This window comes from Xanthomonas nasturtii (assembly GCF_001660815.1).
Classification (GTDB): Bacteria; Pseudomonadota; Gammaproteobacteria; order Xanthomonadales; family Xanthomonadaceae; genus Xanthomonas; species Xanthomonas nasturtii.
In genome coordinates, this window is the sequence record NZ_LYMI01000010.1 from 1 (window position 1) to 57,365 (window position 57,365).

Below are 57,365 nucleotides of genomic sequence, written 5' to 3' on the forward strand. Positions count from 1 at the left end.
CGCGCCAACTAGCGCTTGATCTTGGCTACGTCCCGGTGGTCCCGCCAAAAGCCAATCGGGTCGAGCCCTGGGAGTACGACCGAGAAATGTACAAGCGGCGCAACGAAGTGGAGAGGCTGTTTCGTCGCTTGAAGGGCTACCGCCGGATTTTCTCGCGCTTCGAAAAACTGGATGTCATGTTCCTCGGATTCTTAAGCTTCATCCTTGTCGTTGATGAACTTCGGATGTGTTAACAGGCCCTAGTTCACTGCCGCATAGGCAGCTCAGAAAAGTCCGGAGGTGCAGTGATGCGAACGCGCGCAGTTCACTGCCGCATAGGCAGCTCAGAAAATCAGGCTGTCGTCGGACCTTCGGCAGCCCAGGTTCACTGCCGCATAGGCAGCTCAGAAACTGGGCGTAGAGCGGGTTAGGCGCAATGCCATGTTCACTGCCGCATAGGCAGCTCAGAAAGATGGAAACTGCACCGCGCGACGGCACCATGTGTTCACTGCCGCATAGGCAGCTCAGAAATGGCCGACCAGCTGCACGGTGCGTAGCACCCCGTTCACTGCCGCGTAGGCAGCTGAGAAAAACTAGCGAACCGAACTGTTGTTGAGGCGATCAATCTCTCCTGCGCATTACGCGCGCGCTCACTCGCGCCCGTAAAGCCCCAGAAACATCTCCACCGCCGATTCGACGACCTGCGCCTGCTGGGCGTCCGACAGTGGCGGCTGCCCCAACGCAAGCTGCGGCCAGAACGCAAATCCCTTGACCAGCGCCTGAAACTGCTGCGAGGCGAGGTCCGGGTCCACCGGCGCCAGGCGGCCATCGGCCGGCGCGGCACGCAGCCAGGTGGTGGTGCCCTCTTCCTTGCTGCCCAGTTGGGCCAGCAACGCGCGTGCGCGTTCGGGGGAATGGATGACTTCGGCAATCGCCACGCGCGACAGGTCGATGAAGGCCGCATCGTCGAGCAAGCGTAATTTTGCTGCAGCAATTGCGTCAACTGCGTGCGCAATCCTTGGTCGGTGCGATAGGCCAGGCTCACCACCTCGGCGCTGCGTTGCCACAAGCCGCGCAGGATCTCTCCAAACAACGCATCCTTGCTGGGGAAGTGGTTATAGACGGTGCGCCTGGACACGCCTGCGGCGGCTGCCACGCGGTCCATGCTGGTGGCCTCGTAACCGTGCTGGCGAAACTGCGCGATGGCCGCTTCGACAATGGCGTGGCGCTTGCGGTCGGCGAACGGCTGGGTTGTTCGATGTGGCGCTGATCGAAAATGGCGCTTACGACCAACTGTGGCCGGATGTGCATAGGCGCATGTCCACCACCACGCGATCGCCCGGTTCCAGGGTGGGCTGCATCGAACCGCTGGGCACCTGGTAATGGTTGCCGAACGCGGAACGCGCTGCGGTCATCAGTACCAGCAGCACCAATAGCGGCAACATTCCTTGCGCGACTCGTGTGCGACCGGCGGTGGGCGTGAGTTGGTTCATGGGGCACCTACTGGTGTGAATGGCCCGATACACCCACAAACAAAAGCGGGACGGCACGCGGCCATCCCGTTTCGATTGCTGCCTGCAGCGACTCCACACGCATGCGCCAGCAGTGCACACGCATCACCCGGTCACTCACTCGGTCAGCCCACGATCTTCCAGCAGCGCCTTGACGCTGGGATCCCTACCGCGAAACTCGCGGTACAGCGTGGCCGGATCGACGGAGTTACCGCGCGAGAGGATCCTGGCGCGGAAGATATCGCCGTTCTTGCGGTTCAAACCGCCGTGTTGCTCGAACCATTCGAAGGCATCGTCGTCGAGCACTTCCGCCCAAAGGTAAGCGTAATAGCTGGCGGCATAGCCCATCTCCCAGATATGGTTGAAATAGCTGCTGCGATAACGCGGCGGCACTTCAGCCATGTCTAGCTTGAAGCGCTTGAGCGCATCGGTTTCGAATTTGCCCACATCCTGCAAGGGTGCATCGGCCGGCAGGGTGTGCCAAGCCAGATCGAGCAGCGATGCCGACAGGGTTTCGGTAGTGGTATAGCCGCTGTTGAAGGTCTTGGCTTTCCTGATCTTTTTTACCAGATCCCCCGGCATTGCAGCACCGGTCTGATAATGCAGTGCGTAATGCGCGAACACGGTGGGATCGGAGGCCCAATGCTCGTTGAACTGCGATGGAAATTCCATGAAGTCGCGCGACGTCTTGGTTCCGGCAATTGCCGAATAGGTCACCTTGGAGAACATGCCATGCAACGCGTGGCCAAACTCATGAAACATGCTGGTGACGTCATCGAAGCTCAGCAGCGCCGGTTCACCTGCGGCCGGCTTGGTGAAGTTGCACACGTTATAGACCACCGGCTTGGCCCCGGTCAGGCCGCTCTGCCCGACGAAGGAGCCCATCCACGCGCCACCGGACTTGCTGTCGCGTTTGAAATAGTCTGCATAGAACAGCGCCATCGAGGTACCGTCCACATCGAACACCTCGTACACCTTCACGTCCGGATGGTAGGTGGGGATGTCGGTGCGCTGTTTGAAGGTGATGCCATAGAGTTGCGTGGCGGCGTAAAACACACCGTTCTGCAGCACATTATCCAGTTCGAAGTAGGGCCGGATCTGTGACTCTTCCAGGTCATACTTGGCCTTGCGCACCTGCTCGGCATAGAAGTCCCAGTCGGAGGCGGCCAACTTGAAACCGCCCTTCTGGGCATCGATGACTTTCTGAATCTCGGCCGCTTCACGGCGAGCCTTGGCCGCGGCCGCCGGCACGGTGTCGGTCAGCAGCTTGAGAGCAGCGTCCGGCGTTTTGGCCATCATGTCGTGCAGTTCGTAAGCGGCATAGCTGTCGTAGCCGAACAGCTTGGCGCGTTGCGCGCGCAACTGCGCCAGTCGCTGGACCGCCTGTCGGGTGTCGTTGTCATCGCCCTGTTCGGTGCGCATCTGCGAGGCCTGCATGATCTGCGCACGCAACGCGCGATCCTTCAGCGAGGCCAGGATGGGCTGCTGGGTGGTGTTCTGCAAGGTCAACAGATACTTGCCGTCGAGCTTGCGCTGCCTGGCAGCTTCGGCAGCAGCGGCGATATCGCCCTCGCTCAAGCCATCCAGCCGGGCTTTGTCGTCCACCACCACCGCAGCGGCGGCCGTCGCAGCCACCAGCTTTGCGTGGAACTGCGTGGAAAGCGTGGCTTCTTCTACGTTGAGCTTGCGCAAGGTGATCTTGTCGGCATCGGACAACAGCGCGCCGGATGTAATGAAACCTCTGTATGTGATCTCGACCAGACGCTTTTGCTCCGGATTGAGCTTCATCGCATCGGATTGGTCATGGACCGCTTTGATGCGCGCAAACAGCTTGGGATCCAGAAGAATCTCATCACCATGCGCAGACAGCTTGGGGCCGAGCTCCTCCTGAATTTTCTGCCGCGCCGGGTTGGTATCGGCAGAGATCACCCCGGAAAAGATATCCGACACGCGCGATAGCACCTCGCCGCCGCGATCGAATGCTTCGATGGTGTTTTCAAAGGTCGCCGGCTCGGGGTTCGCAGCGATCTTGCGTGCATCCGCAAGTTCCAGCCGCATGCCTTCCTCGAAGGCGGGCAAATAATCGCTATCCTGGATTTTGTCGAATGGTGGCGCCTTGAATGGCAGCGTGCTGGTGATCAACAACGGGTTGGGCCTGGCGGCAGGAGACTGGCCGACGGCAGTGTTGTCGGTTGCGGTCGCGGACTGCGTACCTGTAGGATCCTTTCCGGAACAGGCAGCCAGCGCCAGGGAAATGGCAGCTACCAGAATAAGGGGACGCGACATGGAGTAAGTTCCTGCGTGATGGTAGCGGCCGGCAACGTTAATCGGTTTTCCGGCATCGTGTATGTGCTGCCGGACCGATCGGAATGATTGTGTTAAGCATCGCGCCCGTTGCTCGGAAGATGCGATCGCCGCACGTGGTCACCATAACCGGACAGGCCCGATGCTCACAGTCGGACGACCCTAGTGGAAGCGATTATTTGACCGCGCATACGAAACGGGATGGCACCGCCATCCCGTTCCCGTTCACCCATGCACCACGCCGATTTAGTCGGTCAACCCACGGTTCTCCAGCAGTGCCTTGACGCCGGGATCCTTGCCGCGGAAATCGCGGTACAACGTCGCCAGATCGACCGTGTTGCCGCGCGAAAGAATCTTGGCGCGGAAGGTGTCGCCGTTCTTGCGGGTCAAACCGCCGTTTTCCTTGAACCATTCGAACGCATCGTCGTCGCGTACTTCCGACCAGAAGTACGCGTAATACCCGGCCGAATAACCGCCGCCCCAGATGTGGTCGAAATAGCTGCTGCGGTGGCGCGGCGGCACTTCGGCCAGGTCCACCTTGAAGCGCTTGAGCGCATCGGCTTCGAACGTGCTCACATCCTGCAACTGCGCACCACGCACGCAGCTGCGCGCGGCGCCCGTTGCGCATGACGGCTTCTCCAACCCCTGCGGCGCACCGGCATCGGCCAGCACCGACGGGGGAATTCGGATGCAGCGACGTCAGTTCTGTTGTCCGGCAAAGATGGCCCCGGCAGTTTGATTCAATCCGCGCACAATGCGGTCCACCGCTTGGCCTTCATCGCTGCAACGGTTGCGCCGGGTGATTGAACGCGGTGCTCTCGTCGCTCCATGGCGACCACGCCGCCCCTGGACAATGCGTCTAGCGCAGGCTGGTTGACGATCGCATTCCTCGGCACCGGCCACTGGTCGATGTCGCCATTGCATCAAGCGCCAGGAGAAATCTGATGAAACCTGCTGCATCCGCCACTGCGCTCAATCCCACTGTGCCAGCATCGCTTGCGGGCATCCATGAGATTGAAGAGGTACCATCCCCGCACGCATCTCCCAGCCATTCGCCTACCCAGCCCGATGGCGCGTTGACCATGCTCTCGCGCCGCCCGAGCAAGCGCGGCAAGGAGACCGCAGAGGTCACTGCACCTGCCTCGCAGTCGGCCAGCCACTTGCAATCGGTTGGTCTGCAGGTTTCGCAGCCTGCAATGTCGCCAGATCCCGGCAGAGCATCGCTGATGCGACTCAAAGAGCAACTGGCTGCCGACAAACTGCGCCCGGTCGAGCCGCAACTGGCGGCCGCACTCATCAACAAGATGCGGCCGATGAAATTGCCAGACGCCAGCGGCCCGCAGGCACGCGCAGCAACACATGCAGATCTGTTGGGCCGCATCCGCGAGACGGATGCGATGGCTTGGTACAGGGCGCAGGGATTGAGCGAAAGCGAGGTTTCCAACTTGCGACGCACCGCGTTGCTGTCCGGCATGCCCAACCCCACCGGCAGCTTCCTCAACAATGCAATGCAGTACATCGTCTCGCCCTGGATCAGCTACGCAACTCGTCAGCCCTGGGCAGGCGCAGGATTCGGCTTTGCGACAGCGGCCATCGCCGCACCGATGAATGCCGCCCAGCAGTCGGCGGTGGTCAGCCTGTGCGAGTCCATCCGCGAGCATGGCGGTCACGTCATCGTGCCGGACAAGAATCAGATCAACGATAAGCACTGGCTACCGGACCTTGCGAAGGCGCTGGAAAGCCATATCCAGGAATTCAGCGGGTGTTGCGACAGGTTCCGTGCACTCAAGGCCGCCGCAGGCCAGAGCCCCGCGGCGACGGCAACTGCCGACCTCACCGACGCTGCCCACCAATTGCTGCAAGCCGAAGCGCGCCTGCATCAGGCCCAGCACGACTTTGTCATGACCCAGGGTGCGCACGACCGGCAATGGAAGGGCAATCGCTGGCAAGCCATCCCGCGCATCCTGCGTTCGCCAGTGGCGGGCACGCTGGGCCTGCTCAGCAAGACCGGGGCAATGCGGGCGCTGTCGCCGACCGCGCAGACCGTCGGCGCCCTGCTGATGACAGCTGCGCAGCATGTGGCCGCTGGCTTCGACGAACAGGCAAAACAGGACTACAACAACAAGCTCAATCTGCTCTACGCCGATGTACTGACCGAAACAGGCAAGTCGAAACTTGCACGTGGCGAACCGGTTGCGGCAGAGGAGATCGATCAGAGCAAACTCCGCGGACTGATCCAGTCTCCAACGCAGGCTCTAGTGAAACGCGTCATCACAGGTCTGGTCTCCCTGGAAAAAGCGCTCAAGGCTGAGCTCGCCGCATCGCCCTCACCACAGGGGACGCCAGACACCGACGACCTGGATCTGGAATCTGGTCACGGTGCCGGCCCGGCGAAGGCTCTGAAACTGCTGAGCCAGGATCTACAATCCTTGCGCGATGGCAGGTTGGACGAACTCGACCCCGACGGCGTCGCTGCAACGTTGCTCCTCGGCGCCGAGAAGTCGGTGGTGTCGGACCAACTGATCGGCGATATCGTCAAGAAATATACCTCGCGCGAGTTCTCGGCGCAGACCGCCCAACGCATTGGCCAGATGTTCCATCTCGGCGTGCTGGGCAGCGCGGCGTCCTCGGTGATCGGCAAGGCCAGCTCCGCAGCGCAGGGCGGCACACGCAACGTACCGACCGCGCAGACTCTGGCGATCTCAGCACTGTCGGGAGCCATGGCTGCGGTCGGCGCGCTGAATCAGCACACCGCCATCACTGTCAAGAACAATCGCCGCGAGGGCGGCACCGACATCGGATTGAAGCAGCAAGTCATTCGCGGCGTGATGGGGGGCGCCAACGAAGCGCTCTCCCAGCGTCGGGCAACCAAGGCGAGTCGAGCGATCAACGCGCTTCTGCAGCACAACGATGTGGAGGATTTGTTGGGTCAGGCCAGGGCGCTCGTCCAGCAGTCCGGTGCCACGTCATCCGCAGCGCAGGCCGCTGCAACGCTGACCCTGCCGCAGGCGGTGGAACAGCTGCGTCCGGGAATGCCGCCCACGTCGCAGTCGCACGAAGTGAGCGTGCAGATCGGGGACGAGTAGGCACCACCGCAAGCGAGATGATGCGGCGCCTGTCGCGGCGATACATCAAAAGCGACGCAACAAAAGCGGGATGGCCGCAAGCCATCCCGTTTCGATCATCGTCGGTATCCGCGCGCGTGATGCACGCGGGTTGGCTCACTCGGTCAGGCCACGGTTTTCCAGCAGTGCCTTGACGCCGGGATCCTTGCCGCGGAAATCGCGGTACAACGTCGCCAGATCGACCGTGTTGCCGCGCGAAAGAATCTTGGCGCGGAAGGTGTCGCCGTTCTTGCGGGTCAAACCGCCGTTTTCCTTGAACCATTCGAACGCATCGTCGTCGAGTACTTCCGACCAGAAATACGCGTAGTACCCGGCCGAATAACCGCCGCCCCAGATGTGGTCGAAATAGCTGCTGCGGTAGCGCGGCGGCACTTCGGCCAGGTCCACCTTGAAGCGCTTCAGCGCGTCGGCTTCGAACTTGCTCACATCCTGCAATGGCGCGTCGGCCGGCTGGGTGTGCCAGGCCAGATCCAGCAGCGCCGCCGACAGGTATTCGGTGGTGGCGTAGCCGCTGTTGAAGGTCTTGGCCTTCTTGATCTTCTCCACCAGCTCGGCCGGCATTGCCGCGCCGGTCTGGTAGTGCTTGGCGTAGTTGGCGAAGACCTTCGGATCGGACGCCCAGTGCTCGTTGAACTGCGAGGGGAATTCCACAAAATCGCGCGAGGTGCTGGTGCCGGCGATCGAGGGGTACTTCACCTTGGAGAACATGCCGTGCAGCGCGTGGCCGAACTCATGGAACAGCGTGGTGACGTCGTCGAAGCTGAGCAAGGCGGGCTGGCCGGCGGCCGGCTTGGTGAAGTTGCACACGTTGTAGACCACCGGCTTGGCACCTGTGAGGCCGTCCTGCTCGACGAACACGTCCATCCACGCACCACCGGACTTGCTGTCGCGCTTGAAGTAGTCGGTATAGAACAGCGCCATCGAGGTGCCGTCGGCATCGAAGACTTCATACACCTTCATGTCGGCGTGATAGGTGGGGATGTCGGTGCGCTGCTTGAAGGTGATGCCGTACAACTGCGTGGCAGCATAGAAAACGCCGTTCTGCAGCACGTTGTCCAGTTCGAAATACGGCTTGATCTGCGACTCGTCCAGGTCGTACTTGGCCTTGCGCACCTGCTCGGCGTAAAAGTCCCAATCGGAGGCGGCGAGTTTGAAGTCGCCCTTCTGAGCATCGATGACCTTCTGCATCTCGCCCACTTCGCGGCGCGCCTTGGCGGTGGCGGCCGGCACGGTGTCGGTCAGCAGTTTGAGCGCGGCGGCCGGGGTCTTGGCCATCTGGTCGCCCAGGCTGTAGGCGGCGTAATTGTCGAAGCCAAGCAACTTGGCTTTTTGCGCACGCAGCTGGGCCAGGCGTTGGATGGTCTGGCGGGTGTCGTTGGCATCGCCCTTTTCTGCACGGGTTTCGGAAGCCTTCAATACCTCGGCGCGCAGCGCGCGATCCTTCAGCGACGCCAGCACCGGCTGCTGGGTGGTGTTCTGCAAGGTGAGCAGATACTTGCCATCGAGCTTGCGTGCCTTGGCGGCATCGGCGGCGGCGGCAATGTCGCCCTCGCTCAGGCCATCGAGTTTGGTCTTGTCGTCCACCACCACCGCACCGGCGGCCGATGCGGCCACCAGACGCGTATGGAACTGGGTGGAGAGCGTGGTTTCTTCGACATTGAGCTTGCGCAGGCTGTCCTTGTCGGCATCTGAGAGCTGCGCACCGGCGCGTACCAGTTCTTCGTAATGGCGCTCGACCAGACGCTGCTGCTCCGGCTCCAGGTTCAGCGTGTCGCGCTGGTCATAGATGGTTTTGACGCGCGCAAAGAGCTTGGGGTCGAGATTGATTTCGTCCTGATGCGCTGCCAGCTTGGGCGCGATCTCTTCCTGGATCTTCTGGCGTGCGTTGCTGGTGTCGGCCTGCACCAGCCCGAAGAAGATGCGCGACACGCGCGTGAGCGTTTCGCCACCGCGTTCCATCGCTTCGATGGTGTTGTCGAAGGTGGGCGCTTCGGGGTTGTCGGCGATCTTGCGGATGTCGGCCAGATGCAGGCGCATGCCTTCTTCGAACGCGGGCAGATAATCGCTGTCCTTGATCTTGTCGAACGGCGGCGCCTGGAACGGCAGCGTGCTTGCGGTCAGCAGCGGGTTCGAAGCAGCGTCTGCGGCCGGGGCAGTGGCGGTGTTTGCGGGCACGGTGGTGGGCTCCTGGCCGGACGACTCTTTTCCAGAACAAGCAGCCAGTGCCAGGGTGATGGCAGCGGCCAGAACGACGGTACGCGACATGGCGTGTGATTCCTGAGTGGGTAGTGCAGCCGGCCACGCTAGCGGGTTTATGCGGCGCCGGCATGTGCCGTTGGCTGGGGGATCGATGCCTGAATGCGCGGCGTTCACTCCCGATTGCGCGGTGCGCCGGTGGCGGGCCGGCACTACGCCGGCCCAGCCTTCAAAGCGTCTCGTCCTTGAAAATCGCCACGTGCGGGGTGCCGTCGGCACCGATCCAGCCGCGGTACATGCCCTGCGTATCGAACGGGAAGGCGATGTTGCCCTGCGCGTCCAGCGCAATGGCGCCGCCGTCGCCGCCGGCGCTGGGAATCTCCTGGTCGATCACCGTCTCGGCCGCCTGTTGCAACGACTGGCCGGCGTATTTCATGCGTGCGCAGATATCGTAGGCGGCCACGGCGCGGATGTAGAACTCGCCCCAGCCGGTGCCCGACACTGCGCATTGGCGGTTGGCATAGGTGCCGGCGCCGATGATGGGCGCATCGCCGACGCGGCCATAGCGCTTGTTGGTCATGCCGCCGGTTGAGGTACCGGCGGCCAGATGCCCGTCGCGATCCAGCGCCAGCGCGCCGACGGTGCCGAAGTGCTTGGCGGTTTCCAGATCCAGCGCGGCCTGCGCCGTGCGGTCGCCGGCTTCGGCCTTGCGCGCTTTTTGCAATTGCTGCCAGCGCTTGTCGGTGCGGAAATAGCTCGGGTCGACCAGGGTGATGCCTTGCTCGCGTGCGAACGCTTCAGCGCCATCGCCGACCAGCATCACGTGTTTGGAATGGTCCATGACGCTGCGCGCCAGCTGGATCGGATTCTTGACCGTGTGCACGCCGGCAATCGCCCCGGCCTTGCCGCTGGCGCCATCCATGATGGCCGCATCCAGTTCGTTCTTGCCGTCATGGGTGAACACCGCACCGCGCCCGGCGTTGAACTGCGGCGCATCTTCCAGCACGGTGATGGTGGCGGCCACTGCATCCACCGCGCTGCCGCCACGCGTCAACACCGCATGCCCGGCGCGCAGCGCACGTTGCATCGCTTCGCGTGCCTGGGTTTGTTCGTCGGGCGAGAGGCTGGATTTCTCCACGCCCGCACCGCCATGGATCACCAGCATGGGTGTGGCTGCGAGCACCGGGCCGGTAGCAAGCAATAGAGAGAGCGACAGACACAACGCGCGTGCGGAAGAGGCAATCATGGAGTTTCTCGATGGAGTGAACGTTCGACGAAAGACGCACCGCGCTCAGCAACCCACAGCCAGCGATCCGTCAGCCGTGCACCGGATCCCTCACAACGTGTCGCGATGCTTGCCGCGCCACGGCCGGTACCAGGTGCGAATGGCGGAGATATCGGCGGCCATGTCGTTACCGGTCCAGAACGGCTCGCCGATGCCCACGGTCTTGCTGGGGTAGTCGAAATACACCGGCAGGATCGGCACCTGGGAATCGGAGGCGATCTTCCAGAAACCGGCTTTCCAGTTTTCCACGCGCTTGCGCGTGCCTTCTGGTGTGATCACGTACCACATCTGCTCGGAGTTGCGGATCAGCCGCACCGCCTGGCCGATGGTTCCCTGCGGCGAGCTGCGGTCCAGCGGGATGGCGCCAAGCTTGCGCAGCAGCGGGCCGAGCGGCCACCAGAACAACTGCGATTTACCGAGCACACGCACATCGAAGCCCAGCGCAAACTTGGCCGCAAAGCCCACAAAGCCGTCCCAGTTGGACGAATGCGGGGCCACGATCATCACCAGCTTGGGTTCGTCGGGCAGCCGCCCAAGCAGGCGCCAACCGGTCAGGCGCAACGCGGTGCGGCCCAGCCAGCGGCCGAAACGGCCGTGCGCACGCGGCATTCTGGGCGGGGATGGCTGCAGCAGGATATTGGCCTGTGTTACCGGTGGCAACGACGGGTCGGGTTGACTCACGCTTACTCCCAGTGGGACGCAGAGCGTCCACGCTTGATATGGCTGCGCTCACGCTTGGCATCCAGCCGCCGCAGCTTGGCACCGTGACTCGGCTTGGTGGCGACCCGGCGCTTGGGCACCGACAGGCACGCACTGATGATTTCGGCCAGCCGCTCGCGCGCATCGTCGCGGTTGCGGTCCTGGGTACGGAAGCGCTGCGCGTCGATCACCAGCACGCCCTCGGCGGTCATGCGGCGGTCGCGCCGCGACAGCAGGCGTTCGCGCAAGGGTTCGGGCAGCGACGGCGACCCGGCCACGTCGAAACGCAGCTCCACCGCGGTGGACACCTTGTTGACGTTCTGCCCACCTGCGCCGCTGGCACGCACGAAGCGTTCGACGAGTTCGCTGGGCGGAATCGTCAGGCTGGGGGTGATCTGGATCGGGTCGCTGGCCATTGCGCCGATTGTATCGGCAGCGGCGTGGACGCGCGCGCGAACGCCGGCTTCCCGTATGCTGCGGCCGGTTCCCCCGCTTGCAGGATGCTCCGATGACACCTTCTTTTTCGCTCGCTGCCGCGCGCGGCCTTGCCCGCCGGCTGCTGCTGTCGACCCTGCTGGCGGTGGCCGCCCCGGCTGCCCTGGCGCAAGCGCCCAGCGATGCCGACATCAACCGCCTGCTAGCCGCCTCGCGCGCGCAGACCATGCTGGACACGATGCTGCCGCAGATCGAAGCCATGCAGCAGCAGCAATTTGCCCAGCTCACCGCGCAACGCCAGCTCGACGCCGACCAACAGGCGCAGCTGCAACGCATCCAGGAGCGCACCCGCCAGACGGTGCGCAAGGCGCTGTCGTGGTCGGAGCTGCGGCCGATGTATGTGGACATCTACAAGCGCTCGTTCTCGCGCGAGGACGTGCTGGCCATGGCCGAGTTCTACGAGAGCTCGGCCGGCCAGAGCCTGCTCGACAAGACCCCGGCCCTGACCCAGAACCTGATGGGCGCGATCCAGCAGAAGATGCTGCCGCTGTTTGCCGACCTGCAGAAGGATCTGGAGAAGATCGTCAACGAGCCGGCGCCGGCGAAGAAGCCCTGAGGGGCGGGGATTGGGGTTTCGAGATTGGGGAGTGGTCAACTGCACGAGGTTTCGCCCGTACCCTCATCCGCCCCTGCGGGGCACCTTCTCCCGGCGGGAGAAGGAAGCATTCCACACGCGTGAGCTTCTTCTGCAGGCGCAATACGGTACGCATGCAAAGCCCCTTATCTCTTGGCGATCTGCCAGATTAGGTGTCGAGAGCCGGCGTGGTCGACCGATAACCCACAGGTCTAAACAACCGCGGGAGAGCGAGGTCGCCACGCCGGGATCTCCTGGCAAACGCCCGAACAGTTGCTGGAGTTGGCACTCGTAACGATCAGGCTGGGCAGCCCAGGAGAGCTCTCGACCCTTCGAGCATAGCGGAGTTTTTCCATGGCATACGGCGTAGGTATCGATGTCAGCAAGCAGTGGTTGGATGTGCATGTGCATGGCTGCAAAGGCGAACGGCGCTTCCCCAACACGGCGGCAGGTCTGCGCCAGCTGCGCAGCTGGCTGGGACACATGGAGCTGCACCAGGTGGTACTGGAAGCCACGGGCGGCTACGAACTGGCAGCGTTGGATGCGCTCTCCCTGCGGGAGAGGGGTTGGGGTGAGGGTACGGGGCGAAGCCCTCGCGTTGTTCAACTGCACGAGGCTTCGCCCGTACCCTCATCCGCCCCTGCGGGGCACCTTCTCCCGGCGGGAGAAGGGAAGCGTCGGCTTGCGCGGCCGAGCTTGTGGTGGACGACAGCGGCTCGTGCATGTACGTCCCTGCTGGACGAGAAGGCACTGCTTGCACGCCATTGACGGAAGTGTCTTGGAGCGCGTGCGCTGCTGGCGCGGGCCGGGGCGCGCAGCGGGGGTTGGGGTGAGGGTACGCTTGCCCGGACGCGTTGCCGCCGGCCACTGCGGCATCGACACACCGCTGGGCACCCCTGCATCACTGCGCGAGTGACATCGCCTGCAACCCCGCCACATCCCACCCAAACAACGCACACGCCTTGGTGAATTCCGCATCCAGCGGCGCGGTGACGCTGATGCGCCTGCCATCGGCCGGATGCGGAAATTCAAGCCGTTCGGCATGCAGCAACATGCGGTGGATGCCGAGCATGCGGAAGCTGCGGTTGTGGCGACCGTCGCCGTGGCTGGTGTCGCCGATCATGTGATGCGACAGATGCTTCATGTGCCGGCGAATCTGCCGGAAGCGGCCGGTCTGCGGCTGGCAGCGCAGCAGTGCATAGCGTGAGGTGGTGAAACCGGTGGAGGGAATCTCCAGCTCGCCGGTGGCCAGACGCTGGAAATGCGTCACCGCCGGCTTCTTGACCGGCTTGCCGGGGCCACCATCCAGATCGTGATCGACGATGAAGCGCTCCTCGGCCGGCCAGCCGCGGCAGACGGTGAGATAATTTTTATCCACCTCGCCCGCCATCAGGGCCTTGCCCAGCGCACTGGCGCTGTCGCGGTCGAACGCCAACAGCAGGCAACCGCTGGTGGCGCGGTCGAGCCGGTGCACCAGAAAGATCGGCTTGCCCAACTGCTCGCGCAGGCGGTCGGCCAGGAAGTCGTCCTCCCCGCGCGCCAGCTTGCTGTCGTGGACCATCAGGCCCGCGGGTTTGTCGACGACGGCCAGGACAGCGTCCTGGTAGAGAATCTGCAACTGCTTGGGGGATATGCTCACCGGCGGATTATCGCCGACACCGCGTCCCACTGCGCCGCCACACGCGCAGCCGCTGACCGCATCAAACCGTCCAAGCAGGCGCGCGAGCGGGAGTCGAAACTGCGGACTAACGACGCAGCCAGGCCACCAGCAGGGCAACCGAACCCGCGCCGCCGCTGATCCAGCTCCAGACCGGCACCGTGCCCAGATACCAGCCATCCGGATGCAGGCCGTAGAGCACGGCGGCCACCACCAGCAGCCCGCTGCCGGTGATGGCGGTGACCACGCGCGTCTGCAACTTGCGCAGGCTCACATCCAGCGCGCGCAACTCCGCCGAGCGGATATCGAGCTGATGGCGGCCTTCCACCTGCTGCTTCAACCAGCTGTGCACCAACCGCGGCATGTCCGGCGCATGGGTCATGATTTCCGGCAACCGCTTGCCCAGTTCGCGCAACGCACGGCGCGGGCTGTAACGCTCGCGCAGGATGCGTTCGAGTACCGGCCGCGCTACCGCCCAGATGTCCAGTTTGGGATCGAGTTGCCGGCCCACGCCTTCGATATTGAGCAGCGTTTTCTGCAGCAGGATCAGCTGCGGCTGCAGCGTCAGCTCATAGCGCTGCGCCACACGGAACAATTTGATCAGCACCTGCGCCAGCGAAATCTCCGACAACGGCCGGGTGAAATACGGCTCGCACACCGAGCGTGCGGCTGCTTCCAGTTCGTCGATGCGCACGTTGTTCGGCATCCAGCCCGCCTCGACGTGCAACTCGGCCATGCGGCGGTAATCCTTGTGGAAGATCGCCATGAAGTTCTCGGCCAGGTAGTACTGATCTTCCTGCGAGAGCTGGCCCATGATGCCGAAATCCAGCGCGATGAAACGCGGATTGAGCCGGCGCTCCGGGTCCGAATCGACCCAGATGTTGCCGGCGTGCGCATCGGCGTGGAAAAAGTTGTCGCGGAACACCTGCGTGTAGAACACGCGCACGCCCTTGGCCGCAAGCGCCTTGCGGTCGATGCCGGCGGCATCGAGCTTGGCGATGTCGTCGGAGGGAATGCCGTACACACGCTCCAGCGTGAGCGCGCGCTCGGCGGTGTGCGACCAGATCACTTCCGGCACGTACAGATCGTCCGAGCCTTCCCAGAACCGGCGCAATACGCTGGCATTGGCGCCTTCGCGCTGCAGATCCAGTTCGGCCGTCAAGGTGCCTTCGATCTCGGCCACCACTTCGCGCGGACGGATCTTGTCGGCGCGCGGATGGGTGCGTTCGACCAGGGTGGCCAGCGAGTGCAGCAGCGCGATGTCGGCATCGATCTGGCGCTCGATATCCGGGCGCAGCACCTTGACCACCACCTCGCGGCGCACGCCGTTGGCATCCGGCGGCAACGTGGCGGCGTGTACCTGCGCGATCGAGGCCGACGCCAGCGGCACGGTGTCGAAGCTGGCAAACGCCACGCTCACCGGCAGGCCGAGCGCGCCTTCCACGATCAGCCGCGCGGCCTCGCCGTCGAACGGCTTGACCCGGTCCTGCAGCAGGGTGAGTTCTTCGGCCACATCGGCGGGGATCAGATCGCGCCGGGTGGAAAGAATCTGCCCGAACTTGACGAAGATCGGGCCCAGCTCCTGCAGCGCCAGGCGCAGCCGCGCACCACGCGATTGCGCCGCGATTTCGGCACTGGCCCGCGGCACGAACGGCTTGGCCAGCCGCAGCCAGCGCTCGGCCGGGGTGCCTTCCAGCAAGGCATCCAGGCGGTAGCGCAGGATCACCCGGCCGATGCGGCTTGCCCGCAGGATCGCCTTCATGCCGCGCCTCCGCTCGCACGCAGCCGGCTCACGCGCGCGGCCAGCCGTTCGACATCGTCGCGTAGCTCGTCCACGTCGTCATGGAATGCTTCGAGCTCGGCGCGCGGCACCACATCGCGCGATTCTTCGGTGACGAATTCGGCCGCGCTGTGCGCCAGATCCACCGCGCTACGACGTGCCTGCTGCAACGCGGCGCGCACCGCGCCGGCGATCTGCACGCCCAGGATCTCGCCAAACACCGCCACGAACGGCAGTTGCCAATCCGGGTCGAAACGGCCGGCCAGCTGCTGCAACTGACGCGCCAGCTCCGCATCGCCGGAGACCTTGAGCCGCCCCGCCGGCGCACCGCTGCGGCGCGCGTTGGCCAGGAACGGCAGCTGCCCGAGCAGGCCGGCCAGGCTGCTGCGCACCGCCAGATCCGGTTCCTGCGCCTGGTCGACCGGGCCGACCAGCAACCGGCGCTCATGCACGCGGATCTGCAGGGCCAGCGCGGGCGCGTCCAGGGTCAGTGCGATGCGCTGGCCTTCCAGCGGCAGCAGGGCCTCGCGGGTGTCCGGGTCCAGCGCCAGCGCGCGGTTGAGCGCTGCCTGCAGGGCCTGGCCGGCGAGCGGCTTGAGGGAATTGAAGAGTGATCCGGGCATGCCCGCATTCTACCGTCCCTGCATGTCGCAGCTGGCTGACGATGCGAACGGCGCATGCCCCTTGGTTCGGCGCGTGGTCATGACAACGGCAACGGGGTTAGCGCTGGCACCAGGCGGCCGCGCGTCTTGCCAGCCCCGCGTGAGGCGGCGCGTGTCACGGCGGTATTCGAGCGTGCTCGGCAGTGCGTCTGCCTCGCACGACCCGCACGAGTGCCAGGCGCACTTTCGCTGGCGCCTACCGCACAGGCATCCTGGCGCCCTCATTCGGCGGTAGCAGGAGCAGGCAATGCGCAAGATTCGGGTCGGTCTCATCTTCGGCGGCAAGTCTGCCGAGCACGAGGTCTCGCTACAGTCGGCGCGCAACATCCTGGATGCGCTGGACCCGCAGCGCTTCGAGCCGGTGCTGATCGGCATCGACAAGCAAGGCCACTGGCACGTCAACGACCCCGACAGCTTCCTGCTCCATGCCGACGACCCGGCATGCATTGCACTGCATCGCAGCGGTCGCGGGGTGGCGCTGCTACCGGGCGCGCAACAGCAGCAATTGCAGCCCATCCAGCCGGGGCAGGCACTGGCGCAGATCGATGTGGTGTTTCCCATCGTGCACGGCACCCTGGGTGAAGACGGCTCGCTGCAGGGGTTGCTGCGCATGGCCAACCTGCCCTTTGTCGGCTCCGGCGTGCTCGGCTCGGCAGTGGCGATGGACAAGGACATGGCCAAGCGCGTGCTGCGCGATGCCGGCCTGGCGGTGGCGCCGTTCGTCTGCTTCAACCGCCAAACCGCTGCGCAGGCCGATGTGGCGGCATTGATCGCGCAGCTGGGCCTGCCGCTGTTCGTCAAACCGGCCAACCAGGGCTCGTCGGTGGGCGTCAGCCAGGTGCGCACGGCCGACGAGTTCGCCGCCGCACTCGCATTGGCCCTGGCGTACGACCACAAGGTGTTGGTGGAGTCGGCGATTGCCGGCCGCGAAATCGAATGCGCCGTCCTGGGCAATGCCACGCCCCAGGCCAGCGTCTGCGGCGAAGTGGTGGTGCACGACGCGTTTTATTCTTACGACACCAAATACATCAGCGAACACGGTGCCGAGATCGTGATTCCGGCCGACATCGATGCGCAGACCCAGCAGCGCATCCAGCAGATTGCGGTGCAGGCCTACCAGGCGCTGGACTGCGCCGGCATGGCGCGTGTGGATGTCTTCCTGTGCGCCGATGGGCGCATCGTGATCAACGAGGTCAACACGTTGCCGGGCTTCACCCGTATCAGCATGTATCCGAAATTGTGGCAGGCAAGCGGGCTGGACTACACAAGCCTGATCACGCAGTTGATCGAGCTGGCATTGCAACGGCACGCCGACGACCAGTTGTTGCGTAGCGCGGTCGAACCGCACTGATGGCGATGCCGCCGCGACACCGCGCATTAACCGCTGCATCGCTCGCATTCGGCACTGCGCATCGCACTGCGTTGTCTGTGCTGTATGCGGGTGCAGCTATGCAAAGCGGCTGTCTTCAGCTGAAACCTGCATACATGCGGCCATAAACGCACATGGCCCGCCTCCTTGCGGAAGCGGGCCATGTGAGCGCCGATCGGCAGCGCCGCTGCCGTGACGTATCGCGTTTAGGCGTTATACCTTGCCGCGACGGAACATCGAGATCACTGCCAGGATCAGGAACACCACGAACAGGATCCAGGCGATATTGGTCGCCGCACCGGCGATACCACTGAAGCCCAGCACGGCAGCAATGATGGCGATGACGAAAAAGATGATGGCGTAATGCAGCATGGCAATGGTTCCAAAAAGTTGTCGTGCCGAATCGGCGCAGACGTATCTTGTGGATGTGCCGGTCTTTATCGAGTGATGGCGATGTCGTTGGAAGATGAGGATCGCAGCCGATTGAGCCCTTCATCGATGCTGATGCGCGGCACATAGCCGAAGTCGCGACGCGCCGGCTCCATGCTGTACCAATGTGGCGTGCACAGCTGCTCCACCAGAAACCGCGTCAACGGCATCTCGCCTGGCAGACGCAACAGTGGCCACAGCGTTTCGCATACGGCACCGATGCGGTACGCGGTCTTGAACGACAGCGAGCGCGTCACCGCCGGTGCATCCACGGCAGCCAGCAAACGATTGAGCAACTCGCGCATCGGCAACGGTTCGCCGTTGGAAATGAAGTACGCCTTGCCTGCGCAGGCAGCGCCTGCGGCAAGGTGGTCGAGCGCATCGAAATGCGCCTGCGCAGCATTGTCGATGTACGTGCTGTCGACCAGATTGCTGCCATCGCCGACCATGCGCAGACGGCCGGCACGGGCACGCGCTGCCAGGCGCGGCAGCAAGTGATTGTCGCCCGGCCCCCAGATCAGCCGCGGACGCAAGGCGATGGTTGCCAGTTGCGCATCGTTGGCTGCCAGCACCGCACGCTCGGCAATCGCCTTGGTTGCCGCGTAAGCCGCGCGCAGATCTTCGCCATACGGCACTTCGTCGGCGCCGAGCCCTTCCACCGGGTTGGTGGCGCGATGGGTCACGCTGGGCGTGGAGGTGTAGATCAACCGTGGCACGCCGTTGGCGCGGCAGGCATCGATCACGTTCTGCGTGCCCACCACGTTGGCCTGGTGATAGCTGTCGTAACTGCCCCACGCACCGGCCTTGGCGGCGTTATGAAACACCGCATCGATGCCGGCGAAGGCATGCTGCACCGCTTGCGGGTCGGCCAGGTCGCCACGGATCTGGCCCACGCCCAGCGTCTGCAGCACCGGATAATCGCCGCGCTGGAAGCTCACCACCTCGTGCCCACGCGCGCGCAAACCGCGGCACAACGCCTGGCCAAGAAAGCCACCACCACCGGTCACCAGAATCCGCACGCACCACCTCCCTTGCAAGAACCTAAAAAAGAACGGCCACCCGCGCGCGTGGCGCTACACGCCGACGCAGCGCCGTTACGCAGCAGCCGATGACGCACGCTGCTGCGCCGCCCAGACCGCCAGCGTTTCCCGGCCGATCTTGGCGTTATGGCGAATATCCACAGGGAAGCCGGGATGACGCAGGAAACGCGCGATGCCTGCGGTATGCGGATGTGCCGCCCCCAGCGCGCGCAAGTCGGTTTGCACCTGCGCAAATGCCGACGCCGCCACGCCCGGCTGCAACTCCACGCACAGCACCGGCTGCTGGTGACCGAGTGCGCCCACGCCCACCAGCGCGGTGCGGCGCACCTGCGGATGTACGTTGAACACCGGCTCCACCTGTTCGGTGTACAGCGCAGCGCTGGCGGTTTCCACGCGGTGGGTCTTGCGCCCGCAGAACCACAGCCGCCCTTCGGCATCGAAGTAACCCACATCGCCCATGCGGTGCACGATGCGCTCGCTGCCATCACTGCGGCGCTCGCGGATCTTGGCAATGCGCGTGGCCGCATCGCGATTGAAATAGGTATCGGTGGTAGTGGGACCGGCGACGGTGATCTCGCCGACCTCGCCCGGCGCCAGCACGCGCACGCCGCGCCAGTCGGGAATGGCCGCATCGTCGATGGCGATGATGCGCACCTCATTGGGCGCAACCACCTGCCCCACGCAGGTGCCGGCACCGGCTTCGGTGGCCGCGCGCGTGGCGTCCAGGGTGCGGCCTTCGATCGCCGCCACCGGCAGGCATTCGGTGGCGCCGTACGGCGTCCAGAATTGCGCATCGGCCGGCAACAGCGCGCGGATCTTCGCCACCACGTCCGGTGGCACCGGCGCACCGGCCGAGGTGGCCAGGCGCACGTTGGGAAGCGGCTGCCCATAGTCGGCCAACACGCGCATCAGCGCAGGCGAGCCGAACAACTGGGTGACACCGAAGCGCGCGATGGCATCGTGCAACTTGCGCGGGTCGGCGGTGGCCGGGCGCGTCGGGTCCATGTCCGGAATCACCGAGGTCAGCCCCAGCGCCGGGTCGAACAAGGCGAATGGCGGAAACGTCGGCAGATCCACGCCGCCGGGCTGCATGTCGAACGCGTTGCGCAGCAATTCGATCTGGCCGACAAAGTGCCGGTGGCGGTACACCACCCCCTTGGGCACACCGGTCGAGCCGCTGGTGAACAGGATCGCGGCCACATCGTCGGGCGCGGTGTCGGCCAGCTGGCTACCGGCGCCGGCGCCATCGCGCTCCACGTGCGCCAGCGTCACCCCGCCCCAGCCGTAACGTCCGCCGACGGTGACAATCTGTTTGGCCGAGCGCGCCCAGCGCAGCAAGCGGCGCGCCAGCTGCGCCAGCGGAATGCCGATAAATGCCTGCGGCTGCGCTTCGTCCAGGCATTGCTTGAGCGCACGCTTGTCGATGCCTGGATCCACCAGCACCGGCACCGCGCCAGCCTTGAACAGGGCGAACATCAGCAGGAAGAATTCCGGCGACGGCCGCACCATCACCACCGCGCGCGCGCCGCGCCCGATGCCGTGCAGCGCCAGGCCTGCGGCAATCGCATCGCTGCGCGCGTCCAGTTCGGCATAGCTCAAGGTCACATCGTAGGCCGCGAATCCATTGGCGCCACGGGCACCCGGGCAGCGAATGGCGATTTGATCGGGGCGCTCGCGCGCCAGTTGCGGCAAGGTGGCCGCGATATTGCAGAGAGTCGTCATCTGCGCATTATCACCCATGCGCCAATGGCACCGGTCGCTTGCGGGGCTGCTTGCGGGAATTGCGAGAACGCAAGGCGCGCGCGCGGGCCGCCACATCGCACAGGTCCGTGGCGCGTTGATGCGCAGCCGCCGCCGCACACGCTATCGCAGTGCGCACGCATCGCATGGCGCACCCAACACATCACGCGCTGGCCGTGGGACGTCCATGCGGCGCAGACCACATCTGAATCGCTAACCGGCCGTCGTCGCGCGCCCCTTGTTTCGCGCCGTGGTTCGGTCAGAATGCCGCGCTCCCCACGCGATTTCGCCGCGCCAGGCCCGGCATTCCATGGCACACCCCTGCCTTACCTGCGGCGCCTGCTGCGCCTATTTCCGCGTCAGTTTCCACTGGAGCGAAGCCGACCCCGCATTGGGTGGCAGGGTGCCGATCGAGTTGACCGAATCGTTGCGCACGCATGAGCGCGTGATGCGCGGCACCTCGCAATCGCAGCCACGCTGCATCGCCCTGGATGCCGACATCGGCCGGTATAGCCGCTGCAGCATCCATGACCGGCGCCCGTCGTCCTGCGCCGCCGTCCCGGCCTCGCTGGAATTCGGGCTGCGCAGTGCACAGTGCGATAAATCGCGCCTGGCGCATGGCCTGCATGCACTGACCGAGGCCGACTGGGCTGGCGTGGACGATGCGCAACGCAATCCGTTGCCGGTGCTGTAACGCGTCAGCGCAACACGCACGCAATGCGTCCCTGAAGACCGCCGACGCATAGCCTGCACGACCGCTCCGCTGCGTCGCCTTGCACGGCCCGCATCTGCTTGGCACGGCTCGCAGCTGGCGAGCACGTGCGATCTAATGCCGGCGGTAGCGCGTTACATCAGCGGATTGCGCTCCAGAAACGTACGAATCGCCGGCACCAGCACCTCATGCTTGTCTTCCAGCACGTAGTGATTGGCATCCTCGAACGCGGTGACTTCGGCATTCGGCAGCGCCTTGCGAAAGCCGGCCAGGAAGTGCTTGTCGAAGCAGATATCGCGCAAGCCCCAGGCGATGAAGGCCGGGCGATCGGCGAACGCGGGCAACGCCTGCGCCGAGCGCTCCAGTAACGACCAGCCTTTGTCGGCCGGCGACAGCGGGATGTCCTGCATGAAGCGGATGGTGGAGATGCGATTGCGCCAGGTGTTGTACGGCGCCACGTAGGCGCGACGCACATCGGCCGGCATCCGCCGCGATACGCCAAACCACGAAGCGCCGGACGAAAACGCATTGAAGGTGCGGATAAACCACTCGCCCGGCCGCCAGTGGCGCCCCATCGCGATCTGCCACGGCATCGGCTTTTCCGCCGGCAACGGGAATGCAGCCGTGTTGGTGATCACCAGCCGCTTGACCTGCGCATGGTGCGACAGCGCCCAGCCGAAGCCGATCATGCCGCCCCAATCGTGCACCGCCAGCGTGACCGGCCCGGTGATGCCCAGATGCCGCAACAGCGTGTCCAGATCGTCCACGCGCGACTGCAGCGTGTACGCGTAACGCGGCTGCGCATCGGGCGCATCGTCCGGCTTGTCGGACAGCCCCATGCCGATATGGTCGGGCACGATGCAGCGGTAGCGATCGGACAGCCCGCTCACCAGGTGCCGCCACAGATAACTCCACGACGGATTGCCGTGCAGCATCACGACCACCTCGCCATCGCGCGGACCTTCGTCCAGATACGACATCGCAACGCCGGGACGCACCTCAAGGCGCTTGGGAGTGAAGGGATAGCCGGGGTAGTTCATGAAAAACGTATCCGATATGTTTCAAAAGGGTCTGCACGGCTCAGGCGCTGACCTGGCACGTGTACAGCAACGGCTTCGCGCATGTCGGCAAGCTCCAGCGAGACAGGCGATGCAAGCTCGCTGCTTTGCTTGCTAGGCATCAGTGCTGAATTCTTTGCGGCAAGGCATAACGCTGCGCTGCGTGCGCATTGTCGGACAACAGGCGCAGATACGCCGGATGCAGGAACAATTTCTCTTTCCCCATGCGCTGCTCGTGCAGTACGCCGATATCCACCAAGTCGCGAAGATAACGCGCCGCGGTTTCGCGCTTGGCGATACCGGCATCCACGACGCCTTGAATGCGGCAGTAAGGCTGGCTGAAAAGCACATCCACCAGTTCGCGGCTGTAGGTTTTCGGGCGCTCGGCACGAACCCACTCACATGCATGCTCATGCAATTGGCGAATGGCCTCGATCTTGGCGCCGGTCCAGCGTGCGGTATCGGCAACTGCATCCAGCATGTAAGCGACCCACTCGGCCCATGCGCCGTCGCGCGTGACGGCCAGCAGCAAGCGGTAGTAATCCGCCTTACGTTCGATGATGTAGCGAGACAGGTACAGCACAGGTTGGTCAAGCAGATCCTGCTCGACCAGCATCAAGAGATTGAGCACACGTCCAGTACGCCCATTGCCGTCGGTGAACGGATGGATGGCCTCGAATTGATAGTGCGCCACTGCCATGCGAATCAATGGGTCGATCTCGGGCGCCTCGTGGATGAAGCGCTCCCAATTGGCCAGCTTTTCGCGTAACACCGCCTCGCCGACTGGGGGCGTATAGATCACGTCACCGGTCTGCTGATTGGCCAGTGCCGTGCCGGGTACACGCCGCACCTGCATTTCTGCATTTTTGATGCGAGTGCATACGATCTCTGCGGTGCGGGTGGAGAGCGGGCGCGTACGCAGCGAAATAAAGCCTTCCTGCAAGGCGGTGCGATAGCGCAGGGCTTCTCGCGTTGCTGGATTGGCAGCGTCTTGATGCGCGGCGTAGCGAAACAGCTCATCCGTGGTCGTGACGATGTTCTCGATCTCCGAACTCGCCTGTGCTTCCAGGATGGGAATGGTATTGATCAACACAGCCGGGTTTGGCAAATGTCCGGTGGCCTGGCGAAGCGATGCCAATGCCTTGTGCGCCTCAATACATGCCTTGAGCAGCCCGCGGGTCTCGAGCTCCACCGCAGGCGGCAACGCAGGCAGATCGTTATACGGACGCTGGGGATCCATGCGATGCGCTCATGTCGACAGAATCGACATGATGCCAGCGTCATGTCGAAAAAACTGGAATCTCATACTTATCGAGACTGCCATGAGCGCAATCGGCGCCTGGAGTGGGATGGAACGTGGCAACCGCTTGCTAGAAAGCGGCCAGCCCATCTCTGGGATGGCCATGCGGCTTCACCAAACCACTTCCGCCATCGAGCAGTTCAAGCCCGAGCCGATGCCCAGCAGCGCGATCCGGTCGCCCTTCTTCAGGCGGCCAAGCTCCTTCAGCTTGCTCAGCACGATCGGCACCGAGGCCGGGCCAATGTTGCCGTGCTCGCCGAAGATGGTCATGACCTTGGACGGGTCGATGCCGAACGACTTCACGAACGCGGCGGTGTGCGGGCGGCTGACCTGGTGGATGACGAACTGGTCCAGTTCGTCCACCGCCCAGCCCAGCACCTGACGCGCGGCCACGAAGGTCTTCTGCGCCAGCTTGATGCCTTCGATCAGCAGCAACCGGGTGTCGGTGACCATGCGGTCCAGGTTGCCCCGGCACAGCTTGTTCCACTCGGTGGCCGAGCGGGTCACGCCGCCCTTGTAGCGCGGCGCGTCGGGCACCAGCTCGGTGCGCGCCATCACCATGGCCGCAGCACCGCAGCCCAGGGTCAACGCGGCGAGTTCGTTGCGGAACTCTTCCTCGGTGACGTCCGGCGAGGTCATACGCTCGAGGGTCTTCTCGTACACCAGGTTGGCGGTCTCGCCATCCACGACCAGCGCGTAGTCGATCTCGCCGCGCTCGAGCATGCGCGCGGCGATATCCATGCCGTTGATGAAGGCAAGGCAGGCGTTGGCCACGTCGAAGGTCACGCAGTGGTCGCCGACGCCCAGATTGCCGGACACGATGGAGGCCGTGGACGGCTCCAGGTAGTCGCGGCTCACCGAGGTGTTGACCAGCAGGCCGATCTTTTCGATGCCGATGCCGGCGTCGATCAGGGCCTTGCGTGCGGCCAGCGTGGCGGCGTCCGATGCCTGGACATCCTGGTCCCACAGGCGCCGTGCATGGATACCGGCAACGTCGCCCAACACGTCGGTCTTGATCCCGAGGCGGTCGTAGGTCGGTTGCAGGCGCTCGTTGATTTCCTTGGAAGTCAGCGTGTGCGGCGCATCAATGTGCGCCAGTCCCGCGATGGAGACATTCTGGAAGAGCATCGAAATAGCGCCATGGCGTCAGGCGAGGGGGCGTCAGTCTAGCTGCTGGCCGGTTTTACCGCATCTTTACAATTGAACAGCCTCCGTCCCAGCCCAACGGTTCAGCGCGGCGGGCAGCGAAACGCGTTGAAACGCTGGCTGCCATCGGCCGGCTCACCCTGCGCCTGCACCGCATTGGCATTGGCACCCGGCGCCTCGTTGCGCGCCAGCGTTTCCAGCTCTTCCTGCACGCGCAGCGGGTTGCGGTTGTAGAAACCGACCTTGCTCTTGACCGTCACCACCACTTCGCCCTGCTGCTGACACCCAGCTGGCACAGGGCCTTTGGGCAGGACCTGCACGCTTTTGCCGCTTTGTTTGATCGGCACCCAGGTGCAGGCCGCGGTGGTGGTGGCAACCAGAACAGACAGCATCAGCACGCGCATGAGTCATCACACCTAAGGGGCAAGGCCGGGATTGTGCCGCAGTTGCCTGCCGGCCATCAGGCGCGTACCGGCGCCTGCACCTGCCCCATTCAGCGCGCTGAATCGCCAGCGTTCCAGCTGCCATGACAGGCCTGGCGCCGTGTCCACCGTCCTGCGATCCGTCCGGGTGTCGGACACGGACACTGCCGCACGCACAAAAACCTATTTAAAACAATGGCCTGCGGTTATGCGCGCGGTTTGCTCTGATGTCTCTCGCAACACCGCTCGCACTCGAAACTGACCTCCAGCTGAATGAAAAAAAAATGCAGCGAAAGTCCTTGTGTATACCGAAACGGTGTACTACCTTACTACCACACCACTGACTAACAACACCAAGAGACCTCGCCATGAAGACCCAGACCCTGCGCATCGCCCTCTCCGCCGCCCTGTTTGCTGGCGCCAGCCTGGCCGGATATGCCCAGGCCGCCAGCCTGGACACCGTCCAGGTCCGCCCGGCCGCCGATCAGATCGCCCAGCAAACGCTGGAGCGCAGCGGCGACATCCGCACCCTGAGCGCCGTACAGGTACGCCCGTCGGCCGAGCAGCTGGCTGCACTGGCTGCCGAACAGGCTGGCCCGCGCATCGTCACCCTGGCTGCGGTGCAGGTGCGTCCTTCGGCCGAACAGCGCGCCGATCGGGTGGTGCGCAACTCCGCCGCCAGCACGCAGACCGCCACTGGCCAGGCCGCTACCGCGATCGGTGCGCTGATGGGCCAGGTCATCGTCAACCTGCCGGCACCGCAGATGCAGCCCTCGCCGGTCGAGCTGGAAGCGCTGGTCAACGCCGCCATCAGCCTTTAAGCACGCGCGCAGCTACACTTGCGCGCATGTCAGCCCCCGTCCTCGATGTCATCCTGTTTCAGCCCGAAATTCCGCCCAATACGGGCAATGTGATTCGCTTGTGCGCCAACACCGGCGCGCGTCTGCACCTGATCGAGCCGCTCGGCTTCGACCTCAGCGACAAGCAGCTCAAGCGCGCCGGCCTGGACTATCACGAATACGCACCGCTACAGGTGCACGCCGACCTGCCAAGCGCACTGGCCGCGATCGCGCCCAAGCGCGTGTTTGCACTGAGCACCCGCAGCACGGTGCGCTACGACACACCGCAATTCGCCGATGGCGACGCGTTCTTGTTCGGCCCGGAAACCCGCGGCCTGCCGGCCGAGGTGCTGGAATCGATCCCGCCGCAGCACCGGCTACGTTTGCCGATGCGCCCGGACAACCGCAGCCTCAATCTGTCCAACACGGTTGCCGTGATGGTGTTCGAAGCCTGGCGGCAGTGGAACTTCGCTGGCGGCCACTAGCCACTGTCGAACGCAGCGACACGCAGCTGCGCGTCGATCACCGCGCAGCCTGCACAGCGCCAGTGGCCTGCAACATGCCGCGACAGCCAGCCCATAAGGCCACCGCCAGCAGCGCGATCGCACCTAACGTCAGAAACGCGATGCGGTAGCCGAAGGCATGCGCCAGCCAGCCGCCAAGCGCCGGGCTCAGCGCTGCACCGATGCCCTGCACCGTCATCACCGCGCCCTGGCCGACGTTCACGCGCCCGGTGCCTTGCAACAACCGCGCAACCAGCGCCGGCACCACCACGCTTTGCAGGCCGGCGCCGAGCCCATCGAGGATCTGTACCGGAAACACGCCCCAGCCATGGATCACCGATGCCGCCACCAGCGCGCGCAATGGCAAGGCCATGAAGGCCACCAGCAACACCCACCAATGCCCGTGCACGCGGATCCAGCGCATCGCCAGCAATGCGACCACCATCATGGTGGCCTGTGCCACCACGATGGTGGTGGCGGTCAGCGCACTCGGGTCGCCGGCATGCGCCGCCACAATCGCCATGCCGTACAGCGGCAGCATCGCCGCATTGCCCAGATGGAACAGCCCCAGCGTGGCCGCCAGCAACGCCAGTGGGCGGCAGGTCAGCAACACCCGCCAGCCACGCAGCGCATCGCCACCGTCGCGGGTTCCCAGACCACGCGCTGCGCGGTGGTCGATGGCCGCCGCCGGAATCGCCAGCACGGCCACCAGCGCCAGCACGCCGAAAACTGCGGTGAGCAGGAACACCGCCGCAAACCCGTAGCGCCACCCCAACCAGCCGGCCAGCACCGCCGCCAGCATGTTGCCGGCATGGTTGGCAACCTGATTGCGCGCCAGTTGATGGTCGAAGCCGCGCGCGTGCACCAGCCCCAGGGTGATACCGGTCAATGCCGGGCCGATGCCGGCCGCTGCGAGTGCCGAGGCCACCTGCGCGGCAACCACCCCGGAAGAGGTGGGATGCAGCCAGATCAACGCGGTGGCAAGCAGGATCGCCAGGCAGCCGATCACCACCACGGCGCGCTTGCGCCGGGTGGCATCGACCAGCGCGCCGGCTGGCGTGGTGGCGAGCATGCCGGCAATGCCGCCCACACTCATCACCGTGCCGATCGCCGCCACCGACCAGCCCTTCGACTGCAGGAACACACTGAGGAACGGCCCCAGCCCGTCCTGCACATCGGCCACGCTGAAGTGCAGTGCTTCCAGCGCGCGCGTACCGCGCGGCCTGGCCCTGGTCATCGGCATGGCAGTGCTCGGCCATGCGATGCAACGCCGGCACACAGGCCGGCGTGCGTGACAGACCGGAGGGCAACCATCTCAACCGCACGCGGTGGCTGCATGTCCGGCTCCTAATACTTGGGCTTGGGCTTGGGTTTGTGTGCGGAGCCGTGCGGCGGATGCGCGATCTGCTTCAGCGTCGCCGCCTTGCTGCCCAAGGCGTGGGCATGGATCAGCACGCCGTGCGGGGTGGCCTTGGTATCGCCTTCGGCTACCAGTGGCTTGCCGACCACCAGCTGTTTGGCGAAATCGGCACCGGCATGCGGCGCAAACCGCACCGTCACCGCATCGTCCAGCAGTACCCCGTGCACCTGCCCGTGCGGGCCGTGCAGCAACCGGGTGATGGTGCCGCTGTGCTGGGCCACTTCCGGCTTGGGCGGTTTGCCCGGCGGCTTGGGCTTGGGCTTGGGTTTGGCATGCGGCCCATGCGGGCCTTCATCGAGGATGCGCTTGCCGCCTTCCGGGTCGATCGCCAGGGCCACCAGCATGTCCACATCGCGCGGCTTGAGGCCGCGCAGGGTGAGCGTGCTGCCGGGCTTGAGCGCCTTCAGCAGCGCAGCCGACAGATGCGGCGGCGTGTGCACTTCGGTGCCATCGGTAAGCAGCAGGCCATCGATATCGGCCTTGGGATTGAGCAGGAAACGCGCCAGGGTGCCGCGGGTGGCGGGGAGGAAATCAGGGTCGACCCAATGCATGGTGTTACTCCAACAAGGTAAGGACCGGCCAATGCCGGCAATCCGCGCCCGGCACCACGCATGCGGCGCGGTGAGGGCACGTAGACAACTTCGGTGTCAGCGCCACCGACGCGCAGGCGACGGTGGCTGGATCAACGCAGTGCGCGGATCAGCGCGGCGGCGGCGCAGCCGGTGGCACCGGCGGTGCCGGCGGTGCGGGTGGCAGCGGGCCATCCGGACGCGGCGGGTTGAACAACGCCCGTTGCGAGGCGCGGTCGCGGCCCACCTGGGTGGCTTCGATCGCGCGCCCTGCGGTGGTGGCGACACCGAAGCCGCGCACGCTCAATGGCGCGCCGGTGCGCAACAGGTCGCCAAGTTGCAATGCCAGATGCGGCGGCATGCGCACCACGGTGCCATCGCTCAACAGCGCACCATTGGTTTCGCCACCCGGCCCATACACCAGCCGCTCGATGCGGCCCTCCGCCTGCAAGGGCGTCAACGCGGCAGGCGCCGGCGGTGCGGGCGGCAGGGCAGCGCTGGGCGGACGGTCTACCACCTCGCGCCCGCCGCGGGTGGAACGGATGCTGCTGGCACGCAGCACCGGCAGGCTGCCCAGGCGATAGCCCTGCACGGCCACCGCATCGCCACGGCGCACGGCGGCCTGCAGCTCGCTGGACAGATGCGGCGCAAACGCCACCTGGGTGCCGTCGCGCAGCCACAGGCCATCGACCTCGCCATTGGGATTGAGCATGAAACGCTCGACGGTACCGTTTACCTGCACCGGCGTGGCGGCCACGGGCGCTGGCGGTGCGGGTGGCATTGGCGGCGGTGGCGGGGCGCCGACCGGCGGAGGCGGTGCAATCGCTGCGGCGGGTGCTGCAGGCACCTGCGCGGCGGCCGTTGCCACGCTGCAGGCCAATGCAAAAGCAAGTGCGGTCTGACGCATCATCAGGTGTTCTCCAGAGCGGCAGGAGCGCCGCTTGCGGTAACTACAAAGCAGTAACTGTGCCAACGTCGAAATCCTTTGGTTTCAAGGGGTTTGTGTTGCTGGAACGGCACATAGGCGTCTGCATTCCAGACAGGTTGTCCGCTTTGAAGACACATGTGGGCCGCACTGCCCATCCGTGTCGTGATCTGGACGCATTGCGCAGCGCCACGACGCCGCATCTGGATGACCTCACTCCTCAGCGGCCAGGCAGCAGGGATGACCAAGCGCGACGCCACGCGCCGCATGCAGCGCCCGGCCGTTACTGCAACCCATGCTCATCGAGCTTGCGATACAGCAACTGCCGGTGAATGCCGAGCCTGCGCGCCGCTTCGGCGCGATTGCCGCCGCTGTGCGCCAGCGCGGCCTGGATCATCTGTTTCTCCAGGCGCGCCACGGCCTCGGGCAGGCTGACATCGCTGGGCACTGGTGCGAAGTGCTGGGTGGCCGTCTCGCCGAGTGCTTCGTCCAGATCCTCGGCCTCGATCCGGTGGCCGCGCACCAGCAGCTGGCTGCGTTGCATGACGTTGCGCAACTCGCGCACGTTGCCTGGCCACGGATGCGCCAACAGGCGTGCCTGCGCCGCCGGCGACAGTGCACGCGCGCTGCCATGGCCACCACGCAAAAAGTAGTGCGCCAGCAGCACGATGTCCTGCCCGCGCTCGCGCAGCGGCGGCAGCTCGATCGGCACCACATTCAAGCGGTAGCGCAGATCGCTGCGGAATTGCCCGGCCGCCACCCACGCTGCCAGATCGCGATGGGTGGCGGCCAGCACGCGCACATCCACCTTCTGCGCGCCGCGCCCACCGAGCGGTGTCACTTCGCCTTCCTGTAGAAAGCGCAGCAGCTTTGCCTGCATCGGCAGCGGCATGTCGCCGATTTCGTCCAGAAACAAGGTGCCGCCGTCGGCTTCGCGAATCAGGCCGATGCGGTCGCTGGTCGCACCGGAAAAGGCGCCCTTGCGATGGCCGAACAATTCGCTTTCCATCAACTCCAGCGGAATCGCCGCGCAGTTCACCGCGACAAAAGCGGCCTGCGCGCGCGCACTGGCACGATGCAGCGCACGTGCGGCCAGCTCCTTGCCGGTACCGGTTTCGCCGGTGATCAGCACCGGCAACTCCGCGCCGGCTGCCAGCCCGATACGCTTATGCACCATGCGCATTGCCGGGCTATGGCCAACCAGCGCATCGTCGTCTTCGGGCGCTGGCATCTCGTCGTCATCGGCAGGCGGTGCATCTGCGCGGCTCGCCAACGCACGCTCCACCACATCGACGATATCGGCACGCCCCACCGGCTTGACCAGGTGATCGAAGGCCCCCAGCGTCATCGCTTCGATGGTGTTGCCGCTGGACGCATACGCGGTCAGCATCACCAACGACACCTGGCGCGCGAGCGCATTGTCCAGGCGTGCGCGCAGCACCTCGATGCCATCCATGCCGGGCATGCGGAAATCCACGAACGCCAGCTCCAGCCCGCCCTCGTTCAAGCGCGCCACACCATCGGGCCCGTTATCGACCGCAATCACGGTGTGCCCGAGCGAGCGCAAGGTCGCCTGCAAGGTCGCCAGAAACGCTGCGTCGTCATCGATGATCAGGATGCGCGCCATGGCAGCTCCAGAATGAAATGGGTCACGCCATCGGCATGCGTGTAGTGCACCTGGCCGCCGTGCGCGCGCGCGATCTCGCGCACCAGCGCCAGGCCAAGCCCATTGCCGTCGCTGCGCCCGCTGACGAACGGCTCGAACAGCTGCGCGGCGATCGGCGCGGCAATCGCCTCGCCGCGATTGGACACCTGCAAGCGCAACGAGTGTTCGCTGGCGGTGGCCTCCAACCGCACGCGTGTACCTGCGGCCGCGTGCTGCAGCGCGTTGCGCAGCAGGTTATGCACGGCGCGCTCAAGCTGTTGCGGGTCCAAGGTCCACTGCAGCGGCGTGTCCGGCACCTTCAACTGCGGCGCTGGCAGGCCCGGCTCCAGCACGCGCGCCAACCAGTCCTGCACCAGCACCGTCTCCAGCTGCAGCCGGATCGGCTGCACCATGCCGAGCAGGCTTTCGACCACCCCATCCAGCCGGCGAATCTGCCCCAGCATCAACTCGCCATGCGCAGCATCGTCCGGCGTGGCATCGCGGCGCGCGATCTCGTTTTCCACCGCCAGCCGCATGGTGGCGATGGGGTTTCGGATTTCATGCGCGACCGTGGCCGTCATGCGCCCGAGTGCAGCAAGCCGCTCGTGCCGCGACAGCTCCTCTGCGAGCCTGCGTGTTTGTGCAAGCGCCTGCGCATTGCGCTGCGCATAGTCGGTGACCGCGGCGCCCAGGCGGTCAAGCTCCGGCGCACCGGTCACCGGGATCTGCGGCGTTTCGGTATCGGCGGCCAGCGCCTGCTGGATGCGCTGCAAGCGCTGGCTCCAACGCCGCACCACCACACCCAACGCAATCGCAGACACCACCACCATCGCAAAGATCAGCAGCATGCCGATGGCCAATGGCCGCCACGCATCCGAAGTGCTGGCCGGCACCCGCGACATGGTCCATGCAGCAGTTCCCGCGGCCAGCGGGCAGGCGCTGATCAACACCACTTCGCGGCTGCCATCGCGACGGAACTGCACCGGCGTGTTGCCCACTGCACTTTGCCGCGCGGTCCCCACGATGCTGGTCCACTCGGCCGCAGGGATATCGGTCTTGTGGTCGCTGCCGTCGTAGGTGGGATAGGCGTAGGCAATGAAACCCTTGTCGACATTCCACACGCCGCCTTCCACTCCGGGCGCATCGGTTAACACGAGTTGCACCACCACTGCCGCCAACCCTGCACCGTTGTCGCCACTGCGCGCCGCTTCGCTTGCGCCGGCATAGCGCTGCACGATGCGCGTGCACTGGTCGGTCAGCTGCTGGCGCGCCTGTTCCAGCCGCACGCCCTCGGTCTGCCGGTACAGGCCATACAACATCGTGGTCACGCCCACGCAAGCGGCCACGATCACCACCCAGATCAGCAGCAGTTGTCGCAGCAACGAACGTGGCATGACAGGCGATCCGAAGAAGGTCGGCCGATGATAGAGCTCGCCGCGTCAGCGCAGGTTGGTCTTGACCAGTTCGATCACCTCATCGCCGCGCCCGCTCATCACCGCCTTGAGCAAATACAGGCCCATGCCCTTGGCCTGTTCGAGCTTGATCGCCGGCGGCACCGCCAGTTCCTGCGTGGCGATGCGCACATCCACCAACGCCGGGCCGGAATGCGCAAAGGCTTGCCGCAATGCACGTTCCAGCTGCGATGACTCATCCACGCGAATGCCCAAGATGCCCATCGCATTGCTCATCGCGGCAAAGTCCGGGTTGCGCAATTCAGTGCCGGTATCCAGGTAGCCGGCGGCCTTCATCTCCATCGCCACGAATCCCAGCGACGCATTGTTGAACACCACGATCTTCACCGGCAGGTTCAACTGCGCCAGCGAAATGAAATCGCCCATCAGCATCGCGAACCCGCCATCGCCGGAGAGCGAGATCACCTGGCGCCCTGGAAACGCCGCCTGTGCACCCAGCGCCTGCGGCATCGCGTTGGCCATCGAGCCGTGATTGAACGACCCCAGCAAGCGACGCTTGCCGTTCATGCGCAGGTAGCGTGCAGCCCACACCGTCGGCGTGCCGACATCGCAGGTGAACACCGCATCCTGGTCGGCAATCTGGCTGATCAGCCGGGTGACGAACTGCGGATGCAACGGCTCGCCCGGGTCTGCCGGCACCGCCAGGTCATCCAGTCCTTCGCGCGCCTTGCGATAGTGCGCAAGCGATTTTTCGAGGAACCCACGTTCTTCGCGGCGCTGCAACTGCGGCAGCAACGCGGCGATGGTTTCGCCCACATCCGCCGCAATGCCCAGCTGCAATGGCGTGCGCCGCCCAAGCGCGCTCGGGTCGCGGTCCACCTGCACGATGGTCGCGTCCTTCGGATAGAACTGCCGGTACGGGAAATCCGTGCCCAGCATGATCAAGGTGTCGCAATTGAGCATCGCGTGATAGCCGGAACTGAAACCGATCAATCCGGTCATGCCGACGTCGAACGGGTTTTCCCACTCCACGTGTTCCTTGCCGCGCAACGCATGCACGATGGGCGCACCCAGCGTATCGGCCAGGGCCACCACCGCGTCATGGGCGCCGGCGCAACCACTGCCGCATAACAAAGTCACCGCCTTGCTTTGCTGCAACAACTCGGCCAACTGCTGTACATCCGCGGCGGCAGGCAGCACGCGCGGCTGGCGCAGCGGCGGCCAGGCGGTAGACACCTGCTTGCCCATCTCCAGCAACGCGATATCACCCGGGATCACCACCACCGCCACACCTTGCTGCAGGATCGCCGAGCGCATGGCCCGATGCAGCACTTCCGGCAACTGCGCCGGGTTGGTCACCAACTCCACGAAATGGCTGCACTCGCGGAACAGTTCCTGCGGATGGGTCTCCTGGAAATAATTCAGGCCGATCTCCGAGGACGGAATGTGCGCGGCGATCGCAAGTACGGGCTGTCGGCTGCGATGACAATCGAACAGCCCGTTGATCAGATGCAGATTGCCCGGCCCACAACTGCCTGCACATACCGCCAGCTGACCGGTCACCGCTGCCTCGGCACCCGCCGCGAACGCAGCTACTTCCTCGTGACGCACATGCATCCACTCAATGGTTTGCATCTCGCGCAAGGCGTCGGTCAAGCCATTGAGGCTGTCGCCGGTCACACCCCAGATCCGCTCCACCCCTGCGCTCTGCAGCGTCTCGGCCAGAAACCGCGCCACTGTCTTTTTCTTCGCCACGATGCAGCTCCACAGGTCTGTTCAACAGGAGCGCAATGCTCCCAGCGGTCGTGTCAGTACAATGTGCTTGCGCCAGCTGTGAGGGCGAAAAAGCTGTAAATGCTGCTCTTTTTTTGTCTTTCTGCACGTGCCTCGCACCATTGCTGGGCAATCGCTAGGCCGTCACGCTTTGCACGTGCGCTATGCGCTCGTCTCTGCGCCACACAAAAGCGCAGCTGAATCTGGCGCGATGATTCATCAACCGGTCAGTCCAGAATTCATGTCGCGTTCCATCGAATAACGGAGAATTTACATCTCGGCAGCGAACGGCATCCGCCTCAGCGCCGGCCCAAACCATAAGTACAGGTATCGATCATGAAGAACTCACTGCTGGCCCTCGGCCTCCTCGCAGCCCTGCCGTTTGCGGCCTCCGCTGCTGAAAACATCTCTTACAACTTCGTCGAAGGCAACTACGTGCGCACTCCGACCGAAGGCCGCGACGCGGACGGTTGGGGCGTGAAAGCCTCCTACGCCGTCGCTCCGAACTTCCACGTGTTCGGCGATTACAGCAAGCAGACCGCTGATGACAACAACGGCGTGTTCCAGAGCACTAATTCCGACTTCCAGCAGTGGGGCATCGGTGCGGGTTACAACCACGAAATCGCAACCGCTACCGACTTCCTGGCACGCGTGTCCTATCGCCGGCTGGATCTGGACACCCCGAACATCAACTTCGACGGCTTCAGCGTTGAAACCGGCCTGCGCACCTCGTTCGGCGAGCATATTGAAGTCTATGCCCTGGCTGGCTACGAAGATTTTTCGGAGAAGCGCGGCATCGATCTCGATGACACCTTCTACGGCCGCCTTGGCGCCCAGGTGAAGTTGAACCAGAACTGGGGCATCAACGGCGACATCCGTATGGATGGCGACGGCAACAAGGAATGGTCGGTCGGCCCGCGCTTCAGCTGGTAAGCCGCACGTTTGACTGCAGCGCGACTCTCTCCCGCGCTGCATCGGAAGCCCGGTCCCACGACCGGGCTTCTTTCTTTTGGGCGACCGGGTGACGGTTCGATGCGGCAGATGCGTCATGTCGCATCTGCCCAGGATGGAGTTTGGCAGGCACGAATACCTGCCGCAGATCCGCCGCAACGGCATGTGTACGCACAACAGTCAGCAAACAAAACGCCCGGCATTGCCGGGCGTTTTGTTATGCATCTTCGCCATAGGCGCCAACGCGCTGCCGCGTGGTCAGGTAAACAAGGTCTGCGGATACTCGGGCTTGCGCTCGCGTGCCAGCAATTCCTTCAGGCCTGCTTCCGGAGTGATTTCGCCGTGCAATACCGCGCGCACGGCGTTGGAGATCGGTAGCTCGATGCCGTGGTGCTCGGCCTGGCGCATGACCTCATCGGCCGTTTGCACCGATTCGACCACCTGGCCGATCTCACGGATCGCATCGTTCAAGCTCTGCCCGCGCCCCAACGCCAGGCCCAGGCGACGGTTACGCGACAGATCGCCGGTGCAGGTGAGTACCAGGTCGCCCAGACCAGCCAGGCCCATCAAGGTTTCCGGACGCGCGCCAATCACCGCCGCCAGGCGCAGCATCTCGTTCAAGCCACGCGTGATCAGGCCGGCGCGTGCATTGAGACCGAGTTGCATGCCATCGGCCACACCGGTGGCCACCGCCAGTACGTTCTTCATCGCGCCGCCCAGCTCGGCGCCCACCATGTCGTCGCCGGTGTAGGCGCGAAAGGTTGGCCCGTGCATGGCGTCTGCCACCACTTGCGCAAACGCCGCATCGTCGCCGTGCACGGTGATGGCGGTCGGCAGGCCGAGCGTGACTTCCTTGGCGAAGGACGGCCCGGTCACCACGGCCAGCGGAACGCTGGGGCCGAGAATGTTGCGCGCCACTTCATGCAGGAACCGCCCGGAACCGGGTTCGAAGCCTTTGGTTGCCCAGGCAACGCCGGCACCCGACGGGCGCAGCGGTGCGATCAGCCGGATCGTCTCGGTGAACGCATGCGAGGGCACCACCACCAGGATCCAGGCGGCATCGGCAACCGCTGCCGGTAGGTCGGTGCTGGCACGCAGGCTGTCGGGCAGTGGAATGCCCGGCAGATAGCGCGCGTTCTCATGCGTGCGGTCGATGGTGTCCACCATCGCCGCATCGCGCCCCCAGAGCACGGTCGGGTGACCGTGTCTGGCCAGCAGCGCGGCCAGGGCAGTGCCCCAGGAGCCGGCGCCGAGGACGGCGATCTTCTGTTTCGAATCGCTCATCGGCGCGATCAACGCTTAGGCGTTGCCAGCCGGCTCGGAATCGGCCAGCGAGGTGCCTTCGCCCTGACGCTGACGCAGGGTTTCTGCATACAGCGCTTCGAAGTTGATCGGCTGCAGGTAGAACGGCGGGAAACCGCCGGCCTGGATCAGGTCGCTGACCAGGGTGCGCACGTACGGGAACAGGATGTTCGGGCACTGGGTGCCGAGCAGCACGTCGATCGCCTGCGGCTCCAGGCCGACCAGGCCGAACACGCCGGCCTGCTGCACTTCGGCCACGTAGGCGGTCTTGCCACCAGCGGTGCAGGTCAGGGTCACGGCCAGCACCACTTCGAAGGCGTTGTCGTTAAGGCGCTGGACCTTCTGGTTGAGGTTCAGCTGCAGCTCGGGCTGGTTGGCGTCATTGAAGACGGCCGGGGCATTCGGCGATTCGAAAGAAACGTCCTTGACGTAAATCTTTTCGATGGTGAAAGCGGGGCCAGCAGCGGCGTCGGCCGGCGCAGCGGCGCCGTTGAGGATTTCGTCGGACATTCCTAACTCCAAAAACGGTTCGGTGGATGCAGCGTTGAGTGATGCAGACGTGAAAGTGCGAGTCTCTCATGCCAGCAATGGGGGCTTGCCGGGCGCCGCACAAGGCGGATCAGCGGCCCTTGATCAGTGGCAGCTCGGCCATTTGCCAGGCGGCAACGCCGCCTTCGAGCCAGTACACCTGTTCGAAGCCGGCTTTCTTCAGCGTCTTGGCTGCGCCTGCAGAGGTGTTGCCGCTGCGGCAGACCACCACCACCGGCGAGGCCTTGGCATTGACCAGCAGCTTGCTGGCCGGGTCGAACTTGGCCAGCGCCACATTGCGGCTGCCGGCGATATGGCCTTTTTCGAAATCGGCGGTGGGCGACAGGTCGATCACCAGCGCGTTTTCGCTGTTGATCAGACGGGTCAGCTCGGCCGGCTTGAGCGCGCGATAGCCGCGGAACAGGCGCGCGACCTCGGTGACGATCAGGGCAATGGTCAGGCCCACCAGGGCCAGCGACAGCATGGGGTTGCGGCCGACAAAGGCCTGCAGCTCTTCGAAATTCACGGGGTCAGGGTCAGGCGAGCGGGCGGGAATTGTCGCACAGCTGGCGTACGCGACGCCCAGCGCGCAGGGGCCGGGCTACTGGCCCCTCCACAGATCGGGCAGGCCGCTGGTCAGCCACCAGCGCTTGTGTTCGGGGTTCCAGCGCCAGATCTCGATGCTGCGCACCAGCCGTTCGGCCTGGGTATTGCGGTTGATCACCCGCAGCTCGACCTCGCGGCGCAGGTCGCCGTTGGCGTCTTCGCCCACGCGCAGCTCGCGGTAGCCGGAGATCTGCACCTGTTCGTAGCGCGAACGTTCCAGGTCGCTGAGCGGATGCGCCTGTGCGTAGGCCGGTTCCACGAAGCCCAGCGCGGCGTCGAAATCGTTCCAGCGCACGGCGGCCGTATAGGCGGCCTGGGTGGTTTCCAGCGCGCGCGCCTGGGCACGGCTGCCGGCGTGGACCACCCCGCTGAGCATCGCCAGCCCAAGCAGCACGACCGTTGTGATGACTGCACGCATGCCTATTCCCCCCAGATCCAGCCCGCATCCTACCGCTTTGGAAACGCCACGAAGCGCCCGCTCAAGGTAGCCGCCGCGGCACCCGAGCCCAGCGCGATCTGCGCGCGCATGCCGATACGCGCCTTGCCGCGCTGCCGGAAGGTGGCCAGAAACGCCTCCCAACTTCCCAGGTCGGATGGCTCGGCATTGGCCACCAGGTCTTCGTAGACCGGCGCGACATAGCGCAGCTGGCTGTCGGCGACATAGACATCGGCGCTATGTCCGGCCAACTGTAGTTGCAGGGTCAGCCAGCCCCAGCTGGCCAGGGTCATCAACGAGGCCAGGCTGCCGCCGAACGCATTGGCCTTGTCGTTGACGTTGGCCTGCAGCGGCGCGCGCAGGCGCAGCGCACCATCGTGCAAGCCGTCGACGGCGATGCCCATCGACAGCACCGGCGGCATGGCGATGAACTGCTGCTGCAGCGACTGCAGGGCGGATGCGAGCGTGCAAGAAGGAGTCATCGGCAAAGACTGAAAGACGGCGAAGGGCGGCATCATGCCGCAATGTTCTGCGAGCGTCTTGTGCACTCGCATGACATGCGGTACCGCATGGTGAACGCGACACCGCCGGTGTGCTGCACATGGGCCGGTATGGCTCCAGCCGCACGATGCCGTTGCCGCCCGGCAGCCAGTCGGTGCTGCGCAGCAGCGCCGGCAACGCATCGGACAGATGCATGTCGTCTTCGAAAATGGCGGTGTAGGCGTCATCGGAGTCGGCCGCGATGCGCCATGCCACCTGGTGACTGAGAAAACATCCGATATTGGATGCTGTCCACTTGCGCGGGCCGGTGCTGAAGGCATCGACGGAACCTTCCAGTGGGCGATCACGCACGAAGTCTGCGATCTGCTCGGCCGACAACGTTGCGCCGTCGACGGCGGCAATGCGCTCGAACGGCATGCCTAACGCATGGAAGCGTGCCGACATGGCCTGCAGCCGGTCGCTGCTGCGCTGCATACTGATGAGGTAGGACTTGATCACGCTGCCACTCCAGCTCGATTCTCGTGGCGGATCGTGGGCACAAGCAGTCAGTGGCAAAGAGCCCGGCACGAGGTTCTGGCCGCACAAACGCAGGTATCAGGCTGAGCAGGCTCGCAAGGTCACACGAGGCGCGAGGATCAACACGGTGTCAGCGCGATCGGGGGGCAATGCCCGCCCCGATACGTCACGGCTCTCGCATAATCACTAAATGACACCCCACCCCGCAGCTGCCGATGCCTGGACCCTGATCTCGCTGCGCCCCAGCGGCGACCATGCGCCATTGCGGCGCGCGGTTGCGCGGCATGGCGGGCGTGTACTCGCACTGTCGCCGTGGCGCTTGCAGACCAACGACACCGCGCAGGCGCGGGACGCCTTGCGGCAGGCGCTGGCAGCGCCGATCGCGGTTTTCACCAGCCCGGCGGCGGTGCAGGCGGCGCATCGTCTTGCGCCGCTGCATCGGCCGGCGCAGGCGCACTGGGTCAGCGTGGGCGACGGCACCGCGCGCGCATTGCACGCCTGTGGCATCGACAGCGTGGTGCGCCCCGCGCGCATGGACAGCGAAGGACTGCTTGCGTTGCCGCTGCTGCAGGCGCCACTGCAGGCGGTCGGGCTGATTACTGCGCCCGGCGGACGCGGCATGCTGGCACCGACGCTGCAACAGCGCGGTGCACGCATCCTGCGCGCCGATGTCTATCAACGCGTTCCGCTGCGCCTGCGCGCATCGGCAATACAGGCGTTGTCGCTTGCACTGCCGCGCAGCGTGCTGGCATTGAGCAGCGCCGAGGCACTGACGCTGGTCCTGCAACAGCTGCCTGCCGAAGCAGTGGTCGCGTGGCAACCGCGTCCGGTGGTCGCGTCCAGCGATCGCATGCTGGATGCCGCACACGCGGCCGGCTTCGTGCATATCACGCGCGCGGATGGTCCGTTACCCGTGCAGCTCGCCGCTGCTGCGGCCTCGGTCATGACACCACCGCGACCTTGCTGAACTGCGAACTCAAGCACAGCTTGCAGGTGTCAGCCGCTGCACGCCATGCTGTATCAGATGACTGCGGCGCCTGCGCCGGTCGTGACCGCCCGAGGATGCCCGAATGACCGAAATGCCCGCTCCCACGCGACGCTTTCCCTTGGCATGGCCGCTGCTCGCGGTTGCCGTGGTGGCCACCGGCGTGGCGCTGTTTCTGGGCTGGCGCGCATGGCAGGGCTATCAGGCCGCACAACTGCAGGCCGCGCAGGCGCAGCAGCAACGCTGGGACGGCACCCAGCAGATGCTGGAAACGTTGCGCCGCGATCAACGCCTGGCCAACGAGCGCCTGCAGGATGCGGCGGCCACCAATCGCGTGCTGCGCGATGAAATGCTCGGCCTGAGTCAGCGCAGTGCGCTGCTCGAAGACACCGTGCAAAAGCTGGCCGACCCCAACCGTCACGGCGCACAGGCGCTGCGCCTGGACGAAGTGGAACTGCTGTTGCGGCTCGGCCAGCAACGGCTGAGCATCGCCGGCGATGCCGATGGTGCACGCCGTGCCTACGCACTGGCCAACGGCGCGCTCAACGGCGTCGACGATCCCGGCTACCTCAATCTGCGTCAGGCACTGGTGCAGGAGCGCGACGCCCTGGACCGCCTCGGTGCCGGCCCACAGGCGCAGGTCGGCCAGAGCCTGGATAGCTTGGCTGCCGAGTTGCAGCGCCTGCCGGAGCAGACCGCACAGGACAGCGATGCGGCGCAGCCGTGGTGGCAGAAAGTGCTGGCGCCCTTGGTGGACATCCGCCCCAGCCGCGGCGATGCCTTGCTCAGCGGCGGCGACCGGCATGCCGCGCGCGATGCGTTGCAGATTGAAATCAGCCTGGCACGCGCCGCGGTCGAACGTGGCGATGCCGTTGGCCTGGCGCAATCGCTGCGCCGCGTGGATACCTGGACGACACGGCTATGGCCGGAGTCGCCGCAACGCCGTCAGCTGCGTGCACGCCTGCGCAGCCTGCAACAAGCGCCACTGCGTCCGCGCCTGCCGGAACTGGGCACCACCCTGCTGCAACTGCAGGCCATGCGTGAAGGGAGATCCACCCAATGAAAGTGTTGCGTACCGTCTTGATCCTGTTGGTTGCCGTGGCGCTGGGCGTGCTTGGCGCGCAGTGGCTATCGCACCAGAACAGTTACGACCTGGGCAACGTGGCGGTCAGTGTGGGCGGTAACGACTACCACGCCGCCATGCCGCAGGCGCTGCTGATCCTGGTGATCGCCCTGCTGGTGCTGTGGTTGCTGTGGACCTTGATCAGCCTGCCGTTCCGCGTGTGGGGCAAATACCGCCGCAAGAAGGGCCGCGCGCGGTTGATCGAAGGCCTGCGCGCAGCCGATCATGGCCAATGGCAGCGCGCCGAGCGGCTGCTGGTCACTGCCAGCGAAGACGACGAAGTCAGCGGCATTGCACTGGCGAGCGCAGTCCGCGTGGCCGATGCACGCGGCGACGAGGCGTCGGCCAACGCGCTTGCACAGCAACTGGCCGAACGTGACCCCACCGCACATGCGCTGCTGCAAGGCGAACGCTATCTGGCGCGGCAGCGCCCGGTGGAAGCGATCAATGCACTGGATAGCGCCAACGCGCAGCCATTGCCGGCACGCGGCCTGCTGCTGCGCACGCATGCGCTGGCCCAGATCGGTCGCGCCGATGAAGCCTACGGCCAGCTCGGTGCCCTGCGTCAGCAGGCGGTGCTGGCGCCCGATGCCTATAGCACGCTGGAAGCCACGTTGGCCGAGCAGACCCTGTTGCAGGCCAGCGATGCCAACGCACTGGCCGAGCGCTGGGAAGCATTGCCCAAAGCATTACGCACCACGCCGGCGGTGGTCGGCGCCTATGCGCAGCGCGCGGCCGTGCTGCATTGGGACGATGCGGCCGTGCACAGCCTGGAACAGGCGCTGGACGTGCACTGGGATGAATCGCTGGTGCGTTTGTACGGCGTGCTGCCGCTGGAAAAATACGATTCGCGCCGCGCCAGTGCGCAGCGCTGGCTGACCCAGTATCCGGACAGCCCGGGCCTGTTGCTGACCCTGGCGCGCCTGGCACGTCACCAGCAGCAGTGGTCGCAGGCCGAGGAATTTCTGCATCGCGCGGTGGCCAACGGCGCCGGCAGCGAGGCCTGGGAAGAGCTGGGGCACGGGTTTGCCGCATCCGGCGATCTGCTGTCGGCACAGCATTGCTACGCCAATGCCTTGCGCGCTGCACGTGGCGAGCCGGTACTGGAGGGCATGCCGCAGCAATCGCTGCGCGGGCCGATGGTGGCGGCGTACGACTCCCCGCAGGTTGATCCGCGCGCGCCGGATGACCGCGTGCTGTAATCGATCGCCTGTGATCAGTATCGATTCTGCGGCGTTGCGTGGAGTCACTGAGAGCCCCGGCATGTCCGGGGCGTTTTGTCGGTCCGGGCCTGATCGGGGCGCTGCCTCACTGCCCCCTGCCTGCCAGGACATCTGCAGCGATGGCAACGTCCCAAAGACGCTACGAATGTCTCTGCAGATGCGCACCGCAAATCACCAATTGCGCGAGCCCCACGGTGGCGCTGGCAGCGCCTGCAGGAACGCATCGCAGGCACCCAGGAAACGCGCCTGTTCGTGGTCGACCGATTGCGGCGATAAAACGCGCGAGCCGAGCCTGCCGATCAACAGCATGACCGCCATCACTACAGCGCCGGTCAGCCAGCCGATCGCGCCGTCCAGCGCCAGGCCGCCTGCCAGTAATGGCACGACCGATGCCCTCGTGATCACGACATAGCGGACTCGGCGCCGCTCGTGCCGGGTGCACACGGTCAGCACATGCGCGCTGCGCTTGCGCAGCACGATGGCCAGGATCACATACGGCAACACCCCCATCAGCAGCGCCAGATAGATCGCCGGGTGATGCCAGTGAAAGATATGGCGACGCGGCGAGTTGTCGGCCGGCGCATTGCACTTGACGCAATGCTGCGGCAGATTGGCGCCCGGCATGCACACCAGTACATCGCCCTCGCGCCACACAGCGCCATGCGCCGGAGGCAGTTAGAGCGTGGGTGGTTCGCGTGACTCGACGTTCGACATCCATGCGTCCTTGCAGGGTGGGGATTGGGGATTGGGGATTCGAAAGAGCGGGTTTCGCTTTTGCGAATCCCGCAATCCCGAATCCCAAATCCCGTCGCGGCAGCAGCCTAGCGCTCGACGATGGCCACCACGCCCATGCCGCCTGCGGTGCAGATCGAAATCAATGCACGGCCGCCGCCACGTTCTTCCAGCTGCTTGGCGGCGGTGGCCACCACGCGCGCGCCGGTGGCGGCGAACGGGTGGCCGGTCGCCAGCGACGAGCCCAGCGGGTTGATCTTGTCCGGGTCGATGCGGCCCAGCGGCGCGTCCAGGCCCAGCCGGTTGCGGCAGTAATCCTCGCTCTCCCACGCGCGCAACGTGCACAGCACCTGCGCGGCAAAGGCTTCGTGGATTTCGTAGATATCGAAGTCCTGCAGGGTCAGGCCCTGGCGCGCCAGCATCTGCGGCACCGCGATGGTCGGCGCCATCAACAGGCCTTCGCCATGCACGAAATCCACCGCCGCCACCTGCGCGTCGCGCAGATAGGCCATCGGGGTGTGGCCGTGCGCCAGCGCCCAGGCTTCGCTGGACAGCAGCACGGCAGCGGCGCCATCGGTGAGCGGGGTGGAATTGGCGGCGGTGAGTGTGCCGCGGCCGGAGATCTTGTCGAATGCCGGGCGCAGGGTGGCGAGTTTTTCCAGCGAGGTGTCGGCACGCAGGATGTTGTCGCGCGAGACGCCGCGAAACGGGGCGATCAGCGAATCGAAGAAACCGCGCTCATACGCTGCCGCCAGCTTGTGGTGCGATGCCACTGCCCATTCGTCCTGCGAATCGCGCGAGATGTTCCATTCCTTGGCCATGTCCTCGCAGTGCTCGCCCATGCTCTTGCCGGTGCGCGGTTCGGCCACACCGGGGAATTCGGGCTTGAGCTCGCCGAGCTTGAAACCGCGCAGCAGCGCTTTGAGCTTGTCGCCGGTGGCCTTGGCACGGTTGGCGGCAAGCAGCCGCGCGCGCAGCTTCTTGCCGTAGACGATCGGCACCTCGGAGGTGGTGTCCGAGCCGCCGCCGATGCCTGAGTCGATCTGCCCCAGCGCAATCTTGTTGGCGATGGTAATCACCGAATCCAGGCTGGTGCCGCAGGCGCGCTGCAGGGTGATGCCCGGGGTCAGCGGCGACAGGCCAGACGACAGCGCCGCCTCGCGTGCCAGGTTCCAGTCCGAGGAGTGCTTGATCACCGCGCCCATCGCCACTTCGCCCAATTGCTGGCCATGCAGCCCGAAGCGCTCGACCAGCGCGCCCAGCGTGCGCACCGACATGCCCAGGTTGCCCACGTCCGCGTATGCGGTGTTCTGACGACAGAACGGGATACGAACGCCACCCAAGATGGCGACGGGACGGGCTGCGGGCATCGGTTGACCTGGCATGGAGGACTCGGGGACATGGCCTGCACAGGGCCGGCAGGCATAATGGCCGCAGTGTAGCTTCGACCCTGTGATGGGCCAACCGCGAATCATGAGCAAGACCGAACACGGCGTAACCGCCATGGGTGTAATGGCGCTGGAATTGAGCGGCGGAAGCGCGCCCGAGCGCGGCGCATTGGCGCCCGAACAGGCCGGCATGCTGGCCGAACGCATTGGCCGCGACCTGGCGCAGTGGATTCCCGACATCCGCGAGCTGGAACTGAGCGTGGCGCTGGCGCATTTCGACCCGGCCGAAGTGCTGCGGCCCGGCTGGCCGCTGCACCGGCGCCTGGAAGAGCTGCAGGCGCGCGCACCAGGCCGCAACCAGGGCCCGCGTGTGTTGGCCTTTGGTGCCGACGCGCAGGGCGAGATTCCGCTGCCGTTCCAGGCCGATGCGCAACTGACCGGTGGCGGTTTGCGCGTGCTGCCGTTCCTGCTGTCCGGCGATGCGGAGATCGTGGCGAGCGTTGCCGATGCGATGGAAGAAGTGCTGCTGGCCCAGGGCATGGCCCAGGCCGACACCGCACTGCTGGCGCAGGAGAGCTTCGGCGCACGCATCGAGCACGCCCGCTATCTCACCGCGCACGATCTGGCTGCCATGATGTCGATGCAGTACGACAACCAGGGCCTTGCACCGCTGTGGCCGCTGATCGAAGCCGCCCTGCTCGCCCCCGACAGCGAAGAATGGCTGCAGCAATCGCCCGAGCCGGTGTTGCGCTATGTCGATGGCGAAGTGCGTATCGCATTGTTCGACCCGGCCGGCTGGTGCGATTACTACGCGCACGACCGCGAGAATTGCGAACGCCTGCGCGGCGTGTACGAGCAATTCCTCTCGCGTCAGCGGCAGATGGCTGCGGTACTGGAAGCGCACGGGTTGCCGGTGCTGTACGTGCATGTGGAGCCGGATCAGGATCCGCGGCAGGCGCTGGCTGCATAAGCCCGACGACCCGCGTCACCGCTCCTGCATTGCGTGATTCGGGAGGTGGGATTTACATGGCCGATGCAGCGCGATGCACGCATGGCCGCCTTCGCGGTTGGGCCTGGCAAGGCATTGCAGCTTTCGTGCAGGCCAGCAGCGCTGGCATCGTCACTTCGCGCGGCGGCACGATTCCCCCACAGGATCAGCCAGGATGTACGCAGGACGGGCTGGGCGGCGTCCACCGATGCCTTGCCTGCACGGGAAGCGTATTCGCAGGCCCGCAAAGTACCCATCGGGGCCTGCACACGGTCGCCCGGTGATGGCGATGGCGTGTATTTCCACTACCCAATCGGCCCCTAGTCGCATTGGCGACGCCAGGCGCGGGCCAAACGGCTGAGCGTTCGCGCAAACGATGACGGTGATATCGCGCGTTGCAACGCTGGTTGCTCGCCATGCTGCATCTATTCATGACGTCATGGAAGCATGGCCAGACTCGCCCGCCGACACGGCTGCACCGCGATCGCCGCGCGTGGCACGTGGCACGTGAAGTTGCAGACAGGCGTCGCAAACCGCGCTCTGCAACTCTCCCCGCCTGGGGCGCCCGCGCGCATTGCGACGACCTCGGCAGCGCACTTCGACGCTTGCCATCTCCAGCGCGGCGCATGACCCGTCAGCAAGCAGTCGTCAGTGCTGGGGCGGACGGCGCGCAGGGATCGAAGTGGACACGTGGCACATGCCGATTCCGAGCACCGGCATGCCCTTCTGGCGCCTGCAGAGTAGTTGTTAGCTGCTCTTAGCCATCGAACGATTCCAGATGGGGCAATACCCATCCTGATCTTCAATCCCCCTACCTGCATGTCTTGGTCAATATTACGCGTGCATGGCTTTGCCGAGCCGCAGTGGATCGATCGACCGGATGCGATAGATGCCGCTCAGCGCACCCGCTCGTTTATGACACCACGTCTTCGCGGTCGAAATGGATGCGCGCCTAGGCATCAGGCACAGTCGTGGCGCGATTCGACGGAAGCAGCCCGCATGGCGCCACGCTCGGACTTCGGCTGCTGCGATCACCACTGCGTCCAGCATCGACATTGCCGGCAGACATATCGAAACGGTTTCAGCACTCCGCAACGACGCGCGCGACTAGCCAAACCATGACGTAACCGCAAGCTGATTGGCCGCCGTTCTCTACTGATGACCCAGCGCGAATCAACGTGATCGGGAACACGCAACCACACATCGCGACACTCCGCTACTCGACCAACCGCCTTTTCGCCGCGACGCTTCGCCGAGTCTCGACTCAACCAGTACAACTGGTCTCTATTCTGCATTGAGAGGACACATCATGCGCACCAAGACCACACAAACATTGACCACCATTCAACGACATCTTGCCTCCACCCCCTCGCCAACGCAGCACCCGTCTGCGTCGTCGCTCACATCGCCGGGCGCCAACGAAACGACCGGTTTGCTGGGGGCCTTACCCGCCCGAAAAGCCAGGCAAGCAGTGCAAGAAGGCCCACATCAGGAAAACGGCGGACGCGGGAGAAGCTGGGCCTCTCGGGTCGCCAAATACGCGCTGGGAATGGCGGGCGCCGGCTATGTTGCAGACAACTTTTTCTTGTCCACGACCGCACTGGTCGATGGCAAAGCCGGGTTTACCAGCAATGATCGCCTGGAAAAGGCATGTGCAAAAGCGGAGGAATATCACGCTCGGTACCACAGCGCCACCGAGGAAGAACGCGCATCCCATTGCCGTCCTTTCGTCCCAATCAAGACATGCGGGTCCAACCAGTTCGCCACCATGAGCGATTATCGCGCGGCAACCAAGGTCCATGTCGGCCATCTGTTCGACACCAAGAATGCACGGGAATCGCTGCTGACCAACCTCAGCTGTCTCAAGGGCGAGCGGATCAAGCAGGAGTGCATCGCCAAATATGCGCCTGCGAACGTCCCGGCCGACCCGGACCTGAGCAAGAGCGAACTCTACGACAAGAAAAACAAGTACTCGCTGGCCGGCGTACCCAACGCCAGAACCGGAGCAAGCGGTTATACCTCGCGCTCCATCACCCAACCCTTCATCAACCGCGGCATGCAGCATTTCAAGCAGGCTTCGAATAGCGATGCGGCGCTGTCTCTCAAACAATGCATGGAGTCGCTTCAACGCGCATTAGATGGCAATGACACGCTCGGCACACAAGCACAGCACGCAGCCGGCCAGACAATCCTGAATTTCCGGCAGGTCTATGCGGCCGACGAGCATTGGGGCCACCCGGAGAAAGTCATCATGAAGACCCTGATCGCAAACGGGCTGCTGTCTCAGGAGCAAACCGACAGGATCGATGCGACCTTGATGTTCGAAGATCCCTCCATCAGTGTCCTGAAGAGAAACACCAGCATCGCCGGGCCGTTTCTTCAAAAACTGGAAACGAAGATTCAGTCCAGGCGCCTGCGGGATCAACCCGAAGCGCTTGCGGACTTCACGGAGATGGCAAAGCAGAAAAACATGGAAGGCCTGCCGATCGCGCACTTCAAACTCAACGCCGAAGGCACCGGCTTTGAAGACTGCTCCGGTTTGGGCGACTCGTTCACCAGTGCAAATGCCGTTGCGTGCATCAACCATGCGCGCTTGATGAGCGGCGAGCCACGCCTTTCGAAACAGGATGTCGCGGTGGTGGTTGCCTGTCTCAATGCCGTCTACGACGACGCAAGCAGCATCCGGCATTCGCTGCATGAAATCGCACGCGGATGCTTCGTGGGCGCTGGCTATTCCACCGAGGACGCCGATACGTTTTATGAGCGGATTTGCAAAGATGCTGCGCAGGCTTTCTATGCGGGAAAATCGATGATCAGCAGCGACTAGAGCTAGTTAGCCAAGCTCTGCCCACCTCCTCGGCACTGGGCGCGACACAGCACCGGGGGCGCATTCCACATTCGCGATGGTGTGCACTGACGCGTTGCGCCGCGGCGTGGACTGCGGCGCAACGCGTGCGCTTACTTGGTGGCAGCCTGCGCGTTCTCGGTAGTGATCACGCCGCAGGCCAGACGGCCACCAGCGTTGCCGGTGGGCTGGGTTTTGTAGTCGTCGGCATCGGCATGCACGATTACCGCGTGGCCGGCGATATCGAACTGGTCGGCCTTGCCCAGATTGACGTTGCTCGACACCGGGCCGTCGATACTGGCATTGCCCTGCGCATCGGCGGTGATGTTGGGCATGTCGCCACCGTGGTGCGGGGCGGCGCTGACGTTGCCGTGATCGGACTGGGCCGGGTTGAAGTGGCCACCGGCGCTGCTGCCGTCAGGGGCACTGCAATCGCCCTTTTCGTGGATATGGAAGCCGTGCTCGGTGTTGGGCTTGAGGCCGCTGAGCTGGCCGGTGACGCGCAGCACACCGTCGACGGTCTTGAAGGTCACCGTGCCTTTGACGTCATTGCCCTTGGTCGGCTTGAGCTCGGCGGTAGCCGTGGTGGTGGCCGCCGCTTCGGTGACCATGGAGGCGGCGTGTTCGCCACCATGCGCCGCTTCGGCCGGGGTGCTGGCCTGCGGTGCGGGTGCCGGGTCGGCCGGTGCCGGCTCGTCGCGCTTGCACGCGGTCAGCACCAGGGCGGTGGCCAGAAACAAGGTGGTCGGAAGAATGCGCATGGAGTACTCCTGAAGATAGGCCGCGGCTGCGGCCATGGATGCCCCGACTCAGGGCTGCGAAGGGGGTGTGCGCCATTGGGTGACGCGAATGACGCCACAGGCCAGACGTGCGCCGGCGTTGCCGCTGGGCTGGCTGCGATAGTCGTCGGCATTGGCGTGCACGATCAGTGACTTGCCGATGACATCGCTGGGCGCGCCATCGCCCAGGCTGATGCCGGACAGGATCATGTCCAGATGCACCACGCCTTCGGCATCGGCGCGCAGATTGTCCATATCGCCAAGATGGTGCGCGCCATTGCCGGCACGCCCGTGCGGTGCCCCGCTGGGGTTGAAATGCGCGCCGGCGCTGCTGGCATCGGCTGCGCTGCAGTCGCCACGTTCGTGGACATGGAAGCCGGAGACCCCGCCCGGGCGCAAGCCGCCGACGGTGCCGGTGAGGCGGATGCCTTGCAATGCCGGCACCAGCACCACCCGGCCACTGACCAGGCTGCCCGAGGCCGAGGCCAGCACGGCTTCGGCCTGCTGCACCGGGCGAGCAGGCACCACCCGCGCCACCGGCGGCGGCGGAGCCTTCGGCGGCGGCGGCGTGCTGCTGCAGGCGGCCAGCGCTACAGCGGTAATGGCAACGATCGTGGGCGACCGGTAACGCATCGAGCAGTTCTCCTGATCAGGCTGAAACCTATGCGGGCGCATGTTCACGTGTCATGAAATGCGCGCGCGGCTAGTGCAGGAGTTTACGGGGTTGGTGTGGGCGCCCGCGGCAGCGCGACCCGTCGCGGCCCGCGCTGCGGAGGCGCTGTGCATGCCAACGAGGCAAGGATGGCGTCGCGCGGACGCTGTACTGATCCTTGTAGTGCTGTACGAGCGATGCCTGGCGTTGACACGCCTTCAAGCTGCACGCATTCAAGCTGCATGTGCTTGCGATGGAGGTGTTATTGCACACGGACCCTCACCCCAACCCCTCTCCCGGCGGGAGAGGAGCTCAACGCTGCGTGTGATCTGATACGCGATTGCGGTGAGCCTGCCCATGCCTGCATTTGTCCTTCTCCCATCGGGAGAAGGTGCCCCGCAGGGGCGGATGAGGGTGCGCCTCGAGCATCTGCTAGACAAACGCGCTGCCATACCTTAAGAAATGTGAGACATCAGCGGCGTTTGCGCCCGGGGCCGAGTTTGCGGGTGACGGTGTTGCGGCCCAGGCCCAGGCGGGCGGCGGCTTCGGCGCGGCGACCCTGTGTGAGTTGCAGCGCGGCTTCGAGCAGGGTCTTGTCCAGGCGTTCGCGGGCTTCGGCGTGCAGGCCCTGGGCGCCTTCGCTCAGGCGCTGCGCGGCCCAGCTGGAGAGCATGTCGTCCCACTGCCCGTCGCTGCGGCCGCTGCGGTGACGACGCCCGCCGCGCGCCAATGCGGCCTCCACATCGACCACGTCGATGATGTCGGCGGTGGCCAGCGCGGCCAGGCGCCAGCACACGTTTTCCAGTTCGCGCACATTGCCGGGCCAGTCGTACTGACGCAGGTCTTCCAGCGCGGCCGACGACAGCCGTTTGGGCAGCATGTCGAGCTTGCGCCCGGCCATGGCCAGGAAGTTTTCGGCCAGCTGCGCGATGTCGCCGCGCCGTTCGCGCAACGGCGGCAGTTGCAGCCGCACCACATCCAGGCGATGCAGCAAATCGGCGCGGAAGCGCCCTTGTTCGACCAGCGCCTCCAGGTCTTGGTGCGTCGCCGCGATCACGCGCACATCGACGCGGATCAACTCGCGCCCGCCGACGCGGAAGAATTCGTTCTCTGCCAACACGCGCAACAGGCGCGTCTGCAGCGGTAACGGCATGTCGCCGATCTCGTCCAGAAACAGCGTGCCGCCATCGGCTTGTTCGAAGCGGCCGATGTGCCGTTTGGTGGCGCCGGTGAAGGCGCCGGTTTCGTGACCGAACAACTCGCTTTCCAGCAGCTCGGCCGGAATGGCGGCGGTGTTGAGCGCGACGAAGGGTTTGCGCGCGCGCGGCGATTCATTGTGCAGCGCGCGCGCGACCAGTTCCTTGCCGGTGCCGGTTTCGCCGTTGATCAACACCGACAGCGGCGCCTGCGCCAGGCGCCCGATGGCGCGGAACAAGGCCTGCATCGCCGGGGTATCGCCGATCAGCGCGGCCGAGCCCTGCGCCAGCGGCACCCCGACCAAGGCGTCGACCCCGGCGTCGGCATCCGGCAGCGCGCGCGCGGCCAGGGCCACTGCATCGTCCAGGTCGAAGGGCTTGGACAGGAACTCGTGCGCGCCGCCGCGGAAGGCGCCGGCAGTGCTGGCAACGTCGGTGTAGGCCGACATCACGATCACCGGCAGCTGCGGGTGTTTGGATTTGAGCTTGTCCAGCAGGGTCAGGCCGTCTTCGCCGGGCATGCGCACGTCGGTGAACAGCAGGTCCGGGGTGGGCCGCATGGCGAGCGCCTGCAGCGCGGCGGCGGCACTGTCGAAGCCGTCCACCGCATAGCCGGCATCGCGCAACGCGGTGGACAGCACGAAGCGGACCGAACGGTCGTCGTCGACCACCCAGATGTGGTGGGATGCGGCGGCGGCCTCAGCCATGCAGATGCTCCTTGTCATGATCGCCGGCCAGCTCGGGCAGCAGCAGGGTGAAAACGGTATGGCCCGGACGCGAGCGATAGGTCAGCGTGCCGTGGTGTTCGCGCGAGACCTGCTGGGCCAGCGCCAGGCCCAGCCCGCTACCTTCGGCGCGGCCGCTGACCAGTGGCAGGAACAGGTGCTCGGCCAGTTCTTCCGGCACGCCGCCGCCGTCGTCGATGATTTCCAGCCGCAGCGACATCGCATGCACGCGGTCGCGGATGCGCTGGCCGTGCTCGACGCGGGTGCGCAGGGTCACGCGGGTGGCGCCGGCCTGGAAGGCGTTGCGCACCAGGTTCCACACCGCCTGGGTCAGGCGGTCGCCATCGCCGAGGATGTCGGGAATGCTGGGGTCGTAATCGCGCTGCACCTGCACCGACCAGCCGCCTTCGGCTTCGGCCAGGCGCAGCACGCGCTCAAGCACCACATGGATATTGAGGCGGTCGTGCGGGCGCAGCGGGGTTGGCGACAACAACCGTTCCAGCAAGGTGTTGAGGCGTTCGATCTCGGTGCCGATCAACTCGATCAGTTCACGCTCGTCTTCGTCGCGCCCGGCCGAGCGGCGCGCGAGTAGCTGGGCGGCGCCCTTGAGCCCGGCCAATGGGTTACGCAGTTCGTGCGCCAGGCCCTTGAGTGCAGCACTCAAGGCGTTGGGCAAGGCGTGGGTAGGATCGAGCGCAGGGAATTCGTCGACCGGGTGGGTTTCCAGCAGCCAGCCGCCGTCGTCCAGCCGCGACAGCCAGCCTTCGGCAAACCGCGGCGCGTCGTTGGGCAGGCCCAGGGCCAGCCGGTGCAGGCGCAGCACGTCGCGTTCGTCGTTGAGCAGAAAGCGCGCCAGCGCATCGCCCTGCACCTCCAGCGCGGCCAACGGCTGGTCGACCAACCGCCGCGCACTGACCCCGAGCCAGCGCGCGAACGCCGGGTTGACGCCCAGCAGGCGGCCCTCGCGATCGGCCCAGGCCACCGGCGTGCCCAGGCTATCCAGCGATGGCATGGAAGACGACGTCACCATTGCACCAATTTAGTGCAAGCAGCATCGCCCCGCGCGAATGTCGCGCGAAACGAAGCGTGCGTTGAGAAAAAGCTGGCCGGACGGCGGCGGGTCGCACCGATCCAGCGTGCATCCGCGCCGGCAATCACGGGCGTGGGGCTGGTCATGCAGGCACCTCGGCAGTTGGTCCGCGCCCAACCGGGCGACGGGGAAAACGGACCCGGCTGGGCATTGCCGGCCGGGTCGTTGCGCCACCCGCGGCAGCGTGGCCGCGGGTGTGCATGCTCAGGACTCGTAGGCGGCTTCGCCGTGCGAGGTGATGTCCAACCCCTCGCGCTCGGCTTCTTCGGTGACGCGCAGCCCGAACACCAGCTTTGCGACCACAAAGCCCACCACCGACACCACGCCGATCCACACCACGGTGATGCCGACGCCCAGCGCCTGGATGCCGACCTGGTGGACGATGTCGTAATCGCCACCCTTCTGGCCGCCCAGCGAGGCCGCCGAGAACACGCCGGTGAGGATCGCGCCGATGATGCCGCCCAGGCCATGTACGCCGAACACGTCCAGGCTGTCGTCGGCACCGAGCAGGCGCTTCAGACCGGTGACACCCCAGACGCACAGCACGCCGGCCGCCAGGCCGATGACGATCGCGCCGAACGGACCCACGGTGCCGCAGGCCGGGGTGATGCCGACCAGGCCGGCGACCATGCCCGAGGCCACACCCAGGGCGGAGGACTTGCCCTTGATGATCTTCTCGGTGAGCGACCAGCCCAGGATGGCGGCTGCGGTGGCCAGCAAGGTGTTGAGGAAGGCCAGCGCCGCACCGGCACTGGCTTCCAGGTTGGAGCCGGCATTGAAGCCGAACCAGCCCACCCACAGGAGCGAGGCACCGACGAAGGTCAGGGTCACGTTATGCGGCTTGATTGCCTCACGTCCCAGCCCGGCACGCTTGCCGACGAAGTAGGCGCCCACCAGGCCGGCGATACCGGCATTGATGTGCACCACGGTGCCGCCGGCAAAATCCAGCGCGCCCAGGCCAAACAGGTACCCACCGGTGGCCCAGACCATGTGCGCCAGCGGCAGGTAGCCGAAGGTGAACCAGATCACCGAGAACAGCAGCACCGCAGCGAACTTGGCGCGTTCGGCAAAGGCGCCGACGATCAGCGCGCCGGTGATGCCGGCAAAGGTCGCCTGGAAGCCGATAAACACGTATTCCGGCAGGCTCACACCCTTGGTGAAGGTGGCCGACAGGCTCTCGATGGTCACGCCCTTGAGCAGCGCCTTGTCCAGATTGCCGATCCACGGGCCTTCACCGGAAAACGCCAGGCTGTAGCCGTACAGCACCCACAGGATGGTGAGCAGCGAAAAGACCGTGGCGACCTGGATCAGCACCGACAACACGTTCTTGGCGCGCACCATGCCGCCGTAGAACAGCGCCAGGCCCGGCACCACCATCAGCAGCACCAGCAAGGTGGAGGTGAGCATCCAGGCGACGTCGCCCTTGTCCACCACCGGTGCGGCCTCGGCGGCAGCCACCGGCGCGGCGGCCGGCTGCGCGGACGGCAGCGGTTCTGTGGTGACCGGCTCGGTCGGGAGCGGGGTGACCTGCGGGGTGGACTGCGCCTGCGCGCTGCCCATGCCGCCCACCACCAGCGCGCTGAACAGCATCAGCATGCATACGCTGTAGAACCGGGCTTTCCACCCGGCAAAAAGAGCTGTCTTCATACGAACTCCGGGGCTGGTGGGGTCAGAGCGCATCGGCGCCGATCTCGCCGGTGCGGATGCGCACCACCTGCTCGATCGCGGTCACGAAGATTTTGCCGTCGCCGATCTTGCCGGTGCCGGCGGCGTTCTGGATCGCTTCGACCACGGCGTCCAGGCGGTCGTCGGTCACCACCGTCTCGATCTTGATCTTGGGCAGGAAATCGACGACGTACTCGGCGCCGCGGTACAGCTCGGTGTGGCCTTTCTGCCGCCCGAAGCCCTTGACCTCGGTGACGGTGATGCCCGACACGCCCGCTGCGGACAAGGCCTCGCGGACCTCGTCGAGCTTGAACGGCCGGATGATGGCGGTGATCAATTTCATGCGCATACCCCGAATGGTGGAAAGAACCGGCCGGCATTGCGCCGCCCAGCGGTGTCATTCACCTGGATGCCAACCCCGGCATCCGATCGTTCGCGATCACGCGGACCCCAGCCGATGCCATGCATCCGCCTCGTGGGAGAGGTCAGGCCCGCGCGCCGCGAACTGTGTGCTCTCTCAATACCCCCTGCGATCCACGGCCGGTGCCGAGGACCGATCGAACATGGGCGGCGATGGCGGAGGTGGGAGGGGGGGCCTCCGCCATCACCGCGATGGAACTCAGTTGCCGTAGTACAGCTGGTACTCCAACGGGTGGGTCGCAGCACGGAACTTGGTGACTTCCTGCATCTTCAGTGCGATGTAGCCGTCGATGAAGTCGTCGCTCATCACGCCGCCGGCCTTGAGGAATTCGCGGTCCTTGTCCAGCGCTTCCAAGGCCTGGTCCAGGCTGGAACACACCTGCGGGATCAGCTTTTCTTCTTCCGGCGGCAGGTCGTACAGATCCTTGTCGCTCGGTGCGCCCGGGTCGATCTGGTTCTTGATGCCGTCCAGGCCGGCCATCATCAGCGCGGTGAAGGTCAGGTAGCCGGACTGCAACGGATCGGGGAAGCGCATTTCGATGCGGCGCGCCTTCGGGTTGGTGACCCACGGAATGCGGCACGAGGCCGAACGGTTACGCGCCGAATAGGCCAGCATCACCGGTGCTTCATAACCGGGAACCAGACGCTTGTAGCTGTTGGTGCCGGAGTTGGCGAAGGCATTGATGGCGCGCGCATGCTTGAAGATGCCGCCGATGTACCACAGCGCCATCTGCGACAGGCCGCCGTAGCCGTCACCGGAGAACAGGTTGACGCCGCCCTTGGTCAGCGACTGGTGCACGTGCATGCCCGAGCCGTTGTCGCCCACGATGGGCTTGGGCATGAAGGTCGCGGTCTTGCCGTTACGGTAGGCGACGTTCTTGATGATGTACTTCATCGTCAGCAGTTCGTCGGCCTTCTGCACCAGCGAGCTGAACTTGGTGCCGATCTCGCACTGGCCGGCGGTGGCCACTTCGTGGTGGTGCACTTCGGTTTCGATGCCGACCTGTTCCAGCGTCTTGATCATTTCCGCGCGCAGGTCGTGCAGGGTGTCGGTCGGCGGCACCGGGAAGTAACCGCCCTTCACGCCCGGACGGTAGCCGCTGTTGCCGCCGTCGTACTTGGCGCCGGTGTTCCAGGCCGCTTCTTCCGAACCCACCTGGAAGAAGGTGTGGCCCATGTCGTTGGCGAAACGCACCGAATCGAAGATGAAGAATTCCGGCTCCGGGCCGAAGAACGCCTGGTCGGCAGTGCCGGAGGACTTCAGGTAGGCCTCGGCGCGCTTGGCGATGCCGCGCGGGTCGCGCTCATAGCTCTGCATGGTGGCCGGGTCGAGGATGTCGCAGGTCAGCACGATGGTCGGATCGGCGAAGAACGGATCCAGGTACGCGGTGCCGGCGTCCGGGAGCAGCACCATGTCCGACTCGTTGATGCCCTTCCAACCCGCGATCGAACTGCCGTCGAACATCTTGCCTTCTTCAAACAGCGCCGGCTCGATGATATTGGCCGGAAAGGTGATGTGCTGCTGTACACCACGCATATCGACGAAGCGCAGGTCGACGAACTCGACCTTGTTGTCCTTGATCAGCTTTTCAACGTTTTCCACGGACATCGGAAGAAACCTCAGGCAGGGGTTAAGTGGCTCGTGGAGGTACTACAGCAGGGACCATGCCAAGCCGTAGATTTTCACAAGTTGCTGATTTTACTTGCATCACTTGAGACCGCTCACACGAGGAAAGCACTTTTATGGTGCTAAGCGAATCCATTTCGCACCGATATGGTGCATGCCGCAATGCACTATCCTGACGCCTCCCCCACCCCCTCTCCAGTCCGATGTCCGATCTGATTTCCGCCCTGCTGTTGGGCATTCTCGAAGGCCTGACCGAATTTCTGCCGATCTCCAGCACCGGCCACCTGTTGATCGCCGAACAATGGCTCGGACGCCGTTCTGACTTCTTCAATATCGTCATCCAGGCCGGCGCCATCCTGGCCATCTGCCTGGCGCTGCGACAGAAGCTGTGGACCCTGGCCACCGGCCTGGGCGAGCGCGCCAACCGCGACTACGTCCTCAAGATCGGCGTGGCCTTTCTGGTCACCGCGGTGGTGGGCCTGATCGTGCGCAAGGCCGGCTGGCAGCTGCCGGAAACC

At 65.1% G+C, this 57,365-nt stretch carries 48 protein-coding genes, 6 pseudogenes and 1 CRISPR repeat array (1 of these 55 running past the window's edge); of the genes and pseudogenes, 15 read left to right on the forward strand and 39 right to left on the reverse strand.

All coding sequences use genetic code 11. The annotated features are described in order from the left end of the window. Positions 1-233: pseudogene (locus tag A7D16_RS04950) on the forward strand (IS5/IS1182 family transposase); the annotation flags it as partial. A 9-nt stretch (positions 234-242) separates the two neighbouring features. After that, positions 243-570: a CRISPR direct-repeat array (repeat unit 28 nt; unit sequence GTTCACTGCCGCATAGGCAGCTCAGAAA). A 59-nt stretch (positions 571-629) separates the two neighbouring features. On the opposite strand, the pseudogene A7D16_RS04955 reads toward A7D16_RS04950, so the two are convergent. The 4 genes and pseudogenes from A7D16_RS04955 to A7D16_RS04965 form a co-directional block, all read right to left on the reverse strand. Next, a pseudogene (locus A7D16_RS04955) lies at positions 630-1,198 on the reverse strand (TetR/AcrR family transcriptional regulator). 94 nt (positions 1,199-1,292) lie between these two features. Beyond that, a pseudogene (locus tag A7D16_RS21270) lies at positions 1,293-1,472 on the reverse strand (S26 family signal peptidase); the annotation flags it as partial. A gap of 135 nt (positions 1,473-1,607) precedes the next feature. After that, positions 1,608-3,776 (reverse strand): M3 family metallopeptidase, encoded by a 2,169-nt coding sequence (locus A7D16_RS04960; protein WP_064630386.1) that lies wholly within the window; start codon positions 3,774-3,776, stop codon positions 1,608-1,610. Positions 3,777-4,040: 264 nt separating this feature from the next. Further along, positions 4,041-4,385: pseudogene (locus tag A7D16_RS04965) on the reverse strand (M3 family metallopeptidase); the annotation flags it as partial. 353 nt (positions 4,386-4,738) lie between these two features. Here A7D16_RS04965 and xopN point away from each other — a divergent pair. Next, entirely contained in the window at positions 4,739-6,880 is a 2,142-nt protein-coding gene (gene xopN / locus A7D16_RS04970; protein WP_064630391.1) for a type III secretion system effector XopN, read from the forward strand. Positions 6,881-7,015: 135 nt separating this feature from the next. Here the strand turns inward: xopN and dcp are convergent, their stop codons facing one another. The 4 genes from dcp to arfB form a co-directional block, all read right to left on the reverse strand. Beyond that, the gene (gene dcp / locus A7D16_RS04975) at positions 7,016-9,184 is read right to left on the reverse strand and encodes a peptidyl-dipeptidase Dcp (RefSeq protein WP_064630393.1); all 2,169 of its coding nucleotides are present in this window, start codon (positions 9,182-9,184) and stop codon (positions 7,016-7,018) included. Positions 9,185-9,344: 160 nt separating this feature from the next. Further along, a complete protein-coding gene (locus tag A7D16_RS04980) occupies positions 9,345-10,361 on the reverse strand; it encodes an isoaspartyl peptidase/L-asparaginase family protein (protein ID WP_064630395.1) in 1,017 nt (338 codons plus the stop codon). A 90-nt stretch (positions 10,362-10,451) separates the two neighbouring features. Then, positions 10,452-11,081 carry a lysophosphatidylcholine acyltransferase gene (locus A7D16_RS04985; protein ID WP_064630397.1) on the reverse strand — a complete coding sequence of 210 codons (630 nt, stop codon included), beginning with the start codon at positions 11,079-11,081 and terminating at the stop codon, positions 10,452-10,454. 2 nt (positions 11,082-11,083) lie between these two features. Next, positions 11,084-11,515: an alternative ribosome rescue aminoacyl-tRNA hydrolase ArfB gene (arfB, locus tag A7D16_RS04990; RefSeq protein WP_019301089.1), complete on the reverse strand. Its 432-nt coding sequence runs from the start codon at positions 11,513-11,515 to the stop codon at positions 11,084-11,086. Positions 11,516-11,607: 92 nt separating this feature from the next. On the opposite strand from arfB, the gene A7D16_RS04995 reads away from it, so the two are divergent. Beyond that, positions 11,608-12,150, forward strand: a complete 543-nt coding sequence (locus A7D16_RS04995) for a DUF2059 domain-containing protein (protein ID WP_064630399.1) — start codon at positions 11,608-11,610, stop codon at positions 12,148-12,150. Positions 12,151-12,522: 372 nt separating this feature from the next. After that, positions 12,523-12,687 (forward strand): annotated as a pseudogene (locus A7D16_RS24015) (IS110-like element ISMno29 family transposase); the annotation flags it as partial. 382 nt (positions 12,688-13,069) lie between these two features. Here A7D16_RS24015 and A7D16_RS05005 read toward each other — a convergent pair. The 3 genes from A7D16_RS05005 to A7D16_RS05015 form a co-directional block, all read right to left on the reverse strand. Next, positions 13,070-13,807 (reverse strand): pseudouridine synthase, encoded by a 738-nt coding sequence (locus A7D16_RS05005; protein WP_064630539.1) that lies wholly within the window; start codon positions 13,805-13,807, stop codon positions 13,070-13,072. Between the two features lie 106 nt (positions 13,808-13,913). Further along, a complete protein-coding gene (gene ubiB, locus A7D16_RS05010; protein ID WP_064630403.1) occupies positions 13,914-15,587 on the reverse strand; it encodes a ubiquinone biosynthesis regulatory protein kinase UbiB in 1,674 nt (557 codons plus the stop codon). Next, a complete protein-coding gene (locus A7D16_RS05015) occupies positions 15,584-16,228 on the reverse strand; it encodes a ubiquinone biosynthesis accessory factor UbiJ (protein ID WP_064630405.1) in 645 nt (214 codons plus the stop codon). Before A7D16_RS05015 ends, ubiB begins: the two co-directional genes overlap by 4 nt. A 286-nt stretch (positions 16,229-16,514) precedes the next feature. Between A7D16_RS05015 and ddlA the strand changes: the two genes are divergently transcribed. Continuing rightward, positions 16,515-17,618 carry a D-alanine--D-alanine ligase gene (gene ddlA / locus A7D16_RS05020; RefSeq protein WP_064630407.1) on the forward strand — a complete coding sequence of 368 codons (1,104 nt, stop codon included), beginning with the start codon at positions 16,515-16,517 and terminating at the stop codon, positions 17,616-17,618. Between the two features lie 231 nt (positions 17,619-17,849). Here the strand turns inward: ddlA and A7D16_RS05025 are convergent, their stop codons facing one another. The 3 genes from A7D16_RS05025 to oleC form a co-directional block, all read right to left on the reverse strand. Next, complete coding sequence (locus tag A7D16_RS05025; protein WP_003468167.1) at positions 17,850-18,008, reverse strand: DUF1328 domain-containing protein; 159 nt, start codon at positions 18,006-18,008, stop codon at positions 17,850-17,852. A 65-nt stretch (positions 18,009-18,073) separates the two neighbouring features. Then, entirely contained in the window at positions 18,074-19,084 is a 1,011-nt protein-coding gene (gene oleD / locus A7D16_RS05030; protein WP_064630409.1) for a 2-alkyl-3-oxoalkanoate reductase, read from the reverse strand. A gap of 75 nt (positions 19,085-19,159) precedes the next feature. Then, positions 19,160-20,827, reverse strand: a complete 1,668-nt coding sequence (gene oleC / locus A7D16_RS05035) for an olefin beta-lactone synthetase (protein WP_064630541.1) — start codon at positions 20,825-20,827, stop codon at positions 19,160-19,162. A gap of 328 nt (positions 20,828-21,155) precedes the next feature. Here oleC and A7D16_RS05040 point away from each other — a divergent pair, with 328 nt between their 5' ends. Continuing rightward, positions 21,156-21,539, forward strand: coding sequence for a YkgJ family cysteine cluster protein (locus A7D16_RS05040; protein WP_064630411.1), 384 nt, complete (start codon positions 21,156-21,158; stop codon positions 21,537-21,539). A 152-nt stretch (positions 21,540-21,691) separates the two neighbouring features. On the opposite strand, the gene A7D16_RS05045 is transcribed toward A7D16_RS05040, so the two are convergent. The 4 genes from A7D16_RS05045 to A7D16_RS05060 form a co-directional block, all read right to left on the reverse strand. After that, on the reverse strand, positions 21,692-22,597 hold the full coding sequence (locus A7D16_RS05045) for an alpha/beta fold hydrolase (RefSeq protein WP_064630413.1): 906 nt from the start codon (positions 22,595-22,597) through the stop codon (positions 21,692-21,694). Positions 22,598-22,736: 139 nt separating this feature from the next. Next, entirely contained in the window at positions 22,737-23,855 is a 1,119-nt protein-coding gene (gene fic / locus A7D16_RS05050; protein ID WP_064630414.1) for a protein adenylyltransferase Fic, read from the reverse strand. Positions 23,856-24,026: 171 nt separating this feature from the next. Next, positions 24,027-25,043 (reverse strand): 3-oxoacyl-ACP synthase III, encoded by a 1,017-nt coding sequence (locus tag A7D16_RS05055; protein WP_064630417.1) that lies wholly within the window; start codon positions 25,041-25,043, stop codon positions 24,027-24,029. A 101-nt stretch (positions 25,044-25,144) separates the two neighbouring features. Further along, entirely contained in the window at positions 25,145-25,465 is a 321-nt protein-coding gene (locus A7D16_RS05060; protein WP_064630419.1) for a DUF4156 domain-containing protein, read from the reverse strand. Between the two features lie 386 nt (positions 25,466-25,851). Here A7D16_RS05060 and A7D16_RS05065 point away from each other — a divergent pair, with 386 nt between their 5' ends. Next, a complete protein-coding gene (locus A7D16_RS05065) occupies positions 25,852-26,304 on the forward strand; it encodes an XAC0231 family protein (RefSeq protein ID WP_064630421.1) in 453 nt (150 codons plus the stop codon). A 26-nt stretch (positions 26,305-26,330) separates the two neighbouring features. Next, entirely contained in the window at positions 26,331-26,807 is a 477-nt protein-coding gene (locus A7D16_RS05070; RefSeq protein ID WP_064630423.1) for a tRNA (cytidine(34)-2'-O)-methyltransferase, read from the forward strand. A gap of 37 nt (positions 26,808-26,844) precedes the next feature. Here the strand turns inward: A7D16_RS05070 and A7D16_RS05075 are convergent, their stop codons facing one another. The 6 genes from A7D16_RS05075 to poxB all read right to left on the reverse strand — a co-directional run bounded on the left by A7D16_RS05075 (position 26,845) and on the right by poxB (position 34,533). Further along, positions 26,845-28,068, reverse strand: a complete 1,224-nt coding sequence (locus A7D16_RS05075) for an MFS transporter (protein ID WP_064630425.1) — start codon at positions 28,066-28,068, stop codon at positions 26,845-26,847. A 104-nt stretch (positions 28,069-28,172) separates the two neighbouring features. Next, positions 28,173-28,796, reverse strand: a complete 624-nt coding sequence (locus tag A7D16_RS05080) for a hypothetical protein (protein WP_064630427.1) — start codon at positions 28,794-28,796, stop codon at positions 28,173-28,175. 148 nt (positions 28,797-28,944) lie between these two features. Beyond that, positions 28,945-29,724, reverse strand: coding sequence for a hypothetical protein (locus tag A7D16_RS05085; protein ID WP_064630428.1), 780 nt, complete (start codon positions 29,722-29,724; stop codon positions 28,945-28,947). 298 nt (positions 29,725-30,022) lie between these two features. Beyond that, complete coding sequence (locus A7D16_RS05090) at positions 30,023-31,366, reverse strand: sigma-54-dependent transcriptional regulator (RefSeq protein WP_064630430.1); 1,344 nt, start codon at positions 31,364-31,366, stop codon at positions 30,023-30,025. Further along, positions 31,351-32,778 carry a sensor histidine kinase gene (locus A7D16_RS05095; RefSeq protein ID WP_064630432.1) on the reverse strand — a complete coding sequence of 476 codons (1,428 nt, stop codon included), beginning with the start codon at positions 32,776-32,778 and terminating at the stop codon, positions 31,351-31,353. Before A7D16_RS05095 ends, A7D16_RS05090 begins: the two co-directional genes overlap by 16 nt. A 45-nt stretch (positions 32,779-32,823) precedes the next feature. Beyond that, positions 32,824-34,533: a ubiquinone-dependent pyruvate dehydrogenase gene (gene poxB, locus A7D16_RS05100; RefSeq protein ID WP_181920463.1), complete on the reverse strand. Its 1,710-nt coding sequence runs from the start codon at positions 34,531-34,533 to the stop codon at positions 32,824-32,826. A gap of 372 nt (positions 34,534-34,905) precedes the next feature. Here poxB and A7D16_RS05105 point away from each other — a divergent pair, with 372 nt between their 5' ends. Continuing rightward, on the forward strand, positions 34,906-35,502 hold the full coding sequence (locus tag A7D16_RS05105; protein ID WP_064630436.1) for an OmpO family porin: 597 nt from the start codon (positions 34,906-34,908) through the stop codon (positions 35,500-35,502). A gap of 276 nt (positions 35,503-35,778) precedes the next feature. Here the strand turns inward: A7D16_RS05105 and A7D16_RS05110 are convergent, their stop codons facing one another. The 6 genes and pseudogenes from A7D16_RS05110 to A7D16_RS05135 form a co-directional block, all read right to left on the reverse strand. Beyond that, entirely contained in the window at positions 35,779-36,804 is a 1,026-nt protein-coding gene (locus A7D16_RS05110; protein WP_064630543.1) for an NAD(P)H-dependent glycerol-3-phosphate dehydrogenase, read from the reverse strand. Positions 36,805-36,819: 15 nt separating this feature from the next. Continuing rightward, positions 36,820-37,332, reverse strand: a complete 513-nt coding sequence (gene secB / locus A7D16_RS05115) for a protein-export chaperone SecB (protein WP_039565876.1) — start codon at positions 37,330-37,332, stop codon at positions 36,820-36,822. A gap of 109 nt (positions 37,333-37,441) precedes the next feature. Continuing rightward, positions 37,442-37,876, reverse strand: a complete 435-nt coding sequence (locus A7D16_RS05120; RefSeq protein WP_064630438.1) for a rhodanese-like domain-containing protein — start codon at positions 37,874-37,876, stop codon at positions 37,442-37,444. Positions 37,877-37,951: 75 nt separating this feature from the next. Beyond that, positions 37,952-38,374 (reverse strand): hypothetical protein, encoded by a 423-nt coding sequence (locus tag A7D16_RS05125; protein ID WP_064630443.1) that lies wholly within the window; start codon positions 38,372-38,374, stop codon positions 37,952-37,954. A 29-nt stretch (positions 38,375-38,403) separates the two neighbouring features. Continuing rightward, a complete protein-coding gene (locus A7D16_RS05130) occupies positions 38,404-38,874 on the reverse strand; it encodes a YiiD C-terminal domain-containing protein (RefSeq protein WP_064630444.1) in 471 nt (156 codons plus the stop codon). A 130-nt stretch (positions 38,875-39,004) separates the two neighbouring features. Beyond that, positions 39,005-39,391 (reverse strand): annotated as a pseudogene (locus tag A7D16_RS05135) (glycosyltransferase family 25 protein); the annotation flags it as partial. A 208-nt stretch (positions 39,392-39,599) separates the two neighbouring features. Between A7D16_RS05135 and A7D16_RS05140 the strand changes: the two are divergent. From A7D16_RS05140 to A7D16_RS05150, 3 genes are all read left to right on the forward strand, one after another. Continuing rightward, positions 39,600-40,376, forward strand: a complete 777-nt coding sequence (locus tag A7D16_RS05140) for a uroporphyrinogen-III synthase (protein WP_064630446.1) — start codon at positions 39,600-39,602, stop codon at positions 40,374-40,376. 103 nt (positions 40,377-40,479) lie between these two features. Then, complete coding sequence (locus tag A7D16_RS05145) at positions 40,480-41,457, forward strand: uroporphyrinogen-III C-methyltransferase (protein ID WP_064630448.1); 978 nt, start codon at positions 40,480-40,482, stop codon at positions 41,455-41,457. Continuing rightward, positions 41,454-42,719 carry a heme biosynthesis protein HemY gene (locus tag A7D16_RS05150; RefSeq protein ID WP_064630451.1) on the forward strand — a complete coding sequence of 422 codons (1,266 nt, stop codon included), beginning with the start codon at positions 41,454-41,456 and terminating at the stop codon, positions 42,717-42,719. The genes A7D16_RS05145 and A7D16_RS05150 overlap by 4 nt, the downstream gene beginning before the upstream one ends. Positions 42,720-42,911: 192 nt before the next feature. Here A7D16_RS05150 and A7D16_RS05155 read toward each other — a convergent pair whose 3' ends face one another. Continuing rightward, a complete protein-coding gene (locus A7D16_RS05155) occupies positions 42,912-43,415 on the reverse strand; it encodes a hypothetical protein (RefSeq protein WP_307726224.1) in 504 nt (167 codons plus the stop codon). A gap of 146 nt (positions 43,416-43,561) precedes the next feature. Next, the gene (locus A7D16_RS05160; protein ID WP_064630454.1) at positions 43,562-44,857 is read right to left on the reverse strand and encodes an acetyl-CoA C-acetyltransferase; all 1,296 of its coding nucleotides are present in this window, start codon (positions 44,855-44,857) and stop codon (positions 43,562-43,564) included. An 88-nt stretch (positions 44,858-44,945) separates the two neighbouring features. Here A7D16_RS05160 and A7D16_RS05165 point away from each other — a divergent pair, with 88 nt between their 5' ends. Together A7D16_RS05165 and xopAG are read left to right on the forward strand one after the other, a co-directional pair. Further along, the gene (locus A7D16_RS05165; RefSeq protein ID WP_064630456.1) at positions 44,946-45,830 is read left to right on the forward strand and encodes a hypothetical protein; all 885 of its coding nucleotides are present in this window, start codon (positions 44,946-44,948) and stop codon (positions 45,828-45,830) included. 1,327 nt (positions 45,831-47,157) lie between these two features. After that, complete coding sequence (gene xopAG, locus A7D16_RS24230; RefSeq protein ID WP_275655040.1) at positions 47,158-48,675, forward strand: XopAG/AvrGf1 family type III secretion system effector; 1,518 nt, start codon at positions 47,158-47,160, stop codon at positions 48,673-48,675. Between the two features lie 131 nt (positions 48,676-48,806). Here xopAG and A7D16_RS05175 read toward each other — a convergent pair whose 3' ends face one another. The 7 genes from A7D16_RS05175 to glnA all read right to left on the reverse strand — a co-directional run bounded on the left by A7D16_RS05175 (position 48,807) and on the right by glnA (position 56,829). Further along, positions 48,807-49,454, reverse strand: coding sequence for a superoxide dismutase family protein (locus tag A7D16_RS05175; RefSeq protein ID WP_064630547.1), 648 nt, complete (start codon positions 49,452-49,454; stop codon positions 48,807-48,809). A 48-nt stretch (positions 49,455-49,502) separates the two neighbouring features. Beyond that, entirely contained in the window at positions 49,503-50,105 is a 603-nt protein-coding gene (locus A7D16_RS05180; protein ID WP_064630459.1) for a superoxide dismutase family protein, read from the reverse strand. A gap of 491 nt (positions 50,106-50,596) precedes the next feature. Next, complete coding sequence (gene ntrC, locus A7D16_RS05185) at positions 50,597-52,027, reverse strand: nitrogen regulation protein NR(I) (RefSeq protein ID WP_064630462.1); 1,431 nt, start codon at positions 52,025-52,027, stop codon at positions 50,597-50,599. Next, positions 52,020-53,075 (reverse strand): two-component system sensor histidine kinase NtrB, encoded by a 1,056-nt coding sequence (locus tag A7D16_RS05190; protein ID WP_064630465.1) that lies wholly within the window; start codon positions 53,073-53,075, stop codon positions 52,020-52,022. The genes ntrC and A7D16_RS05190 overlap by 8 nt, the downstream gene beginning before the upstream one ends. Before the next feature lie 264 nt (positions 53,076-53,339). Further along, positions 53,340-54,782, reverse strand: coding sequence for an ammonium transporter (locus A7D16_RS05195; protein WP_064630468.1), 1,443 nt, complete (start codon positions 54,780-54,782; stop codon positions 53,340-53,342). Positions 54,783-54,804: 22 nt separating this feature from the next. Further along, on the reverse strand, positions 54,805-55,143 hold the full coding sequence (locus A7D16_RS05200; protein WP_002808480.1) for a P-II family nitrogen regulator: 339 nt from the start codon (positions 55,141-55,143) through the stop codon (positions 54,805-54,807). A 276-nt stretch (positions 55,144-55,419) separates the two neighbouring features. Beyond that, positions 55,420-56,829, reverse strand: coding sequence for a type I glutamate--ammonia ligase (glnA, locus tag A7D16_RS05205; RefSeq protein WP_014509464.1), 1,410 nt, complete (start codon positions 56,827-56,829; stop codon positions 55,420-55,422). A gap of 221 nt (positions 56,830-57,050) precedes the next feature. Here glnA and A7D16_RS05210 point away from each other — a divergent pair, with 221 nt between their 5' ends. Continuing rightward, positions 57,051-57,365 carry the start of an undecaprenyl-diphosphate phosphatase gene (locus tag A7D16_RS05210; protein ID WP_064630471.1) on the forward strand. 480 nt of this gene lie beyond the right edge of the window, so the window shows 315 of its 795 coding nt (coding positions 1-315); it begins with the start codon at positions 57,051-57,053; its stop codon lies beyond the right edge, outside the window.

Coding starts and splice junctions, on each gene's coding strand:
- A7D16_RS05025 (WP_003468167.1), bottom strand. CDS start 18,008: ATGCTGCATTACGCCATCATCTTTTTCGTCATCGCCATCATTGCTGCC.
- A7D16_RS05145 (WP_064630448.1), top strand. CDS start 40,480: ATGACCGAAATGCCCGCTCCCACGCGACGCTTTCCCTTGGCATGGCCG.
- A7D16_RS05130 (WP_064630444.1), bottom strand. CDS start 38,874: ATGACTCCTTCTTGCACGCTCGCATCCGCCCTGCAGTCGCTGCAGCAG.
- A7D16_RS04960 (WP_064630386.1), bottom strand. CDS start 3,776: ATGTCGCGTCCCCTTATTCTGGTAGCTGCCATTTCCCTGGCGCTGGCT.
- A7D16_RS05190 (WP_064630465.1), bottom strand. CDS start 53,075: ATGGTGACGTCGTCTTCCATGCCATCGCTGGATAGCCTGGGCACGCCG.
- A7D16_RS05065 (WP_064630421.1), top strand. CDS start 25,852: ATGAAGACCCAGACCCTGCGCATCGCCCTCTCCGCCGCCCTGTTTGCT.
- arfB (WP_019301089.1), bottom strand. CDS start 11,515: ATGGCCAGCGACCCGATCCAGATCACCCCCAGCCTGACGATTCCGCCC.
- A7D16_RS05110 (WP_064630543.1), bottom strand. CDS start 36,804: ATGAGCGATTCGAAACAGAAGATCGCCGTCCTCGGCGCCGGCTCCTGG.
- A7D16_RS05075 (WP_064630425.1), bottom strand. CDS start 28,068: ATGCCGATGACCAGGGCCAGGCCGCGCGGTACGCGCGCGCTGGAAGCA.
- ddlA (WP_064630407.1), top strand. CDS start 16,515: ATGCGCAAGATTCGGGTCGGTCTCATCTTCGGCGGCAAGTCTGCCGAG.
- A7D16_RS05095 (WP_064630432.1), bottom strand. CDS start 32,778: ATGCCACGTTCGTTGCTGCGACAACTGCTGCTGATCTGGGTGGTGATC.
- dcp (WP_064630393.1), bottom strand. CDS start 9,184: ATGTCGCGTACCGTCGTTCTGGCCGCTGCCATCACCCTGGCACTGGCT.
- A7D16_RS05195 (WP_064630468.1), bottom strand. CDS start 54,782: ATGAAGACAGCTCTTTTTGCCGGGTGGAAAGCCCGGTTCTACAGCGTA.
- A7D16_RS04980 (WP_064630395.1), bottom strand. CDS start 10,361: ATGATTGCCTCTTCCGCACGCGCGTTGTGTCTGTCGCTCTCTCTATTG.
- A7D16_RS05040 (WP_064630411.1), top strand. CDS start 21,156: ATGGCACACCCCTGCCTTACCTGCGGCGCCTGCTGCGCCTATTTCCGC.
- A7D16_RS05085 (WP_064630428.1), bottom strand. CDS start 29,724: ATGATGCGTCAGACCGCACTTGCTTTTGCATTGGCCTGCAGCGTGGCA.
- A7D16_RS05140 (WP_064630446.1), top strand. CDS start 39,600: ATGACACCCCACCCCGCAGCTGCCGATGCCTGGACCCTGATCTCGCTG.
- A7D16_RS05080 (WP_064630427.1), bottom strand. CDS start 28,796: ATGCATTGGGTCGACCCTGATTTCCTCCCCGCCACCCGCGGCACCCTG.
- secB (WP_039565876.1), bottom strand. CDS start 37,332: ATGTCCGACGAAATCCTCAACGGCGCCGCTGCGCCGGCCGACGCCGCT.
- A7D16_RS05125 (WP_064630443.1), bottom strand. CDS start 38,374: ATGCGTGCAGTCATCACAACGGTCGTGCTGCTTGGGCTGGCGATGCTC.
- A7D16_RS05015 (WP_064630405.1), bottom strand. CDS start 16,228: ATGCCCGGATCACTCTTCAATTCCCTCAAGCCGCTCGCCGGCCAGGCC.
- A7D16_RS05105 (WP_064630436.1), top strand. CDS start 34,906: ATGAAGAACTCACTGCTGGCCCTCGGCCTCCTCGCAGCCCTGCCGTTT.
- ntrC (WP_064630462.1), bottom strand. CDS start 52,027: ATGGCTGAGGCCGCCGCCGCATCCCACCACATCTGGGTGGTCGACGAC.
- A7D16_RS05165 (WP_064630456.1), top strand. CDS start 44,946: ATGAGCAAGACCGAACACGGCGTAACCGCCATGGGTGTAATGGCGCTG.
- A7D16_RS05070 (WP_064630423.1), top strand. CDS start 26,331: ATGTCAGCCCCCGTCCTCGATGTCATCCTGTTTCAGCCCGAAATTCCG.
- fic (WP_064630414.1), bottom strand. CDS start 23,855: ATGGATCCCCAGCGTCCGTATAACGATCTGCCTGCGTTGCCGCCTGCG.
- oleC (WP_064630541.1), bottom strand. CDS start 20,827: ATGACGACTCTCTGCAATATCGCGGCCACCTTGCCGCAACTGGCGCGC.
- A7D16_RS05150 (WP_064630451.1), top strand. CDS start 41,454: ATGAAAGTGTTGCGTACCGTCTTGATCCTGTTGGTTGCCGTGGCGCTG.
- A7D16_RS05090 (WP_064630430.1), bottom strand. CDS start 31,366: ATGGCGCGCATCCTGATCATCGATGACGACGCAGCGTTTCTGGCGACC.
- A7D16_RS05160 (WP_064630454.1), bottom strand. CDS start 44,857: ATGCCAGGTCAACCGATGCCCGCAGCCCGTCCCGTCGCCATCTTGGGT.
- A7D16_RS05175 (WP_064630547.1), bottom strand. CDS start 49,454: ATGCGCATTCTTCCGACCACCTTGTTTCTGGCCACCGCCCTGGTGCTG.
- A7D16_RS05055 (WP_064630417.1), bottom strand. CDS start 25,043: ATGCTCTTCCAGAATGTCTCCATCGCGGGACTGGCGCACATTGATGCG.
- A7D16_RS05060 (WP_064630419.1), bottom strand. CDS start 25,465: ATGCGCGTGCTGATGCTGTCTGTTCTGGTTGCCACCACCACCGCGGCC.
- ubiB (WP_064630403.1), bottom strand. CDS start 15,587: ATGAAGGCGATCCTGCGGGCAAGCCGCATCGGCCGGGTGATCCTGCGC.
- xopN (WP_064630391.1), top strand. CDS start 4,739: ATGAAACCTGCTGCATCCGCCACTGCGCTCAATCCCACTGTGCCAGCA.
- A7D16_RS05045 (WP_064630413.1), bottom strand. CDS start 22,597: ATGAACTACCCCGGCTATCCCTTCACTCCCAAGCGCCTTGAGGTGCGT.
- A7D16_RS04995 (WP_064630399.1), top strand. CDS start 11,608: ATGACACCTTCTTTTTCGCTCGCTGCCGCGCGCGGCCTTGCCCGCCGG.
- xopAG (WP_275655040.1), top strand. CDS start 47,158: ATGCGCACCAAGACCACACAAACATTGACCACCATTCAACGACATCTT.
- glnA (WP_014509464.1), bottom strand. CDS start 56,829: ATGTCCGTGGAAAACGTTGAAAAGCTGATCAAGGACAACAAGGTCGAG.
- A7D16_RS05200 (WP_002808480.1), bottom strand. CDS start 55,143: ATGAAATTGATCACCGCCATCATCCGGCCGTTCAAGCTCGACGAGGTC.
- A7D16_RS05180 (WP_064630459.1), bottom strand. CDS start 50,105: ATGCGTTACCGGTCGCCCACGATCGTTGCCATTACCGCTGTAGCGCTG.